The sequence below is a fragment of the Streptomyces sp. NBC_00490 genome (genome assembly GCF_036013645.1).
In the GTDB taxonomy this organism is placed as follows: domain Bacteria; phylum Actinomycetota; class Actinomycetes; order Streptomycetales; family Streptomycetaceae; genus Streptomyces; species Streptomyces canus_F.
The window spans coordinates 7,565,707-7,623,377 of sequence record NZ_CP107869.1; the positions used below are offsets into that span (position 1 = coordinate 7,565,707).

Below are 57,671 nucleotides of genomic sequence, written 5' to 3' on the forward strand. Positions count from 1 at the left end.
GGTACGCCTGCACGGTCTGGTCAAGTTCGGCTGGGAGGCGGTGTCCGCCGAGACCGGAGACGTGCTGGGAGGGGGCCTGGAGGTCCTCGTACTCGACGACGACGGCCGGATCAAGGCCGACTACATGTTCCCCGGAGCCTGACCCGCAGCCGCAGTGAGCGCCTCCGCCGTCGCCGGGTCGGCCGGCAGGAACGCCTCCAGCTTCAGCTCCGCCAGCGTCACATCGACGGCGGTGGCGAAGGTGGTCACCGTCGTCATCAGGCTCAGCTCACCGTACGAGGACCGCAGACGCAACGGCACCGCGAACCCCAACAGCCCGGCAGAAGCGCCCGGTTCGGGGACGTACGCGGTCAGCTCGGCCCGTAACTCAGGCTGGTGGTCGAGGCGTACGAGGATGTGGCGGGCCCACTCCGCGAGGTTGAGGATGCGCGGCGCCACGCCGTCCGGATGCAGCGCGAGGCGGTACATGTTGCAGCCCGGCCCCACCAGCTCGGCGGCCGCCCCCTCGGTGATCACGTCGAACGCGCTGTTCGCGGCGACCAGCCCACCGCTGCCGTCCACGACCAGCGCCGGATACGGCAGATGCCCGCGCAGGATGTGCTCGATCGCCGTACGCGCGGGCGCGAGCACCAGGTCGTCGAGGGAGCTCTCCGGGTACACGGGCGCGTAACCGGCGGCCAGGAGCAGCTCGTTGCGCTCCCTGAGCGGCAGTTCCAGCGACTCGGTAAGGCGTACGACCATCTTCCGTCCGGGCACGGACCGGCCGGACTCGATGAAGCTGAGATGCCGCTGGGTGGTGCCCGCCCGCAGCGCCAGGTCTAGCTGGCTCAGATGACGGCGGGTACGGCGTTCACGAAGCGCACTGGGGAAGTCCACGGGCCTGTTGTAACGGGGCGAGCGGCTCGCGGGCCATTCCTCGCAGGGAATCGCAGCGAATCGCGGGGCCTCCCGGGAGCGAGGGCCGGCATGGCGACCCGCGACCCCTTCGACGGGGGCCACCCCCTGCCGGTGGCCGACCGCCGGCCCCGGTTCACACCGGATACGTCCCCTGGAACCCCAGCCGCGCGTCCGCCCCCTCACCCACGGACGTCAGCAGGTCGTCGAGGTCCAGGAACTCCTCCCACACGGTCCGCCCGCTCGCCGCGGCCAGCTCCCTGACGACCAGGTCCTCCAGCTCCGGCACCCGCTTGTTCTTCCAGATCTTGTCGGCGAGGCTCACCAGCAGATCCTCGATGCCGAGGTCCGGCCGGGTCCAGGTGGCGTGGGTGGCGGCGAAACGGGCCAGGTGGGGGGCGGTGCCGTGGGAGAGGAGCAGTTCGCGGCCGGCGTCCTCGTGGGCCGAGCCCGGGCCGGAGAGTTCGGCGGTGTGGGCCGTCTTGCCGATGTCGTGCGTGGCCGCGCCGAAGAGCACGGCGTCGCGGTCGAGCGGCAGCCCCGGGTGCCGTCGCGACACCCACTCGACGAGTTCGTACGCCACGTCGTGCACCGCCCGCAGATGGGCGGCCAGGCGGGGCGGCGCGTCGAGTTCCCGCAGCAGTTCCGCCGCCCGGTCCGGCAGCGGGCGCAGCGGCGGGTCGCCAGGGTCCTGGAGGGCGCGGAGGAGGAGATCGGTGCGAGTCACGCGGACAGGGTAGGCGCGGAGGCCTGCTTCCGGTGCCCGATTCACAGGCGCCGGGTGGCCTGTGCGGACCCGGTGGGCATCCCCACCGGGTCCGCGGGCCGGGCAGGCGAACGGGGGGAGTCCCCTGCCCGGGCGTCGGTTGGTCTGTGGCGGCGCCGTGGAGCCGCGATTCCGCGTCCGTGCGGTGTCGGACAACGTTGTCTAGTGGTCTAAACCTCACTCTACCGTGTCAACGGAAGGCGAAGTCAAGCGAGTTGGAGTTGCCCCGACCGGGTGGCACCTCCGCGTGGCAGAATCCCCGCCCACCGGCCCAGTGGTACGGCTGGCGCACGTGATGTCCCTGATCCTCGCCGTCGCCCTCGCGCTCGCCGGCGTCACCCCCACCGCCCCCGCCGCGCCGCCCGCCCTCGTCGACGACCCCACGCCGTACGTCGACCCGCTCATCGGCACCAGGAACGGCGGCAACGTCTTCCCCGGCGCCGTCACCCCCTTCGGCATGCTCTCCTGGAGCCCCGAGAACACCTGGGGCGACGCCACCCGCACGGCGGCGCCCGGCGGCTACCACCACGACGCCACCCGCATCCGGGGCTTCAGCCTCACCCACATGTCCGGCACGGGCTGCGCGGGCGGCAGCGGCGACATCCCGTTCTTCCCGTACGCCGGTGAGGTCACCACCTCGCCCGCGAGCGACACCGGGAACGCGGTGTACGCCGCCGACTTCCGCCACGCCGACGAGACCGCCGAGCCCGGCCACTACGAGGTCGCTCTCGCGTCCGGCGTCACGGCCGACCTGACCGCCACCACCCGCACCGGCTCGGCCCGCTTCACCTACCCGGACGACAAGCCGGCCTCGCTGCTGATCCGTACCGCCGACTCCGAGGTGGGCTCGACCGGTTCGCGGATCGAGATCGACCCGGCGGGCCGCACTGTCTCCGGGTCCGTCACCTCCGGGAACTTCTGCGGTCACCTCGACTCCGAAGGCCGACGCGCCTACTACACCCTCCACTTCACCGCGCACTTCGACCGCGCCTTCAAGGCGACGGGCACCTGGGAGGACGACCGCCTCGCTTTCGGGTCCCGGCAGGCGTCCGGCGGCACCGGCGGTTTCGCGAACGGAGGACGGCCCGTCGCGGGCCAGGGCGCGGGCGGCTACGTCGAGTTCGCACCCGGCGCCGGACCGGTGAACGTCAAGGTCGGTATCTCCTACGTCAGTCGCGAGGGCGCCGAGGCGAACCTGGCGGCGGAGAACCCGTCGTACCGCACCTTCGACGACGTACGGAAGGCCGCCCGCGGCGCCTGGCGCGACCGGCTGGACGCGATCCGGGTCGGCGGCGGCACGGACGCCGAGCGCACCACCTTCTACACCGCGCTCTACCACTCCCTCCTCCACCCGAACGTCATCAGTGACGTCGACGGTCGATATCGAGGCCCCGACGGCGAGACGCACACCACGGCCCGCGGAGCCCAGTACGGCACCTTCTCCGGCTGGGACGTGTACCGCGACCAGGTGCAGCTGCTCACCCTGCTGGAGCCGGACACCGGCTCCGACATCGCCCAGTCCCTGTACGAACTGGCCAAGCAGAACGGCGGCATCTGGGACCGCTGGCTGCACGGCGCGAGCGGCACCCATGTCATGAACGGGGACCCGTCACCCATCGCCCTCGCCGGTATCCACGCCTTCGGCGGCACGGACTTCGATGTGCGCGGCGCGCTCGCCTCGCTGGTGAAGGCGGCGACCGTGCCGACCCGGCAGGACCTGTCGTCCGCCGGGCGGCCGGTGCTGTCCGTCGGGCAACGCCCGTCCCTGGACAAGTACCTGAAGCATCACTACATGCCGTCCGTCTCCCACGCCTGGGGCGGGGCGGCCGAGACGCTGGAGATGTCCGGCGCCGACTTCGCGCTCTCCCAACTGGCCGCCGCGGCAGGGGAGAAGGGCATTGCGGCCGACTTCGCCGGGCGTTCCCAGTGGTGGCAGAACAACTTCAACCTGGCGGCCGACCCCGGCGGCGGCTACATCGCCGACCGCAACGCCGACGGCAGCTGGGTCACCGGCTTCACCCCGGGCACGGGCAAGGGGTTCGTCGAGGGTACGGCGGCGCAGTACACCTGGATGGTCCAGCACAACCCGGCCGGGCTCTTCGCCGCGATGGGCGGCAGGGGTGAGGCGGTGGCGCGGCTCGACGGCTTCTTCCGTGACAAGGACGGCGGTTGGGCCCTGACCGGCAGCGGCGGGGAGAAGGCCGAGCTGGACAACGAGCCGTCGATCAACGTCCCCTACCTGTACGCCTACGCGGGTGCCCCGTACAAGACGCAGGAGACCGTCCGCGCGGCGATGCGGCAGCTCTGGTCGACGCGGCCCGGCGGCATCCCGGGCAACGACGACCTCGGCGCGATGTCGGCCTGGTACGTCTTCTCGGCGCTCGGCATGTATCCGCAGGTCCCCTCGCGGGCCGAACTCGTCCTCGCCTCACCGCTGTTCCCGCGGATCGAGATCGACCGGCCGGGCGGCGGCGACATCACCGTCAGCGCGGAGGGCGCCCCCGCCGACGCGCCGTACATCCACTCCCTGAAGGTCAACGGCCGGACGAACAAACGCCCTTGGCTCCCGGCCGCCTTCGTGCGGGACGGCGGACGGCTGGACTACACGCTCTCCGCCACCCCGGACCGGTCCTGGGGCACCGCCTCCGAGGACGCCCCGCCGTCCTTCCGCGAGGGCGAGCAGCCGTACCAGATCGGTGTCGGCCCGACCACGGCGACGCTCGCCCCGGGCGGCAGCACGAAGGTCGGCGTCACAGCCCTTCCGGTGGGCGGAGGCGAGGTGCGTTTCCGCGTGGAGACGCCCCGGGGCATCACCGCGACTCCCGCCGAGGGCAGGATCGTCGAGGGGACGCGGGAGATCGTGCTGACGGCCGACAAGGACATCGAGCAGGGCTTCCACGACGTGCAGGTCGCGGTGACCTCCTACGTCCAACCCGTGGCCCTGACCGTCGCCGCCCCCGGCACCCTCCTCGCCGCCTACAACGGCACCGGCGTCTCGGACGACTCCGGCGACCACGCCGAGGCCGACTTCGACGGCGCCGGCTGGAGCTACTCCCGGCAGGCGCTGACCGCGGCGGGGCTGACGCCGGGTGCGCGGGGCACGGTCGGCGCTCTGGCCTTCACCTGGCCGGACTCGCCGAGCGGGCGGCCGGACCACGCCTCGGCCGCGGGACAGACCCTGCGACTGGACGAGCCAGTGAGCCAGTTGTCCTTCGTCGGCAGCGCGGTCTTCGGCGACCGGCAGTCCGAGGCCACCGTCACCTACACCGACGGCACCACCGACACGACCGAGCTCTCCTTCACCGACTGGACGCGGGGCGGTGGCGGCGGCAGTGTCCGGTACGGCAACGAGGTCGTCGCCCAAGCCGCGTACCGGAACATCGCGGGAGCCGGAAGGGATCCGGTCGCGACGTACGTCTTCGCCACCGAGCCGTTCACCGCGCCGGCGGGCAAGCGCATCGCGAGCGTACGGCTGCCGGACGATCCGCGACTGCGCGTGTTCACCCTCGCGGTCGGCTGACCTACGGGGTGGCGCGGGAGACGAGCTCGAAGGTGAGGGGCTCGGAGGCGTGCGGATCGAGGACGAATCCCTGGCCCTCCTCCTCGTCCCACGTCCCGTCCGGCTGATCGACGTGGGCCACGACCAGCGTGGTGCGCGGCCGGGGGAGCCGCCCCCGGTCCGCCGGCGGGTCGTGGCGCTGGATGTCGAGGACCCGGAGCAGGGTCTCGGGCACACCGACGAGGCAGGTGTCCCCGGCCGACAGTTCCCAGGGCTTCGGCTCCGTATGGAAGACGCCCTGCCACCACTCGAGGGAGTCCGGGTCGGTGGGCATGGCGACCTGGCCGTCCCACCGGTACCGCGAGTCCGGGTCGATCTCGGCCCACGGCCAGACGACGAAGGCGTGCCGCCCCGCGACCCTCGCCACCTTCGCGGGGGTCCACGGGCAGGTCACGCGCAGAATGTCGCCCACACGGTGCTCGGGGCCCTCGGTCACTGTCTTCTCCATCCGCGCATCGTAGGACCAGAGCTTTTCGTCAGCCCTCCAAGGTCCGGTGCAGCCAGTCCAGTTGCCGGCGCACCTGCACCGCGTCCCCGCCCTCGTGCCCGTTGTACGGATAGGCGTGGATCTCGGTGCGCGGCTCGGCGCCCGACAACTCGGCGTAGCGGTTGAAGGCGGCGTACGCCCCGCTCGGCGGGCAGACCGTGTCGCGCAGGCCCACCCCGAAGTGGGCCGGGGCGTGGGCGCGGCGGGCGAAGGAGATGCCCTCCATGTAGGCGAGCGTGCGGTGGGCGGCCTGCTCCGAGCCGCGGTGGACGGACAGGTACGCGGTGATCTCGCCGTAGGGACTCGCGTCGGTGAGATCCAGGGCCCGCTGGATGCCGCACAGGAAGGGCGCGGTCACCAGCGCCGCCGCCAGGTCCGGGACGAGCCCCGCGACGGCCAGCGCGAGGCCGCCGCCCTGGCTGTTGCCGGCCGCCGAGACACGTCCGGCGTCCACCCCGGGCAGCTCACGGACCGCCGCGACCGCGCGTACCGCGTCCGTGATCAGGCGCCGGTAGTGGTAGCCGTGCGGGGCGAGCAGACCGCGTACCGCCGGGCCCGGCCCGCCGGGCGTCCGCGCGTGCGGGTCGGGGGTGCGGCCGCCGTTGCCGTACTGGTCGCCCTGGCCGCGGTTGTCCATCAGCAGATGGGCGTATCCGGCGGTCACCCAGGTCAGGCGCTCGTGGGGCAGCCCGCGGCCGCGGCCGTAACCGGCGAACTCGACCACCGCGGGCAGGGGTTCGGACACGCCCGCCGGTCTGCTGAACCACGCGCGCACCGGGTCGCCCGCGAAGCCCCGGAAGGTCACGTCCCACGTCTGCGTCAGACGCAGTCCGGTCTCCACCGGCCGGACCGACACCAACACCTCGGGCTGCGCCGCCTCCTTGAGGGTCTCGTGCCAGAACTCGTCGAAGTCGGCGGGCTCTTCGGGCAGCGGGCGGTGATGCACCAGCTCCGTCAGCGGCAGGTCGAACGCGGGCACGGACACCTCGCAGGAGTCGGACGACAGAGGGAAACTTGCGGAGATCGATGTGCCGGTTTCCCGTGTCCTACCCCGCACGGAAGAGACTTCAACTCCGCACGCCTGCCTCAAAAGCCCGCTGCTGCACCCATTGACAGCGCTTTCCGAGTGCCTTTAGGTTGCCGCGAAGTTACCGGTAAGAGCTCGAAAGTTTCGGTTCAACTCCCCCCTCCTGTGAGGACCGAGCATGAGCACCTCCACCAAGTCGGCGTCTCCGCCCGGCATCCAGGACCCACCGAAGCCCGACCCGCCGCCCGTGCCCTCCGCCCGCGTCCCCTGGAGACGGGCACTGCGCCGCGACTGGCAGCTGTACTCGCTGGCCCTGCTGCCGCTGCTGTTCTTCCTGGTCTTCCGCTATCTGCCGATGCTCGGCAACGTGATCGCGTTCCGCCGCTTCCAGCCCGGCGGCTCGATCTTCGGCGAGCAGTGGGTGGGCCTGCGCTACGTCGAGATGTTCCTCAGCGACCCCACCTTCTGGCAGGTGTTCCGCAACACCCTGTGGATCGGCGGGCTCACCCTCGTCTTCTGCTTCCCGATCCCGATCGTGCTGGCCCTGCTGCTGAACGAGGTGCGCCGGCGTTCCCTGAAGCGGTTCGTGCAGTCGGTGTCGTATCTCCCGCACTTCCTGTCGATGGTGATCGTCGCCGGCATCACCATGCAGATGCTCGCCACGGACGGCGCGGTCAACCACGTCCTGGGCTGGTTCGGCCACGACCCGATCCGGTTCATCCAGGAACCCGGATGGTTCCGCACGATCTACGTCGGCTCCGAGATCTGGCAGACCGCCGGCTGGGGCACGATCCTCTACCTGGCCGCGCTCACCACCATCGACGAGGACCTGTACGAGGCCGCGCGCATCGACGGCGCCAACCGCTGGCGGCAGATCTGGCACGTCACCCTGCCCGGCATCCGCCCCACCATGATCACGCTGCTGATCCTCAACATCGGCACGTTCCTCGCGGTCGGCTTCGAGAAGGTCCTGCTGCTCTACAACGCGCTGACCTATCCGACCGCCGACGTCATCTCCACCTACGTCTACCGGACCGGTGTGGAGTCCAGCAGCTTCAGCTACGCGGCCGCCATCGGCCTGTTCGAGGCGATCATCGGCCTGGTGCTGATCGTCTCCGCGAACCAGCTGTCGCGCCGCACGGTGGGGACCAGCCTGTGGTGAGGCCGAGCCGTTCCTACCGGGTCTTCCAGGGTGTCAACGGGGTGGTCCTCAGCCTCGTGGTGCTGGTGACCCTGTATCCCTTCGTCAACATCGTCGCCCGCTCCTTCAGCGGGGAGCGGCAGATCCGGGCCGGTGAAGTCACCCTGTGGCCCAAGGGGTTCAACCTCACCACGTACAAGATCGTGTTCCAGGACTCGATGTTCTGGCGCAACTACGGCAACACCGTGTTCTACACGGTCGTGGCGACCACCGTGGCCATGGTCCTGACGACCTGTTACGCGTACGTCCTGTCGAAGAAGCAGCTCAAGGGTCGTACCGCGCTCGTCGGCGTCGCGGTGTTCACCATGTTCTTCACCGGCGGCCTGATCCCGCAGTACGTCCTGATCACCAGCCTCGGCCTGAAGAACAGCGTGTGGGCGATCGCGCTGCCCAACGCGATCAGTGTCTTCAACCTCCTCGTGATGAAGGCCTTCTTCGAGAGCCTGCCGGCCGAACTGGAGGAGGCCGCGCAGATCGACGGCCTGAGCACCTACGGCATCCTGCTCAGGATCGTGCTGCCGCTGTCCAAGGCGGTCGTCGCGACGATGGTGCTCTTCTACTCGGTGTCCTTCTGGAACTCCTGGTTCAGCGCGTTCCTCTACATGGACAGCACCGATCTGATGCCGGTCACGGTCTATCTGCGCAACCTCATCCAGGGCGCCACCGGAGGCTCCAACGCCGGAGCCGGCACGGAACAGCTCAGCCAGGTCGGGGCGAACATCCAGGCGGTCACCATCGTGCTCACCGCGCTGCCGATCCTGTGCGTGTACCCGTTCGTCCAGCGCTACTTCGTCTCGGGCGTGATGCTCGGCGCGGTCAAGGGCTGACGCTCACTCAATTCACCTACGGAACAAGGGAGTATCCGTGAGAAACGAAGGGCAGCTGTCGCGGCGTCAGATCCTGGCGGCCGCGGGCTTCATCGGACTCGCCGGCCTCACCGGGTGCGGCAGCGGCGACGACGGCGGGGACAGCAAGGACCTCTCCAAGAAGCAGAACGGCGCCATGAAGGAGTACCGCGCGGGCCAGCAGTTCAAGGCCGCGAAGCCGCTGTCCTTCTCGATGCTGCACAACAACAACCCGGTCTACCCGACGAAGAGCGGCTGGCTGTTCTGGAAGGAGGTCACCAGGCGCACCGGGATCACCATCAAGCCCGTCGACGTCCCGCTGGCGGACTACGAGAAGAAGCGCAGCGTCCTCATCGGCGCGGGCGACGCCCCCTTCCTGATCCCGAAGACGTACCACCCGGGCGAGGTCGCCTTCGTGTCCTCCGGCGCGATCCTCCCGGTCAGCGAGTACGTGCACCTGATGCCCAACTACCAGGACAAGGTGAAGCGCTGGCGGCTGGAGCCCGAGCTGGACTCCATACGCCAGTCCGACGGCAAGTACTACCTGCTGCCCGGCCTGCACGAGAAGGTCAAGTCCGGCTACTCGCTGTCCTTCCGCACCGACGTCCTCGACCGGCACGGCCTGTCCCTGCCCACCAGCTGGGACGAGGTGTACGACGTCCTGAAGGCGCTGAAGGCGGAGTACCCCGACAAATACCCCTGGACCGACCGCTGGAGCACCAACACCCCCTTCCCGTGCGGGGCGTTGTTCGGCTATCTCGGCCAGGCGTACGGGGTCAAGGCGGGCTGGTCGTACAACAACATCACCTTCGACACCAAGGCGCGGAAGTTCGTCTTCAACGCGGCGACGGACGCCTACCGCCAGATGGTCGAGTACCTGAGAAAGATCGTCGCCGAGAAGCTGCTCGACCCGGAGAGCTTCACCCAGCAGGACGACCAGGCCGTGCAGAAGCTGCTGGCCGAGAAGTCCTATGCGATCAGCGCCAATCCGCAGGAGCTGGTGCAGAACTACCGCTACAACCTGGAGAAGCAGGTCAAGGGCGCGAAGATCGAGATGGTGCCGGTGCCCCTCGGGCCGGCGGGCCCGGTGGTGCTGGGCGGCACCCGGCTGGAGAACGGCGTCATGGTCTCCAGCAAGGCCCTCAAGGCCGACACCTTCGTCGCGATGATGCAGTTCGTGGACTGGCTCTGGTACTCCGACGAGGGCCAGAAGTTCTGCAAGTGGGGCGTGGAGGGCACCACTTACACGGAGTCCGGCGGCCGGTACAGGCTGGAGCCCGGCATCTCCCTCATGGGCTCCGACCCGGACGCCCCGAAGGACCTCCAGAAGGACTTCGGCTTCTTCAACGGCGTCTTCACCTACGGCGGCAGCTGGGCCCTGGTCTCCTCCAACTTCAGCCCGGACGAGAAGAAGTTCCAGGACGCCATGTCCGAGCGCACCGAGCTCCCCATCGACCCCGCCCACCCCCTGCAGTCCGTGGAGCAGGAACAGGCGACGCTGTGGGAGACGCCGCTCAAGGACCACGCCATCCAGAACACCCTCCAGTTCGTCCTCGGCAAGCGCCCGCTGTCCGAATGGGACGACTACGTCTCCGAGTTGAAGTCGAAGAACATGCAGCAGCTCGTCGACCTGCACAACAAGGCGTACGAACGGTTCAAGAAGGAGAACGGGTGATCCGCATCCCGGCCGAGGGCATCGGCCGGCTTCCGGCCCGTCGGGGGACACGGGCTGCCCGGAAGGAGACGCGATGAGCACCCCGTCCACCGCCTTCGGGATCGGCCCCCTGTCCCGGGCCGCCGCCCTCATCCACACCCTCGTCACCGTCGAGGCCCTCCTCCTGGTCGCGGCCGCCCCCGGCCTGGCCGGCCTCTTCCTGCTCGGCCCCGCCCCCTCCAACATCCCCCTCGCCGCCCTGTGCCTCCTCCCGCTCGGCCCCGCCTGCGCCGCCGCCCTCTACGCCCTGCACCACCGCGACCGCGACCTCACCGACCTCCACCCGGCCCGCACCTACTGGCGCGGCTGGCGGCTCAACGCGCTCCCCGCCCTGAAACTGTGGACGCCCCTGCTCACCTGGCTCACGGTCATCGCCTTCACGCTCACCCACTTCTCCGCGACCGGCCTGCCCGGCTGGTGGGCGGTGCTGCTCGCGGCGATAGGTCTCGGCTCCCTGCTGTGGGGAGCCCACGCACTCGTCCTGACCTCCCTCTTCAGCTTCCGCGCCCGCGACACCGCGCGCCTCGCCGGCTACTTCCTCTTCCGGCACGGCCGTGCCACCCTCGCCACCGCCTCGCTGCTCGTCCTGACCGCCGCGGGGACCGCCCTGCTCACCGAGGCCCTGCCCGCCCTGCTGGCCGCCCCGCTGCTGCTGTCCCTGCTGCACGGCGACCGCCCGGTGATCGCCGAGACCCAGGAGGACTTCACCGTATGAGCCGCAAGATCCGGTACGGCGGCGACTACAACCCCGAGCAATGGCCACGGTCCACCTGGGACGAGGACCACCGGCTCTTCACCCGGGCCGGCATCGACACCCTCACCGTCGGCGTCTTCTCCTGGTCCCTGACCCAACCCGCAGAGGACACCTACGACTTCACCGTCCTGGACCGGGTCCTCGACCGCGCCGCCGCCGAGGGCCGCCAGGTCTGCCTCGCCACCGGCACCGCCGCCCTCCCGCCCTGGCTCGCCAGGAAGTACCCCGAGGTCAACCGCACCGACTTCGAGGGACGCCGCCACCGCTACGGCCAGCGCCACAACTTCTGCCCCAGCTCACCGGCGTACCGCCGCCTCTCCACGGCCATGGCCGCCCGCCTCGCCGAACGGTACGCCGGGCACCCGGCGCTGCTCGCCTGGCACATCAACAACGAGTACGGCGGCGCCTGTTACTGCGAGCACTGCGCCGAGGCGTTCCGCGCGTGGCTCCGGGCCGAGTACGTCACCCTCGACGCCCTCAACGACGCCTGGTGGACCACCTTCTGGTCCCACCGCTACACCGACTGGGCCGAGATCGAACCCCCCAGCGCCCTCACCGAGCACTGGCGCGGCCCCGACCACACCGCCTTCCAGGGCATCACCCTCGCCTACTTCCGCTTCACCACCGACGCCCTCCTCGGCTGCTTCCTCGCCGAGAAGGAGGTGATCCGCGCCCACGACCGGCAGACCCCCGTCACCACCAACTTCATGGGCATGTTCCGCCCCCTCGACTACCACCGCTGGGCCCCGCACCTCGACTTCGCCTCCTGGGACAGCTACCCGCCCCTCGACGCCCCGCCGACCTGGACCGCCCTGGCCCATGACCTGATGCGCGGCCTGAAGGACGGCGCCCCGTTCTGGCTGATGGAGCAGACGCCGTCCACGACCGCGTGCCGGGACGTCAACCCCCTTCGTCGCCCGGGCGAGCTGAGGCTGGCCACCTTCCAGGCCGTCGCCCATGGCGCCGACGCGGCCCTCTACTTCCAGCTGCGCGCCTCCCGTGGCGCCTGCGAGAAGTACCACGGCGCGGTCATCGGCCACGCGGGCCGCGACGACACCCGGGTCTTCGGCGAAGTGGCCGAACTGGGCCGCGAGTTGGAGGCCCTGGGCGGCTCCACGCTCGGCGCCCGCACCCCCGCCCGCACCGCCCTGGTCTTCGACTGGGACAGCTGGTGGGCCCTGGAGATCTCCGACGGCCCCTCCCGGCTGGTCAAGTACCAGGAGGTGGTCCACGCCTACTACCGCGCCGCCCGCGAGGCGGGTGCCGATGTGGACGTGGTCCCGCAGACCGCCGACCTGACCTCGTACGACGTGGTCCTCGCCCCCGTCCTGCACCTGGTCAAGGGCGACCTCGCCGAGCGCCTGGAAGCGGTCGCCGCACGCGGCGGCACGGTCCTGACGACCTTCCTCTCGGGCCGCGGTGACGAGCACGACCGGGCGTTCCTCACCGACGTACCGGGACCGCTCGCGCCCCTGATGGGCGTACGGATCGACGAATGGGACGCCCGGCCACCGCAGTTCACCCAGCCCGTACCCGAGCTGGGGTCGCAGGCCCGCCTCGTCTTCGAGATCGTCCAGCCGCGCGGCGCCGAGCCGGTCGCCACCTACGGCACCGACTTCTACGCGGGCACCCCGGCCGTCACCCGCAACGCGTTCGGGGAGGGCGAGGCCTGGTACGTCGCCACCGCCCTCGACCAGCCCGGCGTCGACGAGGTGGTCCGCCGCGTCCTCGCCCGCCACGACCTGCTCGGCCCCTACGCCGACCAGCCGACCGTCGAGACCGCGACCCGTATCGCGCCGGACGGCACCCGCCTCCTCTTCCTCCTCAACCACACCCCCGAACCGGCCCGTCTCACCGCCCACACCACCGCCACCGACCTGCTCACCGGCAAGCGGACCGAGAAGGGCGAGCCCCTGACCCTCGACCCGCTGGGCACGGCGATCCTGCGCATCGAGTAACGCGGCTAGTGGATCCGGCGCCCGTTGGCGTCGGGCACACCGGACTTCCGGAAGAAGTAGCTGTTGACCTGGTCGCGCCACTCGCGAGCACAGCGGAGCTGCTCCTCGAACCGCTCCGTCACCCGCGCGTGGCGTTCGGCGTCCACCAGATCCACCAGCGAGGCCCACACCCGCCGGGCGGCCTCCACCTCCTCCACGCCCTCGAAGTGCGTGTCGTAGATGTGCTGGATCACCGTCTTACCGCTGTGCAGCACATGCCCGTACGGCACATGGTGGAAGAACAGCAGCAGCTCGTCCGGGCAGGTCTCCGGTGACTCGTACACCTCCGCCCAGCGCTTGGCGTACTGCGCCGCGTACCCCGTGCCGGTCGCCGCGCTGCGGTCCACGCCGATGCCGTCCCGGTCGGCGAAGTGGTAGGTGCCCCAGGGGCTGTACTCGTATCCGTCCACGCTCGGCCCGTAGTGGTGACCGGGCTGCACCATGAAACCGACCCCGAGCGGCGCGGTGTACTTCTCGTACGTGCGCCACGACCCCTCCATCACCGCGCGCACCCCCGCCGCGGGCTCCGTCCCGAAGGTGAGCCCGATCCACTCGTCCAGGATCTCCAGCGGGTCCGCGTCCGGCCGCCAGGCCAGCCGGCCGAAGGTGTAGAGGTTCGCCTGGGCCAGCGGATGCCCGGTCCAGAACGGGTCGTCGCCGACGTTGGAGACGGCGACCAGGGCATCCGCCAGCTCCGCCACCGGCGTGCCGTCGGGCCGGAACCGCAGCACCTCGCTCCACATCGGCCCCAGCCAGCACACATGCCGTTGCTGTCCGGTGTACTCCTGCGTCGCCTGCAACTCCACCGCGAGCCGGGTGGCGGGCATCGCGCCGATCAGCGGTGAGACCGGCTCCCGCACCTGGAAGTCCATCGGCCCGTGCTTGACCTGGAGCACGGCGTTCGACGCGAACTCCCCGTCCAGCGGCACGAAATGGTCGTACGCCGCACGCGCCCGGTCCGTCGTCCGGTCCCGCCAGTCCTGCCGGTGGTCGTAGACGAAGGCCCGCCAGTGCACGGTCCCGCCGTACGGCTCCAGCGCGGCGGCCAGCATGTTCGCCCCCTCGGCGTGCGAGCGGCCGTAGGCGAACGGGCCCGGCTGCCCCTCCGAGTCGGCCTTCGCCACGTACCCGCCGAAGTCCGGTATCGCCTCGTACACCCGCACGGTCGCCTTGGCCCACCACGCCCGCACGTCGTCGTCGAGCGGGTCGGCCGTCGCGAGCCCGCCGAGCACGACCGGCGCGGCGAAGCTCACGGACAGATGCGTCCGGATCCCGTACGCCCGCAACGCGCCCGCGATCGCGGCGACTTCGCCGATCCGGTCGGTCAGCAGCCGCGCCTCGGCCCGGTGCACGTTGACGTTGTTCACGGCCACGGCGTTGATGCCGCACGAGGCGAGCAGCCTGCCGTACGCCCTGACCCGCTCCAGATCGCCGCGCGCCCGCCCGTCCTCCCAGAACAGCGAGCCGCCCGCGTACCCGCGCTCCACCTGGCCCATCACCGGGTGCACGGACACGTTGTCCCAGTGATCGAGCATCCGCAGCGCCAACTCAGGCTGAAAGGAGGCGCGTCGAGCGTCGTCGCGGAACGCCGTCTCACCGAGCCGTGCGACATGGAAGAACCCGTACAGCAGCCCGCGCGCGCCGGACGCGGTGACGGTCGTACACCCGTCACCCCGCCCGTACACGAACCCCTCGGAGCCGTCGTCCCCGTCCAGCTCCAACACCAGGTCGTACGAACCGGATTCGCGCGAGACGCTCCCTCCGAACCGCTCGCAGGCCCTGGCCACCTCCCCGTGGACCGTGTCCACCAGTGGACCCGAACCACGGATCAGGGTCCGCCGGGTGCCGATCGGCCGGAACGCCACGTCCGGCAGCCAGGCCGGATCGACACCCTGCATGAGACCCCCAACGCTGCTGCTCAGGCGAGCAGTTCGACTTCGGACACCACCGCCTCGCCGTCGAGCACCAGACGGTACTTCCCGTACGTACCCGGAGACCTCACCGTGAACGCCCGTGTCTGCCGATCCCATGCGAAGGACTCCGCGGACCGCTGGTCCAGGGTCTTCCACCTGGTCCCGTCGTCCGAGCCCTGGAGGGTCCAGCCGCTCGGCGCCTTCGTATGGTCGGAGGACGACGTCACCGTGTACTGGACGCCCTTGATCTGCTGGGACACCGGCAGATCCACCGAGGTCACGGCCGCGTCCGTCGCCGAGGTGTTGTCGAACAGCGCCCCGTCACCGACGAGCACGTCCGCACGCGGCGTGGGCACCTTGTCGTCCTTGGTGATCGACACCGGTGCCGCGTTCTTGCCCGTGCCCCAGGTGGAGGGCCGCGGACCCATGTCGAAGGTCAGCGTGCCGCCCTTCGAGATCAGCGAGTGCGGCAGCGAAGTCGACGTCCAGGTCTTCCCGTTGACCATCAGACCCTGCACGTACACATTGCGGGTGCTGTTCTTCGGCGCCCTGACGACGAGGTCCCGTCCGTTCTCCAGGTGCACGGTCGCCTTGGTGAACAGCGGTGACCCGACGGCGTACTCGCCGCTGCCCATCACCAGCGGATAGAAGCCCAGCGCGGAGAAGAGGAACCACGCCGACTGCTCGCCGTTGTCCTCGTCACCGTGGTAGCCCTGCCCGATCGCACTGCCGGTGTAGAGCCGGGACAGCACCTCACGGACGTTGCGCTGGGTCTTCCACGGCTGCCCGGCCGCGTCGTACATGTAGTTCACATGGTGGGCGACCTGGTTGGAGTGCCCGTACATGCCCATGCGGACGTCCCGGGCCTCCGTCATCTCGTGGATGACCCCGCCGTAGGAGCCGACGAAGTCCGGCGAGGCCGTCTCCGGCGTGGCGAAGTACTCGTCGAGCTTCTCGGCGAGCCCGCGGCGGCCGCCGTACAGGTTGGCCAGGCCGCGGCTGTCCTGCGGGGCGGTGAAGGCGTACCCCCAGCCGTTGGTCTCCGTGTAGTCGTGGCCCCAGACGCGAGGGTCGTACTTCGACGACTCCACCCGCCAGTCACCGGCGAGATCCCGCCCTTGGAAGAAGCCGGCCCGCGCATCGAAGAGGTTGACGTACTCCCGGGCCCGGTTGAGGAAGTACTCCGACTCCTCCGCGTACCGCTTCTCACCCGTCTCGTCGTACAGCGCCTGTCCCATCCGCGCGATGCCGTAGTCGTTGAGATAGCCCTCCAGCGCCCAGGACAGCCCCTCGTGCGTCTCGGTGCCGGTGTAGCCGAGGAACGGGGAGGTCTCCATCCCCTTGCGGCCCACGCCCGACGTGGGCGGCACCACGGTGGCGTTCTTCAGGGCCGCCTCGTACGCCGACCTGGCGTCGAAGTCGACACCCTTGACGTACGCGTCCGCGAAGGCGACGTCCGAGGACGTGCCGGTCATCAGGTCCGCGTAACCGGGGGAGGACCAGCGCGAGGTCCACCCGCCGTCCTTGTACTGCTGCACGAATCCGTCGACCATCTCACCGGCCTGAGAGGGCGTCAGAAGCGAGTACGCCGGCCAGGTCGTCCGATACGTGTCCCAGAAGCCGTTGTTGACGTACACCTTGCCGTCGACGATCTTCGCCCCGGTGTGCGTCGGGGTGTCGGGGCCCGGCATCGGCGAGAACGGGGACGCGTACTTGTACGTCGAACCGACCTTCTCGAAGCCGGAGTTGGGGTACAGGTACAGCCGGTACAGGCTGGAGTACAGCGTGGTCAGCTGGTCCTCGGTGGCACCCTCGACCTCCACCTTGCCGAGCAGTCCGTCCCACTGCCGCTGGGCACGCGACTTCACCGTCTCGAAGGACGTGCCGTCCGGGATCTCCTGGCGCAGGTTGTCCCTGGCCTGGTCGAGGCTGATGAGCGAGGTCGCCAGCCGCAGGGTGACGGTCCGGTCCTTGAACCGCAGATAGCCCTTGACCCCGCTGGAGTCGCCCTCGACCACCGGCTTGTCGAAGACGCCGTACACGAAGAGCCGCGTCGCCCCGGTCGAGAGCCCGGACTTCACGTCCGAGTACCCGGTGACGACCCCGGCCGCCTTGTCGAGCGTCAGCCCCGCCTGGTCCGTCACGTTGTCGAAGAGGACGCTCGCCTCGTCGCCGGGGTAGGTGAAGCGCAGCGCCGCCGCGTGGTCGGTCGGTGCCATCTCCGCCTTCAGCCCGTTCTCGAACCGCACCCCGTAGTAGTACGGCCGCGCGGTCTCGTTCTCGTGCCGGAAGGCCAGCTCCCGCGCCTCGCGGCCGGTCTCCGGGACGCCGGCGGCGACGGACGGCATCACCTGGAAGGTCTGCCGGTCGCCCATCCAGGGGCTCGGCTCATGGCTCGCGCTGAACGCCTGGATCGTCGGCAGGTTGTCGTCGTTGTTGGCCCGCGCGTAGTCGTACAGCCAGCTCAGCGAGCCCGCGTTGGTGACCGGCGTCCAGAAGTTGAAGCCGTGGGGCACGGCGGTCGCGGGGAAGTTGTTGCCGCGTGAGAAGGCCCCGCTGGAGTGGGTGCCGCGGGTGGTCAGCGCGTAGTCCGAGAGGTGGGCCTTCGGCTTCTCGGGCGCCACCGGCGCGAGCCGTACGTCGTCCAGCCAGCCGCGGAACCGCGCCGGGCCGCCGGGGGAGTCGTAGGCCACCAGGATCCGGTCGACCGTCTTCCCGGCCGCCACCGACCCGATCCGCGAGGACACGTCGTTCCACTGGTTGACGTACAGCACCTTCGAGGCGCCCTGACCCTGCGGCGACAGCGCGAAACCGTGCTGGTCCCGGGCCCCGAGGCCGCTCAGATACGTGCCGTCCGTGAAGGCCAGGTCCACCGCCACGTTCGTCGCCGCGTAGTCCCGGTCGCCGTCCGCCATCGACGGGAAGACGCGGTACGCCAGCCGGGTGTCCGGAGCGACGGCCACGTTCACGTCGTAGACCTTGTTGTACGAGTACGCCCGCCCGTCCGCGGTGTGCCGCCCGGCGTACCGCAGCGCGCGCTTCCCGGTGAAGCCGGCCCGCGCCTTCGCGGTGGGGGAGCCGTTCGGGCCGCGGTCGACCAGCGAGAGCATGTCCGGCGGGACGGGCCCGTTGCCGCCGCCCGTGGAGAACTGCACGTCGGCGAGCTGGAGGATGTCGGAGGCGCCGTTGTTCGCGGTGACGTCGAGGCGGAAGTGCTGGTACTCGGCCGGCTCCGCGAGATCGTACGACTGTGTCTGGAAGCGCTCGGCGAAGGACTGGCCGGAGCGGGTGTCGAGGGTCTTCCAGTCCTTGCCGTCCGCCGAGCCCTGAAGCGTCCAGTCCCTGGGGTCGCGCTCGGCGTGGTCGTTGGCCGAGACCAGGGCGTACGTCAGGATCTTTCGCGGTTTGTCCAGGTCGAACTCCACCCAGCCGGTCGGCTGGAACGCCAGCCATTTGGTGCCCGGCTCGCCGTCGGCGAGGTTCTCCTTCACCTCGCCGCCGGAGGCGTTCTCGGCGCTCGCGCGGACGTCCGTGACCCGGTCGGTCACATTGCCCGGGATGCCGCTGCTGTAGCCGCCGTCGACGCCCGAGGCGCGCTCCACCGTGTCGGTCCAGTCCGGCACCGGATCCTCCGCCTCGAAGGAGGACGCGAACTCCCGGTCGGCGCCGGGCGCCTCCGGCAGGGCCGTCGCGGCCCCCTGGGAACCCATGGCCAAAGCAAAGGCGGTGGTGAGAACGACCGCCGGGCCTCGTCTGTACCGAGCTCTGTGCCGCATGTGCCAGCACCCTCCTGCCATCGCGGACAACGTTGTCAACTTCGATGCGCAAGGATCAGTTGTGACCCAAGTGGTCAGCGTTGTCAAGGGCGTTGGGTGTGGCATTCGGGCATAATGACGGGCATTTTTCCGTCAGGGAGCACACAGGCCGTACATATTTCCGGGAGGTCTCAACTCGGAAAAGACCCATGGCCAACCTTGCATTCGATCTTGCTCCGCTGGCGGGAAGTGGACTATACCTGTCGGCGATTCACCGCACTTCCTGCACGACCCAGCGTGACCCGAACGCGGTGCCCGGGAGGATCCGGTTCACCGCCTGAGTCCTGGAGAAGGCGAGGACTTGAGCATGGGATCCACTTCCGCCGAGAACAGCAACAAAGCCTCCGTCGGCCGCCGCGATCTGATCAAGCGGTCCGCCGCGCTCGGTCTGATCTCCGTACCCACCATGAGCGTCCTGTCCGCCTGCGCCAGCGGCGGCGGGGACGACACCTCCGACAACGACACCGGGGGCAAGACCTCCAAGTCGAACCCGTTCGGCGTGAAGGACGGCGGCAAGCTGGACGTCGTCATCTTCAAGGGCGGCTACGGCGACGACTACGCCAAGGCCTGGGAGGCGAGCTTCAAGAAGAAGTGGGGCGTGACCTCCGTCCACACCGGCACCCAGGAGATCACCGGCAAGCTCCAGCCCCGCTTCAACGCGGGCAACCCGCCGGACATCGTGGACGACTCCGGCGCCCAGCAGATCCCGATCGACGTGCTGTACAAGAACGGCCAGCTGCTCGACCTCGCCGTGGTCCTGGACGCCCCGTCGATCGACGACCCGTCCAAGAAGGTCCGCGACACGCTGATCCCCGGCACCCTCGACGCGGGCATGCAGGGCGGCAAGGTCGTCGCCCTGAACTACATCTACACGGTGTGGGGCCTGTGGTACTCCGGCAAGCTCTTCAAGGAGAAGGGCTGGACGGAGCCCAAGACCTGGGACGAGTTCCTCGCCATCTGCAAGGACGCCAAGTCCCAGGGCATCGGCGGCCTCGCCCACCAGGGCAAGTACCCGTACTACATCAACGTCGCCATCATGGACCTGATTGCCAAGACCGGCGGCCTGGAGGCCATGAAGGCGATCGACAACCTCGAGCCCAACGCGTTCGTGGGCTCCGACGCCGCGAAGGCCGCCGTCGAGGCGGTCTACGAGGTCGTCGAGAAGGGCTACCTGATGCCCGGCACGAACGGCCTGACCCACACCGAGTCCCAGACCCGCTGGAACCAGTACAAGGCCGTGTTCATCACCAGCGGCTCCTGGTTGGAGAACGAGCAGCTCAAGACGACCCCGTCCGACTTCGACATGAAGTTCCTGCCCATGCCGCTGCTGCCCGGCAGCAAGCTGCCCTTCGAGGCGATCCGGGCCGGTTCCGGCGAGCCCTTCATCATCCCGGCCAAGGCCAAGAACCTGCCCGCGGCCAAGGAGTTCGTGCGGATGATGCTGTCCAAGGAGTGGTCGACGACCTTCGCCAAGGAGGCGAACTCGCTGACCATCGTCAAGGACGGCGTCGACACCGGGGTCAAGCTGCGGCCGGGCACCCAGTCGACGGTCGAGGCGTCCAAGGCGGCCGGTGACGACACCTTCCGCTTCCTGTACACCGAGTGGTACAGCGAGATGGGTACGGCGATCGAGAACGCGTCCAACGAGCTGATGGCCAAGCGCATCCAGCCGGCGGAGTGGCTCAAGCGGGCCCAGGCCGCCGTCGACAAGCAGGCCAAGGACCCGGAATCGAAGAAGAACCACCGGGACTAGATCACACAGTGCCCCGCGCCCCCGGAATGGGGGCGCGGGCGTACCGCCGGGAGACCAGGGGCAGGAAACGCCAATGCGCAAAGGGCAGTACCGGTTCGTCGCGGGATTTCTTTTCGCTCCCGTGGCGCTCTATGTGACCTTCGTGATCTGGCCGTACATCCAGACGTTCGGATATTCGCTGACCGACTGGAAGGGGCAGTCCCAGACCTTCAAGTTCGTCGGCCTGGACAACTACAAGGCGCTGTTCCAGGACGACATCTTCATGGGGGCGATCTGGCACAACATCCTGTTCCTGATCTTCCTTCCCCTGGTCACCATTCTGCTCGCGCTGTTCTTCGCCTTCATGCTCAACGTGGGCGGTCGCAGCCGGGCCGGCGGGGTCGCGGGGGTCGCCGGATCCAAGTACTACAAGATCATCTATTTCTTCCCGCAGGTGCTGTCGCTGGCGATCATGGCGGTGCTGTTCGGAGCCGTCTACCGCAGTGACGGCGGCGGCATGCTCAACGGGCTCCTCATCAAGCTGGGCCTGGTCGACGCCCAGAGCCCCATCGAATGGCTCAACGAGCCCGACCTCGTGCTGTGGGCGCTGCTCGTGGTGGTCGTCTGGCACGGCGTCGGCTTCTACCTCGTGCTGTTCTCCGCCGCCATGCAGTCCATCCCGAAGGACATCTACGAGGCCGCGCTCATCGACGGCGCCGGCCGCTCGCAGTCCTTCTTCCGCATCACGCTGCCCCTGCTCTGGGAGTCCGTGCAGACCGCCTGGGTCTATCTCGGCATCGCGGCGATGGACATGTTCATCCTGGTCTCCACGATGACCTCCGGCGACTACGGAGGCGGCCCCGACCACCACAGCGAGGTCATGGCGACCGTGATGATGCGCAACTTCCTGCTGTACGGCAAGAGCGGGTACGCCTGCGCCATGGGCGTGGTCATGCTCGTTCTCACCCTGATCGTGTCCGTGTTCACGTTGCGCGCCACCCGCCGCGACCGCGTCGAGTTCTGAGCGGGGAGAGAAGACACCTCATGAGCGCACCCCTCAAGGAGACCGCCGCCTCGGGCGGTTCGGTCCCCGCCCAGCCCTCGGTCGGCAAGACCCCGGCACGTCCCGGCGACCCGCGCGGTGAAGGCCTCGCACTGAACGTCTTCTCGCACGGCTTCCTCGCCCTGTGGGCGCTGCTGATCGTGCTGCCGCTGCTGTGGCTGGTGCTGAGCTCCTTCAGGACCGATGCCCAGATCGGCGGTTCGGCCTTCGGCTGGCCGCAGAACTGGTCGCTGGACGTCTTCTCCCGCGCCTGGGACAAGGGCATCGGCGACTACTTCGTGAACACCGTCATCGTGCTGGTCTTCTCGGTGCCGCTGACGATGCTGTTCGGCTCGATGGCGGCGTACGTGCTGGCCCGCTACGAGTTCTGGGGCAACCGATTCCTGTACTACTTCTTCGTGGCCGGCGCGATGTTCCCGGTGTTCCTCGCCCTCGTCCCGCTGTTCTTCATGGTCAAACGGCTGGACATGCTGAACACCTACCAGGGGCTGATCCTGGTCTACATCGCCTACTCGATGCCGTTCACGGTCTTCTTCATGCACGCCTTCTTCCGGACCCTGCCGACAGCGGTCTTCGAGGCGGCGGTCCTGGACGGGGCCTCGCACACCCGGACGTTCTTCCAGGTGATGCTGCCGATGGCGAAGGCGGGTCTGCTCAGCGTCGGCATCTTCAACACCCTCGGCCAGTGGAACCAGTTCATCCTGCCGACGGTCCTCATGCAGCCGCAGAGCGGCGACGATCCGGAGCGCTATGTCCTGACCCAGGGGCTCATCCAGCTCCAGCAGCAACAGGGGTACGCCTCGGATCTTCCGGTTCTCTTCGCGGGGGTGACCATCGCCATGATCCCGATGCTGGTCGTGTACCTCTCCTTCCAGCGTCAGGTGCAGGCGGGGCTGACGTCCGCGACCTTGAAGTGAAGGGCGGGTAGCGCTCCGGAACCGACCGTGCGCACGCCGTTCCCGGCCCTGGGAGCGGCGTACGCACGCGTGCCCGGAGCCGCGGATACTGTTCAACCTCTTGACGGAAGGCGACCCGAACGGCTCAGCTTAGAGTTCACTAGTTGGACATTCACGGGGCCTCATAGAAGCGGTCCCGCGCGCAGGAGGTCGTCGTGGAGACTCCGGGGTCGCAGTCGTCACTGCACCGAGCCAACCTGGAACGGGTGGTCCGGGCCGTCCGGCTGGCCGGGTCGCTCACCCAGGCGGAGATCGCCCGGACCACCGGGCTGTCCGCGGCGACCGTGTCCAATATCGTCCGTGAGCTCAAGGACGGCGGAACCGTCGAGGTCACGCCCACGTCGGCGGGCGGTCGGCGGGCCCGCAGCGTCTCGCTCAGCGGGGACGCCGGGATTGTGATCGGCGTCGACTTCGGCCATACGCACCTGCGGGTCGCCGTCGGCAACCTCGCCCACCAGGTGCTGGCCGAGGAGTCCGAGCCGCTGGACGTGGACGCCTCCTCGACGCAGGGCTTCGACCGGGCGGAAGAGCTGGTCAACCGCCTGATCGCGGCCACCGGTGTCGACCGCTCCAAGATCGCCGGGGTGGGTCTCGGCGTGCCCGGCCCGATCGACGTGGAGTCCGGTTCCCTGGGCTCCTCCGCGATCCTGCCGGGGTGGATCGGCACCAAGCCCGCCGAGGAGCTGGGAGGCCGTCTGGGCGTCCCCGTGCACGTCGACAACGACGCCAACCTGGGCGCCCTCGGCGAGATGGTCTGGGGGGCCGGCAGGGGCGCCAGGGACCTGGCGTACATCAAGGTCGCCAGCGGTGTGGGTGCCGGCCTGGTCATCAGCGGCAAGATCTACCGCGGGCCGGGTGGCACAGCGGGAGAAATCGGGCATATTACTCTTGATGAGTCCGGACCGGTCTGCCGCTGTGGAAACCGCGGCTGCCTGGAGACCTTCGCGGCCGCGCGCTATGTGCTGCCGCTCCTCCAGTCCAGTCACGGCACCGACCTGACGATGGAAGGCGTCGTGCGGCTGGCCAGGGACGGAGACCCAGGCTGCCGTCGGGTGATCGCCGACGTCGGCCGCCACATCGGCAGTGGAGTGGCCAATCTCTGCAATCTCCTGAACCCGAGCAGGGTGGTCCTGGGCGGTGATCTCGCCGAGGCCGGTGAGCTGGTGCTCGGCCCCATCAGGGAGTCCGTGGGCCGGTACGCCATCCCTAGCGCAGCACGTCAACTCTCCGTTCTCCCGGGGGCACTTGGGGGCCGTGCGGAGGTGCTCGGAGCGCTCGCTCTCGCACTCAGCGAGATGGGCGATTCGACCCTTTTGGACGGCACGCTGCATGCAGCAGCCCCTGCCTTCACTTAGAGAACGAAACCCGCCGTTGCCAACCCGTTAAGTATTTACTTCTTGACGTCGCACGTACGGCCGAGTTGACTTCCAGCCACCTCGGCCGCAACGACGCGGCCTCGTCAGGGAGGTTTCAAAAGTGAACACGCTTATGCGTCGTGCGGCCGTACCCGTTCTGGTCTCGGCTCTTGCTCTCTCCGCCGCCGCTTGCGGCAAGGCCGGAGACGACGACAACGACAGCGGCGGCAGCGGCTCCGACAACAAGTCGATCGGCCTGCTCCTGCCCGACAGTGTCACCACGCGTTACGAGCAGTTCGACCGGCCGTTCTTCGAGGCCAAGGTCAAGGAGCTGTGTGACGACTGCACGGTGTCCTACAACAACGCCGGCGCCGACGCCGCCAAGCAGGCCCAGCAGGTCAGCACCATGGTGACCAAGGGCGTGAAGGTCATCGTGGTCTCCGCCCAGGACTCGGCCGCCATCAAGTCCTCGATCGACGCCGCGGTCAAGAAGGGCGTCAAGGTCATCGCGTACGACCGTCTGGCCCAGGGCCCGGTCTCCGCGTACGTCTCCTTCGACAACGAGAAGGTCGGCCAGCTCCAGGGCCAGGCCCTGCTCGACTCCCTCGGCGACAAGGCGACCCCGAAGTCCAACGTCGTCATGATCAACGGTGACGACGCCGACCCGAACGCCGCGCTGTTCAAGAAGGGCGCCCACAGCGTCCTCGACGGCAAGGTCAAGATCGCCTACGAGCAGTCCGGCCTGTGGAAGGACTCGGTCGCCGCGCAGAAGATGAAGGCGGCGATCACCCAGCTCGGCAAGAAGAACATCGCCGGCGTCTACGCCGCCAACGACGGCATGGCCGGTGGCATCGCCACCACCCTCAAGGGCGCTGGCATCTCCGGTATCCCGCTGACGGGCCAGGACGCCGAGCTCGCGGGTATCCAGCGCATCGTCGCCGGTACGCAGTCCAGCACGGTCTACAAGGCCTTCAAGCCCGAGGCCGACGCCGCCGCCCAGCTCGCGGTCAACCTGCTCGAGGGCAAGAGCATCGACTCCCTCGCCACGCAGACCATGACCAACGGCTCCGGCGACAAGGTTCCGTCGCAGCTGCTGACCCCGGTCTCCGTCACCGTCGACAACATCAAGGACACGGTGATCAAGGACAAGCTGTACACCGTGCAGCAGATCTGCACCGCCGAGTACGCCGCCAAGTGCAAGGCAGCCGGCCTGCAGTAACCACCGCCCCGAGGGCGTGCCTCTGATCCGGCACGCCCTCCCGGCAGGTGACAAGCCCCTCCGGCGCCCGCCCCGCCTTCACACCCCGCTGCGGGACGGGCGCCGGACGGAAACACGGTGAGCGCGCCCGTTGCCAAGAGGCACGGGCCGCGCGCAAGTTCATCAGTAAGTCGGTGCCCCCTTCGGCACCCCCCTCCGCGCTCTCATCCCAAGCGCGGCATCCCCGCCGGTCAGGCGGCGAAGGAGATGGTTCACGTGTCCGCTACGCCCGTGCTGGCGTTGCGCGGAGTCTCCAAGCGATTCGGTGCTGTGCAGGCACTCACCGATGTCGAGCTGGAGGTCCACGCCGGAGAAGTAGTCGCCCTGGTCGGCGACAACGGCGCAGGAAAGTCCACGCTGGTCAAGACGATCGCCGGAGTCCACCCCATCGATGAGGGCGTCATCGAGTGGGACGGCAAGCCGGTCAGCATCAACAAGCCGCACGACGCCCAGGGACTCGGCGTCGCGACGGTCTACCAGGACCTCGCGCTGTGCGACAACCTCGACGTGGTCGGCAACCTCTACCTCGGACGCGAGCTGCTGCACCGCGGCGTCATCGACGAGGTCACCATGGAGCAGAAGGCCCGCGAGCTGCTGTCCACGCTCTCCATCCGCATCCCGAGCGTGCGCATCCCGATCGCGAGCCTGTCCGGCGGCCAGCGCCAGGTCGTCGCCATCGCGCGTGCCCTCATCGGTGACCCCAAGGTCGTCATCCTCGACGAGCCCACCGCCGCCCTCGGTGTCGAGCAGACCGCCCAGGTCCTCGACCTCGTCGAGCGGCTGCGCGAGCGCAACCTCGGCGTCATCCTCATCAGCCACAACATGGCCGACGTGAAGGCTGTCGCCGACACCGTCGCCGTGCTGCGCCTGGGTAAGAACAACGGTTCCTTCTCCGTGAAGGACACCACCCACGAAGAGATCATCGCCGCCATCACGGGTGCCACGGAGAACGCCGTGACCCGTCGTGCGGGGCGTCGCAGCACGGAGGCGGCAAAGTGAGCGACACGTCGAAGACCGAGAAGGTCTCCACCGAGAAGGCCGGCGTGGTCGAGGACCAGACCACCGTGGCCCCCGCCGACGACCCCACGGCCGCGCCGGTCGCCGTCGTCGACCCGCGTCTGCTGGTCCGCGAAGAGGGCCTCAAGGGCTACTGGACCGAGTTCAAGCGCAAGGTGAAGGGCGGCGAGCTCGGCCAGCTGCCGGTCGTCGTCGGCCTCATCGTCATCTGGACGATCTTCCAGCTCAAGAACGACCTGTTCCTGAGCGCGGACAACCTGTCCAGCATCAGCTACTTCCTCTCGGCCACCGGCATGCTCGCCATCGGCCTGGTGTTCGTGCTGCTGCTCGGTGAGATCGACCTGTCGGTCGGCTCGGTCAGCGGTCTCGCCTCCACGATCTTCGCGGTGTTCGTGGTCACCCACGGCATGAACGAGTGGCTGGCGCTCTTCCTGGCCATCCTGACCGGCATCGGCATCGGTGTCCTGCACGGCTGGTTCTTCGCCAAGGTCGGTGTGCCGGCGTTCGTCGTGACCCTGGCCGGCTTCCTCGGCTGGAACGGTCTGATGCTGTGGCTGCTGGGCGACAGCGGCACCATCAACATCCCGGACGACAGCGGCCCGGTCCACGTCCTCGGGCAGGGCTCCTTCTTCATGGACCAGGCCATCATCGGTGCCTACCTGCTGGCGGGTCTCGGTGTGGCGTCCATGCTCGTGGGCTCGCTGATGGAGCAGCGCCGCCGCAAGTCCGCCGGGGTGCCGTTCCGTCCGACCAGCGAGATCCTGCTGCGCGTCGGTCTGCTCGCCGTGGCGTCCTTCGCCGCCGCGGCCGTGCTGAACAACGCCGCGGGTGTCTCCAACTCCCTGGTGATCTTCCTCGCCGCGCTGGTGATCGTGGACTTCGTGCTGCGTCGCACCACGTTCGGCCGCAAGGTCTTCGCGGTCGGCGGCGGTATCGAGGCGGCGCGTCGTGCCGGTATCAACGTGGCGGCGATCCGGATCTCGGTCTTCGCCATCGCGGGCGGCTTCGCCGCCATCGGCGGTATGTTCTTCGCCGGCCAGACGGCGTCCGCGACGCTGAACGCGGGCGGCGGCAACACGCTGATGCTGGCCATCGCGGCCGCTGTCATCGGTGGTACGTCGCTGTTCGGCGGCCGTGGCACGGTGTGGTCGGCGCTGCTGGGCATGCTGGTCATCCAGTCGATCCAGACCGGTCTCGACCTGCTCAACATGAACACGTCGATCCAGTACATGATCACCGGCGGCGTCCTCCTCGGCGCCGTGGTCATCGACTCGGTCTCCCGCAAGAGCCAGAAGGCGGCGGGACGCGGCTAGCAAGCCCGAAAACGGCCCGGCGCTGACAGCGCCGGGCCGTTTTCATGTCGTACGAACGACGGATCTTGGGTACAGCCGATCGCGTGACGTATGACGCACCTCCCGAGCGCCGTCCGCAAAGGCGGAACATTAGACTCGACAAGCCCGGCAACAGCTCTACTGCAAGGAGGCACGGGTGCCGCTGCTGACCCGCATCAGGGGACCGCGCGATCTGGACCGGCTCAGCCTGGAGCAGCTGGACCAGCTGGCAGAGGAGATCCGGACCTTCCTCGTCGACGCCGTCTCCAAGACCGGCGGCCACCTCGGCCCGAACCTCGGCGTGGTCGAGCTCACCATCGCCCTGCACCGTGTCTTCGACTCGCCGAAGGACAAGGTGCTCTGGGACACCGGACACCAGTCCTACGTCCACAAGCTGCTCACCGGCCGCCAGGACTTCTCGAAGCTGAAGATGAAGGGCGGCCTGTCCGGCTACCCCTCGCAGGCCGAGTCCGAGCACGACGTCATCGAGAACAGCCACGCCTCGACCGTCCTCGGCTGGGCCGACGGACTCGCGAAGGCCAACCAGATCCGCAAGGGCGACGACCACGTGGTCGCCGTGATCGGCGACGGCGCCCTCACCGGCGGCATGGCGTGGGAGGCGCTGAACAACATCGCCGACGCCAGGGACCGGCCCCTGGTCATCGTCGTCAACGACAACGAGCGGTCCTACGCGCCGACCATCGGCGGCCTCGCCAACCACCTGGCGACCCTGCGCACCACCGACGGCTACGAGCGCTTCCTGGCCCGCGGCAAGGACCTCCTGGAGCGCACTCCCGTCGTCGGCAGACCGCTCTACGAGACCCTCCACGGGGCCAAGAAGGGCCTCAAGGACTTCATCGCCCCCCAGGGCATGTTCGAGGACCTCGGCCTCAAGTACGTCGGCCCCATCGACGGCCACGACATCGAGGCCCTGGAGTCCGCGCTGGCCCGCGCCAAGCGCTTCGGCGGCCCGGTCATCGTCCACTGCCTCACCGAGAAGGGCCGCGGCTACCAGCCCGCCCTCCAGGACGAGGCCGACCGCTTCCACGCCGTCGGCAAGATCCACCCCGACACGGGCCTGCCGATCGCCTCCTCCGGCGCCGACTGGACCTCCGTCTTCGGCGAGGAGATGGTCAGGCTCGGCGAGGAGCGGGACGACATCGTCGCCATCACCGCCGCCATGCTCCAGCCGGTCGGCCTCGACAAGTTCGCCAAGAAGTTCCCCGAGCGGGTCTACGACGTCGGCATCGCCGAGCAGCACGCCGCCGTCTCCGCAGCGGGCCTGGCGACCGGGGGAGTGCACCCCGTCTTCGCCGTCTACGCGACCTTCCTCAACCGCGCCTTCGACCAGGTCCTGATGGACGTCGCCCTGCACAAGTGCGGTGTGACGTTCGTCCTCGACCGGGCCGGCGTCACCGGCACCGACGGTGCCTCCCACAACGGCATGTGGGACATGTCGATCCTCCAGGTCGTCCCGGGACTGCGGCTCGCCGCGCCCCGCGACGCCGACCAGGTGCGGGCGCAGCTGCGCGAGGCCGTGAAGGTCGACGACGCGCCGACCGTCGTACGGTTCTCGAAGGGCGCCGTCGGCCCCGCCGTGCCCGCGGTGGGCCGGGTGGGCGGCATGGACGTGCTCCGCGAGCCGGGGACGGACACGCCCGACGTGCTCCTCGTCTCCGTGGGCGCCCTCGCGCCGATGTGCCTGGAGATCGCGGGCCTCCTCGACAAGCAGGGCATCACCACCACCGTGGTCGACCCGCGCTGGGTCAAGCCCGTCGACGAGGCCATGGCCCCGCTCGCCGAGCGCCACCGGGTCGTCGTCACCGTCGAGGACAACTCCCGTGTCGGCGGTGTCGGTTCGGCGGTCGCCCAGGCCCTGCGCGACGCCGGTGTCGATGTCCCGCTGCGCGACTTCGGCATCCCGCCGCGCTTCCTCGACCACGCCTCGCGCGCCGAGGTCATGGCGGAGATCGGTCTGACCGCCCCGGACATCGCCCGTCAGGTCACCGGTCTGGTCTCCAAGCTGGACGGCAAGTACGGTAGCGCGGCGGCCGAACCGGAGCCCGCGCGCGACTGACCCGTACGACCGGATGGGCCGGTTCCACCACCGCGAAGGGTGGTGGAACCGGCCCATTTGCGTGAATCACCACGTGCCGGGGCATACGCAGTACGCCCCCTCTCGATCATGTCGAGGACGACACAGCGTGGGAGGTACGCCCGTGAGCAGCACACTCTTCCGGACGAAGAGAGTCGAGCAGTCCATCCGCGATACCGAGGAGCCGGAACACGCGCTGAAGAAATCCCTGTCGGCGCTCGATCTGACGGTCTTCGGCGTCGGTGTCATCATCGGCACCGGCATCTTCGTCCTCACCGGCACGGTGGCCAGGAACAACGCCGGCCCCGCCGTCGCCCTGGCCTTCGTCGTGGCCGGCGTCGTCTGCGCGCTCGCCGCGCTCTGCTACGCCGAGTTCGCCTCCACCGTCCCGGTGGCCGGCTCCGCGTACACCTTCTCGTACGCTTCCCTCGGGGAACTGCCCGCCTGGATCATCGGCTGGGACCTGGTCCTGGAGTTCGCGCTCGGCACGGCGGTGGTGGCCGTCGGCTGGTCCGGGTACATCGCCTCGCTGCTGGACAACGCGGGCTGGCATCTGCCGGCGGCGCTCAGCGGCCGGGACGGCGCCGACGGCTTCGGGTTCGACATCCTCGCCGCCGCGCTGGTCCTGGTCCTCACCGCCATCCTCGTCCTCGGCACCAAGCTCTCCGCGCGCGTGACCTCGATCGTCGTCGCCATCAAGGTGACGGTCGTGCTGACCGTGATCATCGCCGGAGCCTTCTTCATCGACGGCGACCACTACGACCCGTTCATCCCGAAGGCGCAGGAGGTGCCGGCCGGTGACAGTCTCCAGTCGCCGCTGATCCAGCTGATGTTCGGCTGGGCGCCCTCCAACTTCGGCGTGATGGGCATCTTCACCGCCGCCTCCGTCGTCTTCTTCGCCTTCATCGGCTTCGACGTCGTCGCCACGGCCGCCGAGGAGACCAAGAACCCGCAGCGCGACATGCCCCGCGGCATCCTCGGCTCCCTCCTCATCTGCACCACCCTCTACGTGGCCGTGTCGATCGTCGTGACCGGTATGCAGAAGTACACCGACCTGTCCATCACGGCCCCGCTCGCCGACGCCTTCAAGGCCACCGGGCACCCCTGGTTCGCGGGCTTCATCAGCTTCGGCGCCGCGGTCGGCCTGACCACGGTCTGCATGATCCTGCTGCTGGGCCAGACCCGGGTCTTCTTCGCGATGAGCCGCGACGGACTGCTGCCCACGTTCTTCTCCCACGTCCATCCGAAGTTCCGGACCCCGCACCGCCCGACCATCCTGCTCGGCGTGATCATCGCGATCGTCGCCGGCTTCACGCCCCTGAGCGAACTGGCCGAACTGGTCAACATCGGCACGCTGTTCGCGTTCGTGGTCGTCGCGATCGGCGTGATCATCCTCCGCAAGTCCCGCCCCGACCTGCCCCGGGCCTTCCGCACCCCGTGGGTGCCGGTCATCCCGATCCTGTCGGTGGCGGCGTCCCTGTGGCTGATGCTGAACCTGCCGGCCGAGACGTGGCTGCGGTTCGCGATCTGGATGGTCCTCGGCTTCGTCGTGTACTTCGCCTACGGCCGCTCGCACAGCCGCCTCGGACGGGAGCAGGCGGCGGCCGCCCAGGGCGTCACGCCGCCGAACGGCGGGGCGCGGTAGCCGTGTTCAGGGGCGGACGGTGCGCGGTCCCGCCACCTCCGCCCCCAACTCCATCACCCGTCGCCGCAGTTCACGGTCGGCGGTGACGACCAGGACGCGGCGCCCGGCCGCCTCGGCGACCAGCTCGACCATCCGGTCGTCCCCGCTGCCGGGCGCGGCGTCGACCCGTACCCCCGGCACGGACTCCACGCCCCGGGCGGCCCCCTCGACCACCAGCACGAGCTCCACCGGCCCCTCGTGCCCCGGCACCCCGTCCGCCGCCAGCCGGTCCCGCAACCGCTCCGCCGCCCCCCGCCGGTCCCGCCACCAGCCGTCGGGCACCGACCCGACGACGTTGGCGGCATCGACGATCACGAGCAGCGGGGCTTCGGCGTCCATGGAGCCAGGGTGCCAGGCGGCGGGCGCCCCCCGCGCGGGGGGTGACCAGGCAGGGCTCAAGGGGCCACGCATAGAGTGAAGCGGTGAACGGCGACTGGCTCCTCCGCGGCCGCGACGGCCGGCTCAGTGTCTATCTGCCGTCCGGCGAGTCCGTACTCTGCCGGGCCGAGCAAGGGCCCGGCGGCCCCTGGGAAGCGGCTCCGCGCACGGTCGGCGGCGACCAGAAACTCCGCCCGGGCCTCGCGATCGGACAGGGCGGCGACGGCTACGCCCATCTCGTGTCCTGGCGGCCCACCAAACCCGGCGAGTCCGGGCTCGTGCACTCCACGCACTTCCGCCCGCGCCTCGCCGCCCTCGACTGGACGCCCATCGGCCATCCCAACAAGGCGGGCGACCGCACCGGCACACCCGCCGTCGCGGTCGACGCCCAGGGCCGCGCCCATGTCTTCGTCCGCAACAGGGGCGGCGGGGTGAGCATGGTCGCCCAGAAGGAGAAGGGCGGCTGGGACCCGTGGCGGGACCTCAAGGGGAGTGACGTACAGGAGGATCTGGCGGCGGTGACCGGCGAGTCGGGGTGCGTGGAGCTGTACGCGGCCGTCCCCGGCGGCGTCCTGTACTGGCGCCAGGAGAAGTCGGGCGCCCAGCCCGTCCTGACGGAGGCACTGGAGACCCCGGTCCGCCCGGGCACCCTCCGCGCCGTGTCGACCTCCCCGGAGCACACCACGCTCTTCTACACCGACGACGCCGGCGACCTGTGCGCCTGGCGCCCCGGCGGCAAACCCCTCGCCCTCCTCGCCTCGGCGGGCCCCGGCCCGGTCTCCGCCGTCCGCTGCGAACTCGACGGCCACGACTGCACCTTGCTCGCCCAACGCTCCTCCAGCGGCCGCGTGGCCTTCGCCGCGTACCCGACCGAGCAGGAGTCGGCGGGCGCGTGGTGGGCGGAGTCGGGCCCGACGCTCCCGGCGGACGCAGGGGTGTCACTGACGACGGACGAGAACGGCAGAGTGGTGGCGGCAACCCTGTCCCCGTCGTCCGCCCAACTCCTGCTGACCCGGAGAAAGAACGAGCCGGGCCTGGCCCTGGAGGCATGGGAAGCCCCATAAGGGGCGCGGGGAACTGCGCAATCTTTGAGGGGGTCTGGGGGCAAAGCCCCCAGGGACGGGAAGGGCAGGGGCGGCGGGGGCGAGAAGACGCCTTTGCCTCACGCGAAACGCCGGTGCCCCGCACACCGAAACGGCATGCGGGGCACCGGCGTTCACAGCGGAGCGCTTACGCGGGGACGCTGGCCACACCCGGCGCCAGGAACTTCTTCCCGTTCACCCGCTCGGAGACGCCCTCACGGTCCAGGTACGGCGTGATGCCGCCCAGGTGGAAGGGCCAGCCCGCACCCGTGATCAGGCAGAGGTCGATGTCCTGGGCCTCGGCGACGACACCCTCGTCGAGCATGAGCCCGATCTCCTGGGCGACGGCGTCCAGGACGCGGTCGCGGACCTGCTCCTCGGTGAGGACGGAGTCGCCCTGCTTGAGGAGCGCGGCGACCTCGGGGTCCAGCTCCGGCTTGCCGGAGTCGTAGACGTAGAAGCCGCGCTTGCCCGCCTTGACGACGGCCGCGAGGTTCGGGGAGACCGTGAAGCGGTCCGGGAAGGCCCGGTTGAGGGTCTCGGAGACGTGCAGACCGATCGCGGGACCGACCAGCTCGAGGAGGACCAGCGGCGACATCGGCAGACCCAGCGGCTCGACCGCCTTCTCCGCGACCTCGACCGGGGTGCCCTCGTCGATGACGTTCTGGATCTCGCCCATGAAGCGGGTGAGGATGCGGTTCACGACGAACGCCGGGGCGTCCTTGACCAGCACCGCGGTCTTCTTCAGCTTCTTGGCGACACCGAAGGCCGTGGCCAGCGAGGCGTCGTCGGTCTGCTCACCGCGGACGATCTCCAGCAGCGGGAGGATCGCGACCGGGTTGAAGAAGTGGAAGCCCACGACCCGCTCGGGGTTCTTCAGCTTCGACGCCATCTCGGTGACCGACAGCGAGGAGGTGTTGGTGGCGAGGATCGCGTGCGCCGGGGCGACCGCCTCGACCTCCGCGAACACCTGCTGCTTGACGCCGATCTCCTCGAACACGGCCTCGATGATGAAGTCCGCGTCGGAGAAGCCCTCCGCCTTGTCCAGCACACCGGTGACCAGGGCCTTGAGGCGGTTGGCCTTGTCCTGGTTGATACGGCCCTTGCCGAGCAGCTTCTCGATCTCGGCGTGGACGTAGCCCACACCCTTGTCGACGCGCTCCTGGTCGATGTCGGTCAGGACGACCGGCACCTCGAGGCGGCGCAGGAAGAGCAGGGCGAGCTGGGAGGCCATCAGACCGGCGCCGACGACACCGACCTTGGTGACCGGGCGGGCCAGCGACTTGTCGGGCGCACCGGCGGGACGCTTGCCGCGCTTCTGCACCAGGTTGAAGGCGTAGATGCCCGAGCGCAGTTCGCCGCCCATGATCAGGTCGGCGAGGGCGACATCCTCGGCGTCGTAGCCCTGCTGGAGGTCGCCGTTCTTGGCGGCGGCGATGATGTCCAGGGCGCGGTAGGCGGCCGGGGCCGCGCCGTGCACCTTGGAGTCGGCGATGAACCGGCCGCGCGCGACGGCCTGGTCCCAGGCCTCACCGCGGTCGATCACCGGACGGTCGATGACGATCTCGCCCTTGAGGACGGACGCCGTCCACAGCAGGGACTGCTCCAGGAAGTCCGCGCCCTCGAACAGCGCGTCGGCGATGCCCAGTTCGTAGACCTGAGCGCCCTTGAGCTGCTTGTTCTGGTTCAGGGAGTTCTCGATGATCACCGAGACGGCCTTGTCGGCGCCGATCAGGTTCGGCAGCAGGGTGCAGCCGCCCCAGCCGGGGACCAGGCCGAGGAAGACCTCGGGGAGCGAGAAGGCGGGCAGGGCCGCGGACACCGTCCGGTACTGGCAGTGCAGACCGACCTCGACGCCACCGCCCATCGCGGCACCGTTGTAGTACGCGAAGGTCGGCACCGCGATGCCGGCGAGGCGCTTGAAGACCTCGTGGCCGCCCTTGCCGATGGCGAGCGCGTCCTTGTGCTCCTTGAGGAGCTCGACGCCCTTGAGGTCGGCGCCGACCGCGAAGATGAACGGCTTGCCGGTGATGCCGACGCCGACGATGTCGCCGGCCGCGGCCTCCGCCTCGACCTGGTCGATGGCGGCGTCGAGGTTCGCCAGCGACTGCGGGCCGAAGGTGGTCGGCTTGGTGTGGTCGAAGCCGTTGTCCAGCGTGATGAGCGCGAAGCGCCCGGCGCCGAACGGCAGGTCGAGGTGGCGTACGTGCGCGGACGTCACGACCTCGTCGGGGAACAGCTCGGCCGCACCCTTCAGAAGCTCAGCGGTGGTGCTCACTTGTCGCCTCCGGCGTCCTTGTGGTTCGGGTTCTCCCAGATCACCGTGGCGCCCATGCCGAAGCCGACGCACATGGTGGTGAGGCCGTAGCGGACCTCCGGCTGCTCCTCGAACTGACGGGCCAGCTGCGTCATCAGACGCACGCCCGAGGAGGCCAGCGGGTGACCGAAGGCGATCGCGCCGCCGTACTGGTTGACGCGCGCGTCGTCGTCGGCGATGCCGTAGTGGTCGAGGAAGGCCAGGACCTGGATGGCGAAGGCCTCGTTGATCTCGAACAGGCCGATGTCGGAGATCGACAGACCCGCCTGCGCGAGGGCCTTCTCGGTGGCCGGGATCGGGCCGTAGCCCATGACCTCCGGCTCCACACCCACGAAGGAGTAGGAGACGAGGCGCATCTTCACCGGGAGGTCGTTCTCGCGGGCGAAGTCCTCGGAGGCGATGAGGGAGGCGGTGGCGCCGTCGTTGAGACCGGCGGCGTTGCCCGCGGTGACGCGGCCGTGGACGCGGAACGGCGTCTTGAGACCGGACAGGTTCTCCAGCGTGGTGCCCGGGCGCATCGGCTCGTCGGCGGTGACCAGGCCCCAGCCCGTCTCACCGGCCTCCGGGTTGGTGCGGCGCACGGAGATCGGGACCAGGTCGGCCTGGATCTTGCCGTTGGCGTACGCCTTGGCGGCCTTCTCCTGGGAGCGCACGGCGTATTCGTCGGCGCGCTGCTTGGTGATCTGCGGGTAGCGGTCGTGCAGGTTCTCGGCGGTCATGCCCATGAACAGCGCCGACTCGTCGACCAGCTTCTCGGAGACGAAGCGCGGGTTCGGGTCCACGCCCTCGCCCATGGGGTGGCGGCCCATGTGCTCGACGCCGCCGGCGATGGCGATGTCGTACGCGCCGAAGGCGACCGAACCGGCGACCGAGGTGACGGCGGTCAGAGCGCCGGCGCACATGCGGTCGATCGAGTAGCCGGGCACCGACTGCGGCAGACCGGCGAGGATGCCGGCCGTGCGGCCGATGGTCAGACCCTGGTCACCGATCTGCGTGGTCGCGGCGATGGCGACCTCGTCGATCTTCTTCGGGTCCAGACCCGGGTTGCGGCGCAGCAGCTCCCGGATCGCCTTCACGACGAGGTCGTCGGCGCGGGTCTCGTGGTAGATGCCCTTCGGGCCCGCCTTGCCGAACGGGGTGCGGACGCCGTCGACGAAGACGACGTCCCTGACGGTACGAGGCACGATGGCTCTCCTCCAGATGCGGGATGGCACTGCTGCACTGCACAAGCGCTGAGCGCGCGCTCAGGCCCATGCTACTTATGGGTAACGTAGCTGCACAGTCCTGGAGGGTGGAGCGGCGAAGGTCACACCCGCGGGGGAGCGGTCGAGCCGCGCGGGGTGAGGGTCGGGGTGGGCACAGGATGTGATCCCGGCCCCTCGCCCATGATTACTCCGAACAGGGTCCGGGCCGCCTCCGCGCCGAATCCGTGCACGTCATGGCTCATCGCGGACAGCGTGGGATGGGTCAGCCGGCACAGCTGGGAGTCGTCCCAGGCGAGCAGCGAGACGTCGCCGGGCACGGAGAGCCCCATCTCGGCGGCGACCGAGAGACCGGCCACCGCCATGATGTCGTTGTCGTACACGATCGCCGTGGGCCGGTCCGCCGCGTCGGCGGCCAGCATGGACCGCGTCGCCCGCGCCCCCGCCTCCCCCGAGTAGTCGGTCGTCACCTGCCACGCCCCGGCCAGCTCCAGCGTCCGCGCCGCCTCGTCGAAGGCGGCCGTACGCGCCGCGGTGTGCCCCAGCGCGGCCGCACCCCCGACCCGGGCGATCCGCCGGTGCCCGAGCGCCGCCAGATACCGCACCGCCTCCGTCACGGCGGTGGCGTCGTCGGTCCACACGGACGTCAGGCTCCCGGTGAGCGAGGGATGCCCGACCGCGACCACCGGCAGCCCGAGCCGCTCGGCCGTCTCCACCCGAGGGTCGTCGGGCCGGAAGTCGACGAGGATCGCGCCGCCGATCTGCCGCCCCCGCCACCACGACTCCTGGATCCCGACCTCCTCCTCCACGTTCCGCACCAGACGCAGCAGCAGGGAGCACGAGTGCTCGGTCAGCACGCTCTCCACGCCGGAGATGAACTCCATGTAGAAGGGCTCCAGGCCCAGCAGCCGCGCCGGCCGGCAGATCGCGAGGCCCACCACGTCCACCCGCGACCCGGCCAGCGTCCGCGCGGTGAGGTTCGGCGCCCAGCCCAGCTCCCGCGCGGCCTTGAAGATCCGGTCCCGGGTCGTCTCCGCCAACCCCGGCTTGTGGTTGAACGCGAGCGACACGGCACCCTTGGACACGCCGGCACGCGCGGCGACGTCCTTGATGGTGACGCGGGAAGCCGGTTGGGCTGTCATCGGCTGGGCTCCAGGCAGTACAGGGCGGATCGGGCGGCGTCCGGATCAGGAGTCTTCCAGCCGCTGACCCCGATGGTCACCTGTTCGCCGGGCAGCAGCGTCACCAGCCCCCGGTCGGCCCGCGCCTCCGGGTCCAGCCGGTCGGCCTGGAGGAGCAGATCCCGTACGAGACTCCGGGCCGTCACGGTCACCGAGCCCGGCGCGACCGAGACGTCGAAATCCGGCCGCGGGTAGGGGATCTCGCGGTCCGGCACCGGAAAGCGCAGCGCCCGCAGCCCGTCCGCGTCCGCGACCAGGAACTCCTTCGCGCCGACCGGCTCCAGCTCCCCCGGCAGGTCGACGCGCGCCACGGTCCGTGCCCCGGCGGTGAACTCCACACTCGCCTCGCCGATCACCGCCCCCTCGACCGACATCCGCCGCAGCCGCACCGCACCCGCCCACACGTCAGGGCCCTGGTTGACGGCGGCCACGGCTCGCCCCTGAACCGTCAGCAACCGGTCCGCGTAAAGCCTCCGCAGCTCGTGATAGAGCGGCTTCTCCCGCCCGTCCCCGTCGATCGCCGCCCACGACGTCACCGGCCAGCAATCGTTGAGCTGCCACACGACCGTCCCCGCGCACACCGGCCAGTGGGACCGCCAGTGCTCGATCCCGGTGGCCACGGCCCGCGCCTGGTTGACCTGCGTGAGGTAGTGCCACCGGTCGAAGTCCCCCTCGGGAAAGACGAAGTGGCGCTCCAGCCCGCGCCGCAGCTTCCCGTTCCCGTCGTCGGCCTTCTGGTGGTGCAGCATCCCGGGGGAGTCCGGCACCAGCTCCTCACCCGGCAGCGCCCGCCGCAGCGTCGCGTGGGCTGGCGGCGCCTGCCACCCGAACTCGGCCATGAACCGCGGTACTTCACGCCGGTACTCCGCGTAGTCCTCCCGGTTCCACACCTCCCACGAGTGCCGCGTCCCGTGCGCCGGATCGTTCGGATGCCGCTCCCACGACCCGGACCACGGACTCCCCGCCGTGTACGCCCGCGTCGGATCCAACTCGGCCACCACCCGCGGCAGTACGCCCAGGTAGTACCCCTCGCCCCAGGAGTCCCCGGCGAGGCGTTCCTCCCAGCCCCAGTCCCTGAACCCCCACAGGTTCTCGTTGTTGCCGTTCCACAGCACCAGCGAGGGATGCGGCATCAGCCGTACGACGTTCTCCCGCGCCTCGGCCTCCACCTCGCCCCGCAGCGGCTGCTCCTCGGGATAGGCCGCGCACGCGAACGGGAAGTCCTGCCAGACCAGCAGCCCCAACTCGTCGCAGGTGTCGTAGAAGTCCGAGCTCTCGTAGATCCCGCCGCCCCAGATCCTGACGAGATCGACGCCCGCCCCGGCGGCCTGCGCCAGCCGCTCCCGATACCGCTCCCGCGTGATCCGCGACGGGAACACGTCGTCCGGGATCCAGTTGACGCCCCGCGCGAAGAGCCGCTCACCGTTGACGACGAAGGTGAAACCGGTGCCGTGCTCATCGGCCGACCGGTCCAGCTCCACCGTGCGGAAACCGACCCGCCGCCGCCACACATCCAGCACGTCGTCACCGTGCAGCAAGGTCAACTCGACGTCGTACAAAGGCTGTTCGCCATACCCGCGCGGCCACCACAGCCGCACGTCGGGCACGTCGAGCCGTACGACCCCACTCGCCCCGTCGAGGGAAGCGCGCACCCGCACCCCGCCCACCGTCGCCTGGACGGCGAGCGACGCCTCGACCCGGGTCCGCTCGACCTCGACGGCCAACTCCACGATCCCCAGGCCCTGTTCGGCGTCAACGGTCACCAGTGGCCGCACCCGCGCGATCCGGGCCGTCGACCAGTGCTCCAGCCGCGCCGGCCGCCAGATCCCGGCCGTCACCAGGGTCGGCCCCCAGTCCCAGCCGAAGGAGCAGGCCATCTTGCGGATGTACTGGAAGGGCTCCTGATACGCGGCCGGCCGCTCCCCGAGCTTGCCGCGCACCGCCTCGGCCTCGGCGTAGGCGGAGGCGAACCGCACCGACAGCCGTCCTTCCAGGCCGGTCACATCGAAGCGGTACGAGCGGTGCATGTTCCGAGTCCGCCCCAACAGCCGCCCGTCCAGACGGACTTCGGCGGCGGTGTCGAGGCCCTCGAAGACGAGGTCGGTCTGCTCGTGGGCCGAGTGTCCCGAGCCGGCCCGCAGCCGCGTCTCGTACGTCCACTCCCGCCGCCCCACCCAGGCCACCTCGGTCTCGTTGCGCCCGAGAAAGGGGTCCGGGATCACCCCCGCGGCCAGCAGGTCGGTGTGCACGCAGCCCGGCACCGCGGCGGGGAGTTCGCTCCCCTCGTGCAGCAGGATCCATCCCTCGCCGAGCGGTGTGTCCTGACGCATGCGCACTCCCTAAACCGATCAAGTCCAGTTGCCGAGAAGCGATGGAAACAGTTTGGCATCGTTGGCGAGATAGGGACTTTACCGGTTAAGAAAACGTTGTCAGAGTTCGGAACCAGCCAACCCGCTCGTGCTCGTCCGTCCCAAGAACGGAGCTGACGCACATGAACCGCCGTACAGTCCTGGCCCTCGCCGTGGGAGCCGCCCTGCTCATCCCGGGGTGCACCGGCACCGGGGGTTCCACGAAAGGCGCCGACGCCAAGGCAGCCGACGACCCGTCGAAGGTCAGCGGAACCATCAAAGTCCTCACCGTGCGGACCGACCTCGTGCAGGACGGCACGATGAAGAAGTACGCCGCCGAGTTCAACAAGACCTACCCGAAGGTCAAGGTCGAGTTCGAGGCCCTCACCAACTACGAGGCCGAAGTCAAGATCCGTATGAACACGGAGAACTACGGCGACGTCCTGCTGATCCCCGCGGTCATCAAGAAGGCCGACTACCCGAAGTTCTTCGCCTCGCTCGGCACCCAGGCCGAGCGCGGCAAGAAGTACCGCTTCACCGACTTCACCACCGTCAACGGCAAGGTCTACGGCCAGAGCCCGGTCGGTGTGATGCCCGGGTTCGTCTACAACAAGCGCGTCTGGAAGGAGGCCGGGATCACCGAATGGCCCACCACCCCGGCCGAGTTCCTCGAAAGCCTCAAGGCCATCAAGTCCAGGACCGACGCCATCCCGTACTACACCAACTTCTCGGCCGGCTGGACGCTCACCTCGTGGACGTACGTCGACGGCGCCGTCCACTGCGACCCGCAGGCGACCACGAAACTGGCCGAGGGCGACCCGTGGGCGAAGGGCGCCGACCTGCGCGTCGGCGACACCCTGCTCCACGACATCGTGAAGTCGGGCCTCATCGAGAAGGACCCCACGACGAGCAACTGGGAGGAGTCCAAGCCCCGGACCGCGAAGGGCGAGATCGCGACACAGTGGCTGGGCACCTGGGCCATCGTCCAGTTCCAGGACGCCGCCAAGAAGGCCGGGGCCAACCCTGACGACATCGGCTTCATGCCCTTCCCGTCGCAGACGAACGGCAAGTTCTGCGCGACCGTCGCCCCGGACTACAACCAGGCCGTCAACGTCCACTCGAAGCACAAGGAAGCGGCCCGCGCCTGGATCGACTGGTTCACCGACAAGTCGAGCTACGTCGAGGACAACCTGGCCATCTCCCCGCTCAAGGACGCCCCCATGCCCGAGGTCCTCAAGCCGTACGAGGAGGCGGGCGTCGAGCTCATCGAGGTGGACGACGCCAAGGGCGCCGAGGTCAAGCAGATCGACAACACCTCGGAGGTCGGCATCTACGCCCCCGAGTACCGCCAGAACCTGGTCGACCTGGCCCGGGGCGCCCGCAAGGGCAGCCTCGACGACTTCCTCGCCGACCTCAGCGAGCGCTGGACGGACGCCCAGAAGACCGCGGGGTCCTGACCGATGACGGACACCACTCACAAGGCGGCGGAGAAGACCGCCACGGGGGCGGCACCGGCCGTCCCCGTCCCGGCCCCCGCCGCCCGCAAGCACCGGGTGTGGCGCGGGGTCACCCCGTGGCTCTTCCTCCTGGCCCCGCTCGCGCTGCTGGTCACCTTCACCTACGCGCCGATCGCCAACATGGTGGCGTACAGCCTCACCGACTGGGACGGCGTGAGTCCCGAACTGCACTACACGGGCGTCGGGAACTACGAGGAGATCTTCACCCGTCCGGAACTCTTCGAGGTCTTCTGGGTCAGCGGCTACTACCTGGCCGCCTCCGCCCTGCAGATCGTCGCCGCGCTCTACTTCGCGACGATCCTGAGCTTCAACATCCGCTTCCGGAACTTCTTCAAGGGCGTGCTGTTCTTCCCGTATCTGATCAACGGGGTGGCGATTGGCTTCGTCTTCCTGTACTTCTTCCAGGACGGCGGCACCCTCGACTCGGTCCTGAGCCTCTTCGGAGTGACGACCGACCACGCCTGGCTCGGCACCCCGGTCTCCGCGAACACCTCGCTCGCCGGCGTCTCGATGTGGCGCTATCTGGGCCTGAACTTCGTCCTGTTCCTGGGTGCGATCCAGTCGATCCCGGGGGAGCTGTACGAGGCGGCCGAACTGGACGGCGCGAACCGCTGGCACCAGTTCCGCTACATCATCGCGCCGGGCATCAAACCGGTGCTGACGCTGACGGTCATCCTCTCGATCTCCGGCTCGCTCTCGGCCTTCGAGATCCCCTACATCATGACCGGCGGCGCCACCGGTACCGAGACCTTCGTGATCCAGACGGTGAACCTGGCCTTCCGCTTCAACAAGACGGGCCTCGCCTCGGCCGCCGCGGTGGTCCTGCTGCTGATCATCCTGCTGGTGACCTGGGTCCAGCGGCGTCTGGTGCCCGACGACAAGGTGGATCTCGTATGACACGCCACGCGGTGTCCCGCACCCTCGTGTACCTGTCCCTGATCGCCGCGACCGTGGTGGTCCTGCTCCCGCTGGTCGTCGTCCTCCTGACCTCCCTCAAGTCGGAGACGGAGATGGCGAACTCGAGCGGCGCCCTGGACCTCCCCGACAACCTGCTGAACTTCGGCAACTACGCGTCGGCGTTCCGCGACGGCGAGATGCTCTCCGCCTTCGCCAACACGGCGGTCATCCTGCTGGTCTCGATCGGCGGCACGGTCCTCATCGGCTCGATGACCGCGTACGCCATCGACCGCTTCACCTTCCGCTTCCGCAAGCTGGTGGTGGCGCTCTTCCTCGTCGCCGCGCTGGTCCCCGGCGTCACGACCCAGGTGGCGACCTTCCAGATCGTCAACAGCTTCGGCATGTTCGACACCCTGTGGGCGCCGATCGCGCTCTACATGGGCACCGACATCGTCTCGATCTACATCTTCCTGCAGTTCGTCCGGTCGATCCCGATCTCCCTGGACGAGTCGGCCCGCCTGGACGGGGCCAACACGTTCACCATCTACTGGCGGATCATCTTCCCGCTGCTGAAGCCCGCGATCGCGACGGTGGTGATCGTGAAGGGGATCACCGTATACAACGACTTCTACATCCCCTTCCTCTATATGCCGTCGGAAGATCTTGGCGTGATCTCGACGTCCCTCTTCCGCTTCCGAGGCCCCTACGCGGCGCACTGGGAGGTCATCTCGGCGGGAGCGGTGCTGGTGATCCTCCCGACGCTGGTGGTGTTCCTGAGCCTGCAACGCTTCATCTACAACGGCTTCATGCGAGGAGCGACGAGGTGACGCGCCCCGAAAGGGGCGCGCGGAACTAGGCGGACAAGGCACTCACGAGAACCGGAGTGACAAGCTCCACCTGCCAGGGCCGAGCCCCGTACCCCGCGAGCGCCGCCCCCACGGACTCCGCGTCGACACCCTTCGGCGGCTCCCAGCAGACCCGCCGGACCGTGTCCGGAGTGATCAGGTTCTCCTGGGGCATGTTGAGCCGCTCGGCCAGCGCGGAAACCCCGGCGCGGGCCGCGGACAACCGGGCCGCGGCGGCGGGGTCCTTGTCGGCCCAGGCGCGTGGCGGCGGCGGCCCGGTGACCGGCTGCCCGGGCGCGGGCAACTGCGTCTCGGGCAGCCCCTTGGCCCGATCCACGGCCGCCTGCCACTGCTCCAGCTGCCGCCGCCCCATCCGCTGTCCGTACCCGTTCAGCGCGGCGAGGGCCTGGGCGTCGGCCGGCAGCGCCAACGCCGCCTCCACGATGGCCAGGTCGGACAGCACCTTGCCCGGCGACACGTCCCGCCGCTGGGCGATCCGGTCGCGCGTCTGCCAGAGCTCCCGCACCACGGCCAGCTGCCGGCGCCGCCGCACCTTGTGCATCCCGGACGTCCGGCGCCAGGGATCCTTGCGCGGCTCGGCAGGCGGCGCGGCGGCGATCGCGTCGAACTCCTGTCGCGCCCACTCCAGCTTCCCCTGCCGGTCCAGCTCCTTCTCCAGCGCGTCCCGCAGGTCGACGAGGAGCTCCACGTCCAGCGCCGCGTAGCGCAGCCACGGCTCGGGCAGCGGACGGGTCGACCAGTCGACGGCGGAGTGTCCCTTTTCGAGTACGAAGCCCAGGACGCCCTCGACCATCGCGCCGAGGCCGACCCGGGGGAACCCGGCGAGCCGTCCGGCGAGCTCGGTGTCGAAGAGGGAGGTGGGCACCATGCCTATCTCGCGCAGACACGGCAGGTCCTGTGTGGCGGCGTGCAGCACCCACTCCACCCCGGAGAGCGCCTCGCCGAGCCCGGACAGGTCGGGACAGGCCACGGGGTCGATCAGCGCGCTCCCCGCGCCCTCGCGGCGCAGCTGGACCAGGTAGGCACGCTGTCCGTAGCGATAGCCGGACGCGCGTTCGGCGTCGACGGCGACGGGTCCGGAGCCGGCCGCGAACGCGGCGATCACCCGGGCGAGGCTGTCCTCGTCGGCGACCACGGGCGGGATGCCCTCGCGCGGTTCGAGCAAAGGAATCGGCTCTGGACCCGGTTCGGGTTCGGGCGCCCCCGTAACAGAAGATCCGCCGTCGTCCGGAGGGGCGCCTCCGGTGGTTCGCAGTGAGCTGTCTGCTGCGGTCTCTTGGGCGTCGGTCACCTGTCAAGGGTATCTGTGTATGGACAGCGCCCGCCGACGGAACGTTCCGTCGACGGGCGCTTGAGGGTCGTAAACCAGTCAGGTCGGTGAATCCCTCGGGTTCACGACCGATCGGGGGCGTGTCCCGGATCCAGGACTGATCCGGTTCACGTCCGTGAAGGGTGGAAGGTCAGTGGATGATGCCCGTCCGCAGGGCCACCGCGACCATGCCGGCGCGGTCGCCGGTGCCCAGCTTGCGGGCGATACGGGCGAGGTGGCTCTTGACGGTCAGCGCGGACAGGCCCATCGAGACGCCGATGGCCTTGTTGGACTGGCCCTCCGCGACCAGTCGCAGCACCTCGACCTCGCGGCCGGAGAGCTCGCGGTAACCGCCCGGGTGGCTCGGGGCACCCGGGGGGCGGCGGTGCATTCCGGCGGCGCGGGAGCCGATGGGCGCGGCGCCCGGTCGGGTGGGGAGCCCGACGTTGGTACGGGTGCCGGTGACGACGTAGCCCTTGACGCCGCCCGCGAGGGCGTTGCGCACGGCGCCGATGTCGTCGGCCGCGGAGAGGGCGAGGCCGTTGGGCCAGCCCGCGGCGCGGGTCTCGGACAGGAGGGTCAGGCCGGATCCGTCGGGCAGGTGGACGTCGGCGACGCAGATGTCACGGGGGTTGCCGATACGGGGACGGGCCTCGGCGACGGACGAGGCCTCGATGACATCGCGGACACCGAGCGCCCAGAGGTGGCGGGTGACGGTGGAGCGGACGCGCGGGTCGGCCGCCACCACCATCGCGGTCGGCTTGTTCGGGCGGTAGGCGACCAGGCTTGCGGGCTGCTCGAGGAGAACGGACACCAGGCCTCCTGGGGTGGGGGACGGCTGTGAGGTCACAGACGTCTTCGGCATCAAACCCGTAGGCCTTTAGAGAAAGATCACGATCTAGTGAGTAACAATCCGTGCAATTCGGACACGCGGTCGATCGTTCGGTGAACGAATCGGTTCGTTCGAGGGCTCGTTCGCGACTGAAAGTGGCCGTATCGACAAAGTGATGTCAAAGAGGACGTCAAAAGGCGACGCGAAGACCGTGCCGATGGGGGTGGTGTCAGCGGGACTGCGGTCCCCGCCGCTGCGGCAGCGTCACCACCGACGCGTCGCCCGGGCCGGCCGGCGGCAGGCCCGCGACCTGGGCCAGCAGATCGCACCAGGCCGTCAGGTGACCCGCCGTGTCCGGTACGCCGCCCAGGCCCTCACGAGGCGTCCAGGACGCCCGGATCTCGATCTGGGAGGCGGGCGGACGCTCGGCGAGGCCCCCGAAGTAGTGGGAGCTCGCACGCGTGACCGTGCCGCTCGGCTCACCGCACGCCAGCCCGCGCGCCTGGAGCGCACCCGTCAGCCACGACCAGCACACGTCGGGCAGCAGCGGGTCCGCCGCCATCTCCGGCTCCAGCTCCGCCCGCACCAGCGTCACCAGCCGGAACGTGCCCCGCCAGGCGTCATGACCGTCCGGGTCGTGCAGCAGCACCAGCCGGCCGTCGGCCAGATCCTGGTCGCCGTCGACGACCGCGGCCTCCAGCGCGTACGCGAAGGGCGCGAGCCGCTGCGGCGCGCGCGTCGGCTCCACCTCGATCTGCGGCCGGAGCCGGGCCGCCCTCAGTGCATCGACGGCGGCCCGGAAGAGTGGCGGAGCGTCACTGCTCGCATTCCGGTCCCCCTCCTTCGCGTCGTCCATTCCGCCAGCGCCGTCCGACAGTCGTCCCTGAGCCGCAGCCATGCGGGAAGATTAGGGGAACCATGGCTCGGCGCGGGCCAGACACCCCGGGGCCCGCCACGGGGGCCCTCGCGGATGCCGACCGGCGTGGAGAACCGCCCTTGCCACCGTGCGAGACTTTCCCCGTGAGTGCCAACGAGAGCCAGCCGCCGACCGCCACGTACGATTCCGCCTTTCTCAAGGCCTGCAGGCGCGAGCCCGTGCCGCACACCCCGGTGTGGTTCATGCGGCAGGCCGGGCGCTCACTGCCGGAGTACCGCAAGGTCCGCGAGGGCGTCGGCATGCTCGAGTCCTGCATGCGGCCCGAGCTGGTCACCGAGATCACCCTCCAGCCGGTGCGCCGGCACGACGTGGACGCGGCGATCTACTTCAGCGACATCGTCGTCCCGCTCAAGGCCATCGGCATCGACCTCGACATCAAGCCCGGCGTCGGCCCGGTCGTCGAGAAGCCGATCCGCACCCGCGCCGACCTGGCCCAGCTGCGTGACCTCACCCCCGAGGACGTCTCCTACGTCACCGAGGCGATCGGCCTGCTGACCCGCGAACTCGGCGCCACCCCGCTGATCGGTTTCGCGGGCGCGCCTTTCACCCTTGCGAGTTACCTCGTCGAGGGCGGCCCGTCGCGGACGTACGAGAACGCCAAGGCGATGATGTACGGCGACCCCGAGCTCTGGGCCGACCTGCTCGACCGTCTCGCGGAGATCACGGCCGCCTTCCTGAAGGTGCAGATCGAGGCGGGCGCCTCGGCGGTCCAGCTGTTCGACTCGTGGGCCGGCGCCCTCGCCCCGGTGGACTACCGCCGCTCGGTGATGCCCGCCTCCGCCAAGGTCTTCGACGCGGTCGCCGGGTACGGCGTGCCGCGCATCCACTTCGGTGTCGGCACCGGTGAGCTCCTCGGGCTGATGGGCGAGGCCGGCGCGGACGTCGTCGGCGTCGACTGGCGCGTCCCGCTCGACGAGGCGGTCCGCCGGGTCGGCCCCGGCAAGGCGCTCCAGGGCAACCTCGACCCGACCGTCCTGTTCGCCGGCACCGAGGCCGTCGAGGCCAAGACCCGTGAGGTGCTGGAGACGGCGAAGGACCTCGAGGGCCATGTCTTCAACCTCGGCCACGGTGTCATGCCGTCCACCGACCCGGACGCGCTGACCCGGCTCGTGGAGTACGTCCACACGCGGACCGCCCACTGACCTACCAGGTGTGCCGGGGCCGTGCCTTCCTGCCGAACAGCAGACCGCGCGGTTCCGGCGGCGCAGGCGTGCCCGCCTTGAGCGGCCAGGCGAGCAGCATGCCCGCGAGGAAGCCCACGACGTGCGCCGCATACGCCACCGTCCCGGCGTCGGAGACGCCCTCGCCGGACGAGTACACCGCCTGCAGCACGAACCAGAAGCCCAGCACCAGCCAGGCCGGCAGCCGGAGCGGCAGGAAGACCAGGAACGGCACCAGCACCCACACCCTGGCCTTCGGATACAGCACCAGATAGGCGCCGAGCACCCCGGCGATGGCCCCGGACGCGCCGATCAGAGGGTCGCCCGAGTCGTCGTTGAGCAGCGCGAAGCCGTACGACGCCGCGTAGCCGCAGACGACGTAGAACAGCGCGAACCGCACATGGCCCATGCGGTCCTCGACGTTGTTGCCGAAGATCAGCAGGAAGAGCATGTTGCCCAGCAGGTGCAGCCAGCCGCCGTGCAGGAACATCGCGGTGAACACGGATTGCACGGGTGACTTGTCGTACGCCGGCGGGCCGACCGCGCAGCCCGCGCCGCCCGGACTCACGCCACCGGTGGGGACCATCCGCGGCAGCTGATGGTGGATCAACTCCTGGGGCACGGCGGCGTAGTGATCGAGGAACGCCTGCAGATGGCAGAGCTGGGACAGACCGCTGTCGCCCGCCACGGAGCCGGCGAGGCCGGGCATGTACAGGAAGACCAGTACGTTCGCGGCGATGAGCGCGTACGTCACCACGGGGGTGCGACGCACCGGGTTCACGTCATGGACGGGGATGACCACAAGGAAGTACTGCCCCCGATGTGGTCCGCGAATCGGTGCCGTGTCTTGAACGCGGGCACGCACGCGTGCGTATGACTCCTCAACCGTCCGCGGCACGGGGAAGGCGGGTCGCGGGGTGAACGTGAGGAACAGGCGATGAACGACCGAGTTACCCCTCCGATACACGCACTGCCGGACGGCGAGGCGGAAGTGGCCGTCGTGCTGCGGCTGCCCTGGGAAGACGTGGCCCGGCTGGGCCAGGACGCGGGGCGGCTCGCCTCGCAGATGCAGCGACCCGTGACCCTCGACGAGGCGGTGAGCCACCGGCTGCGGTCGACCCGGCCCGCGGCCCACGCGAAACCGGCGGGGGAGCAGCCGCCGGCGGTGGCCGCCCCGAGCGCCTCCGTCTCGTCCCTGCCGCCCCGTCCCGCCGCCGACCAGGCCCGCCAGGCCATCGAGAGGATCAACGGCTCGGCATAACCGTCAGGAGGCCCGCACTTTCAGCGCGGCCTTGCGGGCCGCCACCAGTACCGGGTCCCACACCGGGCTGAACGGTGGGGCGTAGCCCAGGTCCAGGGCTGTCATCGCCTCCACCGTCATCCCGGCCGTCAAGGCGACCGCCGCGATGTCGACCCGCTTGGCCGCGCCCTCCCTCCCGACGATCTGCACACCGAGGAGCCGCCCCGTGCGGCGCTCGGCGAGCATCTTGACCGTCATGGGGGAGGCGCCGGGGTAGTAGCCCGCGCGGGACGTGGACTCGACGGTGACCGTCTCGAACCGGAGCCCCGCCCGGCGCGCGTCCTTCTCCCGCAGACCCGTGCGGGCGATCTCCAGGTCGCAGACCTTGCTCACGGCCGTGCCGACCACGCCCGGGAAGGTCGCGTAGCCGCCGCCCACGTTCGCGCCGATGACCTGGCCGTGCTTGTTGGCGTGGGTGCCGAGCGCGACGTGCCGTTCCTGTCCGGAGACCAGGTCCAGGACCTCCACGCAGTCGCCGCCCGCCCAGATGTTCTCGTGGCCGCGCACCCGCATGGCCAGGTCGGTCAGCAGCCCGTCGTGCTGCCCCACGGGCAGCCCCGCTGCCTTGGCCAGCGAGGTCTCAGGGCGTACGCCGATGCCCAGCACCACCACGTCCGCCGGATACTCCGCGTCCTGCGTGGCCACCGCGCGCACCCGGCCGTCGTCGCCGGTCAGGACCTTGGTGACCTCGGCGTCGTTGACCATGGTGATCCCCATGCCCTCCATCGCCTCGTGCACCAGGCGGCCCATGTCCGCGTCGAGCGTGGACATCGGCTCGCTGCCGCGGTTGACGACGGTCACCTCGTAGCCGCGGTTGATGAGGGCCTCGGCCATCTCGACCCCGATGTACCCGGCGCCGACCACCACCGCGTCGCGGCCACGCGTGCGTGCCAGCGTGTCCAGCAGGGCCTGGCCGTCGTCCAGGGTCTGCACACCGTGGACGCCCGGTGCGTCGGCCCCCGGCATCTGGGGGCGGATGGGGCGGGCGCCGGTCGCGATCACGAGTTTGTCGTACGACGTCCAGGACTCGGCCCCCGAATCGAGGTCACGCGCGCGTACCCGCTGCCCGGCCACGTCGATCTCCGTGACCTCCGTGCGCATGCGCAGATCGATGTCACGGGCCCGGTGCTCCTCGGGCGTACGCGCGATCAGCTGATCGCGCTCCTCGACGTCGCCGCCCACCCAGTACGGGATGCCGCAGGCCGAGTACGAGGTGAAGTGGCCCCGCTCGAACGCCACGATCTCCAGTTCCCCGGGCCCCTTCAGCCGACGCGCCTGCGACGCCGCGGACATTCCCGCGGCGTCACCGCCGATCACGACCAGCCGTTCGCTCGCAGCGCTCATGTTCATGCGAACACGCTACGTGGGCAGGGCATTTCAGTCCTGCTCGCCCTGCTGCTCGGTGCGTCCGGGCTGCGGTGCCGGGCGGGCCGTCGGCAGGGGACCCAGGGTGCTCAACGCGCCCGCCGGGGTCGGGCGGCGGGGCAGCCGGGGGCGTACCCAGCGCAGCCAGATCAGGAGGATCAGGGCCAGTACCGCGGCGAAGGGCAGCACCGCGGCCACGGCGACCACGATCCAGCGCAGCATCGACACGAACGCGCCCCAGCCGCCCGCCAGCGCGTCCAGGACCCCCGGGTCGTCGTCCTCGGTGGCCTTCACGACCGGCTTCTCGGACAGGGACAGGGTGATCGTGGCCAGGCTCGTGCGGTCCTTCAGGGACGCCTGCCGGGCGAGCAGCGCCTCCAGGTCGGCCTGACGGGTGCTCAGCTCGCCCTCCAGGGTGACCACATCGCTGAGCTTGGTGGCCTGGTCCATCAGCTCCCGGATCCGGGCCACGCTCGCGCGCTGCGTCTTGATGCGGCTCTCCACGTCGACGACCTGGTCGGTGACGTCCTGCGCCTTCGCCTTGCGCTCCATCAGCTTGCCCGAGCCCTCCAGCTCGGCCAGGACCTCCTCGTACCGGTCGGCGGGCACCCGCAGGGTCACCTGCGTCTCCTCGGTGCCCTCCTCGTCGCGGAAGGTGGCCTCCTTGCCGACGTAGCCGCCCGCGTTCACGGTGGCCGTACGGGCCGCTTCCAGCGCCTTCGGTACGTTCTTGACCTGCACGGTCAGTTCGGCGGTACGGATGATGTGGCTCGTCGGGAGCTCGGGCGCGGTAGGGGCCTGCTTGCCGCCGCCGGCCGCGTCGTCGGCGGCGGCGCCCGGCGCGGCCTCCTTGGCCTGCGACTGGCCAACGTCGGAGTCACCCGAGGCGCCGCCGGAATCGTCCCCCGAGCCGCTGCAGCCGGTCAGGGCGAGAGCCGCGGCGAGCAGGAGCCCGGCCAGGGCCTGGACCGGTCGTACGGAACTTCGTGCGCGCATGGGCCTACCCCCGAGGGTCGTGACGAACTGACGCTCCTTCGACGCCGGGACGCACCGGAACGTTGGAGCGCTACGGTCCCGATGCGGTCACGGTCAGGACTCGGACGGGGCATACGGCCCCGGCGGGGCTCGCGGGGGCGTCTGAGAGGGTGGAGCCATGAGCGGATCAGGTACGCCGGAGCACGTCGTCGTCATCGGAGCCGGGATCGCGGGCCTCGCCGCCGCGCACCGGCTGCTGCAGCGCGGGGCACGGGTCACCGTCCTGGAGGCGACCGGCCGCGTCGGCGGCAAGCTGCTGCCCGGCGAGATCGCCGGCGCGCGCGTGGACCTCGGGGCCGAGTCGATGCTGGCGCGCAGACCGGAAGCGCTCGCGCTCGCCCGCGAGGTCGGCCTCGACAGCCGCCTGCGGCCACCCGCCACCGCGACCGCCTCGATCTGGACCCGCGGCGCCCTGCGCCCCATGCCCAGGGGCCATGTGATGGGCGTCCCCGGCACCGCGGCCGCCCTCTCCGGCGTCCTGTCCGACGAGGGCCTCGCCCGCATCGAGCGCGACGCCGACCTGCCGCCCACGGAGATCGGCGACGACGTGGCGGTGGGCGCGTACGTGGCGGAGCGCCTCGGCCGCGAGGTCGTCGACCGGCTCATCGAGCCGATGCTCGGCGGCGTGTACGCGGGGGACGCCTACCGCATCTCGATGCGCTCGGCGATCCCGCAGCTCTTCCAGGCCGCCAAGAGCCACACCTCGCTGACGGAAGCGGTCCGCGAGATCCAGGCGAAGGCCACCGCCAACCAGCAGACCGGGCCCGTGTTCATGGGCATCGAGGGCGGCGTGGGCAGTCTGCCGCTCGCCGTCGCCGAGTCCGTACGCGCGCGTGGGGGCGAGATCCTCACCGGCACGCCCGTGACCGGGCTGCGCCGCGAAGCAGCCGAGGGCTGGCGGGTCGTCGCCGGCGACCGGGTCCTGCACGCCGACTCCGTGGTCGTCGCCGTCCCCGCTCCGGCCGCAGCGAGCCTCCTGCGCGCCGAAGCCCCCGAGGCCGCCGCCGAACTGGCCACCGTGGAGTACGCCTCCATGGCCCTGATCACCCTCGCCTACCGCCGCGCCGACACCGCCCTCCCCGCGGGCAGCGGCTTCCTCGTGCCGCCGGTCGACGGCCGCACCATCAAGGCGTCCACGTTCGCCTCCCAGAAGTGGGACTGGATCGCCGACGAGAACCCCGACGTCGTCGTCCTGCGCACCTCCGTCGGCCGCTACGGCGAGACGGCGGTCCTGGAGCGCGAGGACGCCGAGCTCGTGGACGTCTCCCGGCACGACCTCAGGACCGCCACCGACCTCGACGCCACGCCTCTCGAAACCCGCGTCACCCGCTGGACCGACGGCCTGCCCCAGTACCCCGTCGGCCACCACGCGCGCGTGGCCCGCATCCGCGAACACGTGGCCAAGCTCCCGGGCCTCGCCGTCTGCGGAGCGCAGTACGACGGCGTCGGCATCCCGGCGTGCGTCGCGAGCGCGTACGCGGCCGTGGACCAGGTGTACGGCGACGACCGCGGTGTGCAGGAGCTCACCGCCAACCCGGTGCAGAGTCTGCACGGAGGAGCAGGAGAATAAGGACCATGAGCAACGACGCCCCCACCCCCGAGGCCGGCCGGATCCCGAACAAGGGCAAGCTGGCCAAGGACCTCAACGAGGTCATCCGCTACACGCTCTGGTCCGTCTTCAAGCTGAAGGACGTGCTCCCCGAGGACCGCGCGGGCTACGCCGACGAGGTCCAGGAGCTGTTCGACCAGCTCGCCGCCAAGGACGTCACCGTCCGCGGCACCTACGACGTGTCCGGGCTGCGCGCCGACGCCGACCTCATGATCTGGTGGCACGCGGAGACCAGCGACCAGCTCCAGGAGGCGTACAACCTCTTCCGCCGCACCAGGCTGGGCCGCGCCCTGGAGCCGGTCTGGTCGAACATGGCGCTGCACCGCCCCGCCGAGTTCAACCGCTCGCACATCCCGGCGTTCCTCGCCGACGAGACGCCGCGCAACTACGTCAGCGTCTACCCCTTCGTGCGGTCCTACGACTGGTACCTGCTGCCCGACGAGGACCGCCGCCGCATGCTCGCCGACCACGGCAAGATGGCCCGCGGCTACCCGGACGTCCGCGCCAACACGGTCGCCTCGTTCTCGCTCGGCGACTACGAGTGGATGCTGGCCTTCGAGGCCGACGAGCTCTACCGCATCGTCGACCTCATGCGCCACCTGCGCGCTTCCGAGGCCCGCATGCACGTCCGTGAGGAGGTCCCGTTCTACACGGGCCGCCGCAAGGACATCGCGGAGCTGGTCGCGGGCCTCGCCTGATCAGGCCGCGGGCCGGGTGGCCGGCTTCTTCCGGGACTGCTCGCGCGGCTTGGGCTCCGGGTGCGGTGCGCAGGCCGCGCGCCGCACCGGGAGGCTGCCCTCCAGCAGGTACGCGTCCACGTGCCCGTTCACACACGCGTTAGGGCCGCCGGCGATGCCGTGCGTGCCCGCGTCCCGCTCGGTCACCAGCACTGAGCCCCACAGCCGCCGGTGCATCTCCAGGGCGCCGTCGTACGGCGTCGCCGCGTCCCGCTCGGCCGCCAGGATCAGCGTCGGCGGCAGCTCACCGGGACCGGTCCGCACATCCACCGGCTCCTGGCGCGGCGCCGACCAGTACGCGCAGGGCAGGTTCATCCAGACGTTGTCCCACGTCTCGAACGGCGCCACCCGCGCCAGCCGTGTGTTGTCCCGGTCCCACACCTTCCACTCCGTCGGCCAGGACGCGTCGTTGCACTCGACGGCCGTGTAGACCGCGTTGCCGTTCTCCGCCTCCTTCGCCGCCTCCGGATGCGGCCCCGCCTGAAGGATCAGCTGCTTCGGGTCGCCCTTCAGATACGACGAGAGCGCCTCCGCCCGGTGCGGCCAGTAGTCGTCGTAGTACCCGGCCGACAGGAACGCCCCCTGCAACTGCCCGGGCCCGACCTTGCCGCCCGCCGGCTCCGCCGCCAGCTGCGCCGCCGCCTTGTCGTAGCTGCGCTGCACCCGGTCCGCCGTGTCGCCGAGCCCGTACACCTTGTCGTGCTTGGCGATCCAGTCCCGGAAGTCCGCCCAGCGGCCCTCGAACGCGGCCGACTGGTCGAGGTTGTTGCGGTACCAGACCTGCGTCGGATCCGGGTTCACCGCCGAGTCGAACACCATCCGCCGTACGTGCGAGGGGAACAGCGTCGCGTACAGCGCCCCGAAGTAGGTGCCGTACGACGCCCCCATGAACGTCAGCTTCTCCTCGCCCAGCGCGGCCCGCAGGACGTCGAGGTCACGGGCGTTGTTGAGCGAGGTGTAGTGCCGCAGAATGCCGCCCGCCCGCTTGGCGCAGCCGCGCGCGTACGCCTTCGCCTGCGCGATGCGCTCCCGCTTGTACGACTCCGAGGGGTACGTCGGTGCCAGGGTGGGCGCCTTGAAGAAGTGCCGGGGGTCCTGGCAGGACAGGGGCGCCGAACGGCCCACCCCACGCGGGGCGTAGCCGACGAGGTCGTACGCGGCCGCGAGCCGCTTCCACTCGGGCACCACGCCGATCAGCGGGAAGTACATGCCGGAGGCGCCCGGACCGCCCGGGTTGAAGACCAGGGCGCCCTGCCGGGGCACCTTGCGCTTGCTGTTGTGCGGGTCCTTGTGGGTGGCCCGCACGCGGCTGACGGTGAGCTTGATCTGCTTCCCGTCGGGGCGTGCGTAGTCGAGCGGGACGGACACCGTGCCGCACTGGACGTTGCCCGGCAGGTCCTCCACCTCGGCGCACCTGCCGAAGGCGATGCCCTCGGCCTCGGCGCGCGCGGCGGCCGTCGCGGTGCCGCGCACCTCGGCCGCGACGGGAGCACCCGACGCGCCGGACGTGCTGCCGGCCGGGGCGGCCGCGAGAGTGGTCAGGAGCAAGGTCCCGGCGGCCGAGTAGAGGGCGGGGGCTCTCATGGCGTATCCCTTCAGTGCACGGCAGCAACAAAAGGGATGTTTCGTTCGGTTGTCGGCGAAGGCAAGCACCACCCGGCCGGTGTCGGCGCCAATGCCCCCTATGCGCCCCTGGAGTGCCCGGCGCGCCAGTGCTCGCGGTCGGCGAAGGCCGCGCGCAGGTCCGGTTCGCCGACCGCGCTGACGCCTCGTACGGCGACCGTGGTGAGGTACGTACGGTCGTCGCCGCCGGCGGCACGCCGGGGCAGGGCGCCGAGGAGCCGCTGGCCCGCCGGGGAGGCCCAGCGCGAGTACGGGTGCACCTCGACACGGGCGATGGCCAGGCAGCTCAGGGTCAGTGCGAGGGGGAGCGCGAACCAGAGGGCGATCAGATGGCGCGGTACGTCCGACGGGGCGGGCGTCAGCAGCGCGGTCGCGCCCAGCGCGAGGACGACGACCGCGGCGATCCGCACCTGGCGGACCGCGGCCGCGACCGTCGTGCGCGCCCCGTCGGGCACGGCGAGGCCGGCGCGGACGAGACGGTCGGCGAGACCGCGTACCGGGGCCGCGGTGGCGGCGGCGTCCCGGACCGGGGCGATACGGGACTGCCCCTGCGGCCCGATCGCCCCTATGACGGAGCGTTCGATCTCGTCCCGGCCGCGCGGATCGACGACCGTCGCCCAGCCCGTGTGCGCGAGCAGCAGCCGGCGCTGGCGGGCCATGGAGACGAGGGTGAGGTCGGCGACCCGGCGTGGGCCGCCGGACAGGAACGCCGCCTCGTACAGCGTGAGGTCGTGTCCGTGACCCGCGTCCGCGTCGTCGGCCGCGGCGTGCACGGCGGCCAGGCACAACCGGGTGCACGCGGTTCCGGCGGCGGCCCAGGCCAGCAGCAGGAGAAGGACCCAGAACATGACGCTGTTCTATGCGAGATGGTCTGGACTGCGCCATGCCTTGTTCACAATCCGGACAAGTGTTTGCCGGTATGTGACGTTCCGATTAGGGCTCGCGCGGAGGTGGGCTGGTGGCGGGCGGGGGCAGCGAGTAGCTCGGGGTCACCGGGGCGGCCGGGGTCGGGGCCGCGGTGAAGGCGGGTGGGGCCGGGGAGTTGGTGAGTGGGGGTGTGCTGCCGGCGGCCATGTCCTGGGCCAGGGCGTCGAAGTCGACGTAGCCCGTGGCCTCCAGGATCTTGATGTGGTCCAGGACGGTGGTGTTGGCGTCGTCGGCGAGGTTGCGGACCAGGGAGTTGCGGGTGCTCGCGCGGACCTGGGCGACGACGGAGAAGACCTTCCCGTGCGCCAGACGCAGGATGTTGGCGAAATCACGGTCGTACTCGACGCCTTGGGCCGCGTTCAGGGTGGCGAGCCACCCCTTCTGCTGGTCGTTCGGCTCGTCGGGAAGCGCCAGGCCCAGCTGCGAGGCGACATCACGGACCCGCTGGTCCAGGAAGGTGTGCCCCTCGACGAGGTGCTGTCCGGCCGTCCGTACGGCCTGGGTCGTGCCCTTCTGCTGCGCCTGCTGGCCGGCGGGCAGCTCCCACAGCCCGGCCAGCCGGACCTTCGTGACGAACTCCCGGTCGAGAGCGGACAGCGGTCCGTACTGCGTCGACACGCTCTCGGCGTTGAGTACGTCGGCTGCGGTTCCCGACCGGTCGGCGTACGACCAGATCGGGAAGATCAGCGCCACCAGGGTCGCTGTCAGACCGGTGATGATGAGCCCCGTGCCGCTGAGAATTCCTCGGCCTTTGACGGGGGGTCGCGGTCGCATGGTGCCTCCTGTCACGGCACCGCACGTTGGTGGGATTTCGAGTGCGGGATTGGCATGTTACTGCGCGGTCCGCACCAACTGCCGTACAGGAGCGAATGGTTGCATCCCGGACACCGGGGGCGAATGGTGAAGGGAGAGATGGGGGTATATGGCAGCAAAGAGGGGCTAACCGAGTGTGTGGGAGATGTGTCGAAGCGCGGGTGTTAGTCCCGGCACACTCGGCCGCGGTGTCGGCGCCGACGGCGGCCGGTCACCGTCGCAGCAGCACCCGCCGCGTCGCCCGTGCCAGCCGTACGGTGGGCCGGTGGGACCGCGGCCGCGTGCCCGACCGCTCCAGCCACCACTCCCGCAGCCCGGCCCGGGCGTGCGGGTCCTCCGGCAGGCCGGAGTCGAGGAGGTACCCGGCGAAGTCCAGCGCGTCCCGCCGGTAGCCGGCGCCCATCGGGTGCCCGTGGGCGTACCCGAGGAACGCCGCGCGGTACCCCGCCCCGAGAATCACCGGCAGCTCGGGCGCGACCTTCGCCACGACGTCCGCCCGCTTCCCGGCGAGCGCCCGCGCCTGCACCCCGACCCGCACCCGGTCGAACCCCTCGGGCACCGGCGTCCCGGCGACGAGCGCGGAGAGCAGAGCGGTCTGGGCGAGGGCGAGGCGCTGACGGGCGGGGGCGGTGGCGGAGACGGCGGCAGCCGTGTCGAGGGGGGTGTCGGCAGCGGTGTCGGGGCCTGTCTTCGTGGCCCGCCCCGCGGCGACTGTCACCGACTCCCCGCCGCTCTCCTCCGAGCTCCCCCCGGCCTGCTCGCGCCCCTTCTCC

At 70.1% G+C, this 57,671-nt stretch carries 45 protein-coding genes (2 of these 45 only partly in view); 24 read left to right on the forward strand and 21 right to left on the reverse strand.

The features are described from left to right. On the forward strand, nt 1-142 hold the end of the coding sequence (locus OG381_RS34675) for a hypothetical protein (protein WP_327719937.1). It extends 281 nt beyond the left edge of the window; only the last 142 of its 423 coding nucleotides appear in the window; its start codon lies off the left edge, out of view; it ends in the stop codon at nt 140-142. Here the strand turns inward: OG381_RS34675 and OG381_RS34680 are convergent. Continuing rightward, nucleotides 121-876 (reverse strand): helix-turn-helix domain-containing protein, encoded by a 756-nt coding sequence (locus OG381_RS34680; RefSeq protein WP_327719938.1) that lies wholly within the window; start codon nt 874-876, stop codon nt 121-123. The genes OG381_RS34675 and OG381_RS34680 overlap by 22 nt on opposite strands. A 154-nt stretch (nt 877-1,030) precedes the next feature. Next, a complete protein-coding gene (locus OG381_RS34685) occupies nt 1,031-1,621 on the reverse strand; it encodes an HD domain-containing protein (protein ID WP_327719939.1) in 591 nt (196 codons plus the stop codon). Between the two features lie 334 nt (nt 1,622-1,955). Between OG381_RS34685 and OG381_RS34690 the strand changes: the two genes are divergently transcribed. Beyond that, on the forward strand, nt 1,956-5,180 hold the full coding sequence (locus tag OG381_RS34690) for a GH92 family glycosyl hydrolase (protein ID WP_327722625.1): 3,225 nt from the start codon (nt 1,956-1,958) through the stop codon (nt 5,178-5,180). A gap of 1 nt (nt 5,181) precedes the next feature. Here OG381_RS34690 and OG381_RS34695 read toward each other — a convergent pair whose 3' ends face one another. Then, entirely contained in the window at nt 5,182-5,667 is a 486-nt protein-coding gene (locus OG381_RS34695; protein ID WP_327719940.1) for a hypothetical protein, read from the reverse strand. A gap of 28 nt (nt 5,668-5,695) precedes the next feature. Continuing rightward, complete coding sequence (locus tag OG381_RS34700; protein ID WP_327719941.1) at nt 5,696-6,685, reverse strand: acetylxylan esterase; 990 nt, start codon at nt 6,683-6,685, stop codon at nt 5,696-5,698. Nucleotides 6,686-6,911: 226 nt separating this feature from the next. On the opposite strand from OG381_RS34700, the gene OG381_RS34705 reads away from it, so the two are divergent. From OG381_RS34705 to OG381_RS34725, 5 genes are all read left to right on the forward strand, one after another. Next, nucleotides 6,912-7,895, forward strand: a complete 984-nt coding sequence (locus tag OG381_RS34705; RefSeq protein ID WP_327719942.1) for an ABC transporter permease — start codon at nt 6,912-6,914, stop codon at nt 7,893-7,895. After that, nucleotides 7,889-8,761, forward strand: a complete 873-nt coding sequence (locus tag OG381_RS34710) for a carbohydrate ABC transporter permease (protein WP_327719943.1) — start codon at nt 7,889-7,891, stop codon at nt 8,759-8,761. Before OG381_RS34705 ends, OG381_RS34710 begins: the two co-directional genes overlap by 7 nt. Before the next feature lie 37 nt (nt 8,762-8,798). After that, nucleotides 8,799-10,454, forward strand: a complete 1,656-nt coding sequence (locus OG381_RS34715; RefSeq protein ID WP_327719944.1) for an ABC transporter substrate-binding protein — start codon at nt 8,799-8,801, stop codon at nt 10,452-10,454. 73 nt (nt 10,455-10,527) lie between these two features. Next, a complete protein-coding gene (locus OG381_RS34720; protein WP_327719945.1) occupies nt 10,528-11,208 on the forward strand; it encodes a hypothetical protein in 681 nt (226 codons plus the stop codon). Further along, nucleotides 11,205-13,205, forward strand: coding sequence for a beta-galactosidase (locus OG381_RS34725; RefSeq protein ID WP_327719946.1), 2,001 nt, complete (start codon nt 11,205-11,207; stop codon nt 13,203-13,205). The genes OG381_RS34720 and OG381_RS34725 overlap by 4 nt, the downstream gene beginning before the upstream one ends. Nucleotides 13,206-13,210: 5 nt before the next feature. Here OG381_RS34725 and OG381_RS34730 read toward each other — a convergent pair whose 3' ends face one another. Both OG381_RS34730 and OG381_RS34735 read right to left on the reverse strand, forming a co-directional pair. Next, on the reverse strand, nt 13,211-15,142 hold the full coding sequence (locus OG381_RS34730) for an alpha-glucuronidase (RefSeq protein WP_327719947.1): 1,932 nt from the start codon (nt 15,140-15,142) through the stop codon (nt 13,211-13,213). Between the two features lie 20 nt (nt 15,143-15,162). Then, entirely contained in the window at nt 15,163-18,933 is a 3,771-nt protein-coding gene (locus OG381_RS34735; protein ID WP_327719948.1) for a GH92 family glycosyl hydrolase, read from the reverse strand. 346 nt (nt 18,934-19,279) lie between these two features. On the opposite strand from OG381_RS34735, the gene ngcE reads away from it, so the two are divergent. The 9 genes from ngcE (at nt 19,280) to OG381_RS34780 (ending at nt 31,424) form a co-directional block, all read left to right on the forward strand. After that, entirely contained in the window at nt 19,280-20,725 is a 1,446-nt protein-coding gene (gene ngcE / locus OG381_RS34740) for an N-acetylglucosamine/diacetylchitobiose ABC transporter substrate-binding protein (RefSeq protein WP_327719949.1), read from the forward strand. Between the two features lie 73 nt (nt 20,726-20,798). Then, nucleotides 20,799-21,728, forward strand: coding sequence for a carbohydrate ABC transporter permease (locus OG381_RS34745; protein ID WP_327719950.1), 930 nt, complete (start codon nt 20,799-20,801; stop codon nt 21,726-21,728). A gap of 20 nt (nt 21,729-21,748) precedes the next feature. Next, a complete protein-coding gene (locus OG381_RS34750) occupies nt 21,749-22,684 on the forward strand; it encodes a carbohydrate ABC transporter permease (protein ID WP_327719951.1) in 936 nt (311 codons plus the stop codon). 194 nt (nt 22,685-22,878) lie between these two features. Next, nucleotides 22,879-24,078, forward strand: a complete 1,200-nt coding sequence (locus OG381_RS34755) for an ROK family transcriptional regulator (RefSeq protein WP_046259987.1) — start codon at nt 22,879-22,881, stop codon at nt 24,076-24,078. 133 nt (nt 24,079-24,211) lie between these two features. Beyond that, nucleotides 24,212-25,297 (forward strand): sugar ABC transporter substrate-binding protein, encoded by a 1,086-nt coding sequence (locus OG381_RS34760; protein WP_327722626.1) that lies wholly within the window; start codon nt 24,212-24,214, stop codon nt 25,295-25,297. Nucleotides 25,298-25,543: 246 nt separating this feature from the next. Further along, on the forward strand, nt 25,544-26,335 hold the full coding sequence (locus OG381_RS34765) for an ATP-binding cassette domain-containing protein (RefSeq protein ID WP_046259989.1): 792 nt from the start codon (nt 25,544-25,546) through the stop codon (nt 26,333-26,335). Continuing rightward, the gene (locus OG381_RS34770) at nt 26,332-27,666 is read left to right on the forward strand and encodes a sugar ABC transporter permease (RefSeq protein WP_327719952.1); all 1,335 of its coding nucleotides are present in this window, start codon (nt 26,332-26,334) and stop codon (nt 27,664-27,666) included. The genes OG381_RS34765 and OG381_RS34770 overlap by 4 nt, the downstream gene beginning before the upstream one ends. Before the next feature lie 175 nt (nt 27,667-27,841). Further along, entirely contained in the window at nt 27,842-29,761 is a 1,920-nt protein-coding gene (dxs, locus tag OG381_RS34775; RefSeq protein WP_327719953.1) for a 1-deoxy-D-xylulose-5-phosphate synthase, read from the forward strand. A gap of 142 nt (nt 29,762-29,903) precedes the next feature. Then, nucleotides 29,904-31,424, forward strand: coding sequence for an amino acid permease (locus tag OG381_RS34780; RefSeq protein WP_327719954.1), 1,521 nt, complete (start codon nt 29,904-29,906; stop codon nt 31,422-31,424). Nucleotides 31,425-31,430: 6 nt separating this feature from the next. On the opposite strand, the gene OG381_RS34785 is transcribed toward OG381_RS34780, so the two are convergent. Continuing rightward, entirely contained in the window at nt 31,431-31,802 is a 372-nt protein-coding gene (locus OG381_RS34785) for an NTP pyrophosphohydrolase (protein ID WP_327719955.1), read from the reverse strand. 83 nt (nt 31,803-31,885) lie between these two features. On the opposite strand from OG381_RS34785, the gene OG381_RS34790 reads away from it, so the two are divergent. Continuing rightward, on the forward strand, nt 31,886-32,905 hold the full coding sequence (locus OG381_RS34790) for a hypothetical protein (RefSeq protein ID WP_327719956.1): 1,020 nt from the start codon (nt 31,886-31,888) through the stop codon (nt 32,903-32,905). Between the two features lie 166 nt (nt 32,906-33,071). Here the strand turns inward: OG381_RS34790 and OG381_RS34795 are convergent, their stop codons facing one another. From OG381_RS34795 to OG381_RS34810, 4 genes are all read right to left on the reverse strand, one after another. Then, nucleotides 33,072-35,201 (reverse strand): 3-hydroxyacyl-CoA dehydrogenase NAD-binding domain-containing protein, encoded by a 2,130-nt coding sequence (locus OG381_RS34795; RefSeq protein ID WP_327719957.1) that lies wholly within the window; start codon nt 35,199-35,201, stop codon nt 33,072-33,074. After that, nucleotides 35,198-36,424 carry a thiolase family protein gene (locus OG381_RS34800; protein ID WP_327719958.1) on the reverse strand — a complete coding sequence of 409 codons (1,227 nt, stop codon included), beginning with the start codon at nt 36,422-36,424 and terminating at the stop codon, nt 35,198-35,200. Before OG381_RS34800 ends, OG381_RS34795 begins: the two co-directional genes overlap by 4 nt. A gap of 122 nt (nt 36,425-36,546) precedes the next feature. Then, nucleotides 36,547-37,584: a LacI family DNA-binding transcriptional regulator gene (locus OG381_RS34805; protein WP_327719959.1), complete on the reverse strand. Its 1,038-nt coding sequence runs from the start codon at nt 37,582-37,584 to the stop codon at nt 36,547-36,549. After that, nucleotides 37,581-39,953 (reverse strand): glycoside hydrolase family 2 protein, encoded by a 2,373-nt coding sequence (locus OG381_RS34810; RefSeq protein WP_327719960.1) that lies wholly within the window; start codon nt 39,951-39,953, stop codon nt 37,581-37,583. The genes OG381_RS34805 and OG381_RS34810 overlap by 4 nt, the downstream gene beginning before the upstream one ends. 161 nt (nt 39,954-40,114) lie before the next feature. On the opposite strand from OG381_RS34810, the gene OG381_RS34815 reads away from it, so the two are divergent. Genes OG381_RS34815 through OG381_RS34825 form a run of 3 tightly spaced genes read left to right on the forward strand, consistent with a single transcriptional unit; the run spans nt 40,115 to nt 43,212 of the window. After that, nucleotides 40,115-41,428 carry an ABC transporter substrate-binding protein gene (locus tag OG381_RS34815; protein WP_327719961.1) on the forward strand — a complete coding sequence of 438 codons (1,314 nt, stop codon included), beginning with the start codon at nt 40,115-40,117 and terminating at the stop codon, nt 41,426-41,428. Between the two features lie 3 nt (nt 41,429-41,431). Beyond that, the gene (locus tag OG381_RS34820) at nt 41,432-42,385 is read left to right on the forward strand and encodes a carbohydrate ABC transporter permease (protein WP_327719962.1); all 954 of its coding nucleotides are present in this window, start codon (nt 41,432-41,434) and stop codon (nt 42,383-42,385) included. Next, nucleotides 42,382-43,212, forward strand: a complete 831-nt coding sequence (locus tag OG381_RS34825) for a carbohydrate ABC transporter permease (protein WP_327719963.1) — start codon at nt 42,382-42,384, stop codon at nt 43,210-43,212. Before OG381_RS34820 ends, OG381_RS34825 begins: the two co-directional genes overlap by 4 nt. Before the next feature lie 25 nt (nt 43,213-43,237). On the opposite strand, the gene OG381_RS34830 is transcribed toward OG381_RS34825, so the two are convergent. From OG381_RS34830 to OG381_RS34840, 3 genes are all read right to left on the reverse strand, one after another. Continuing rightward, nucleotides 43,238-44,542, reverse strand: a complete 1,305-nt coding sequence (locus OG381_RS34830; RefSeq protein WP_327719964.1) for a ribonuclease D — start codon at nt 44,540-44,542, stop codon at nt 43,238-43,240. A 169-nt stretch (nt 44,543-44,711) separates the two neighbouring features. Further along, nucleotides 44,712-45,374 (reverse strand): response regulator transcription factor, encoded by a 663-nt coding sequence (locus tag OG381_RS34835; RefSeq protein WP_327719965.1) that lies wholly within the window; start codon nt 45,372-45,374, stop codon nt 44,712-44,714. Nucleotides 45,375-45,621: 247 nt separating this feature from the next. After that, nucleotides 45,622-46,290, reverse strand: a complete 669-nt coding sequence (locus tag OG381_RS34840) for a DUF3000 domain-containing protein (protein ID WP_327719966.1) — start codon at nt 46,288-46,290, stop codon at nt 45,622-45,624. Between the two features lie 122 nt (nt 46,291-46,412). On the opposite strand from OG381_RS34840, the gene hemE reads away from it, so the two are divergent. Beyond that, the gene (gene hemE, locus OG381_RS34845; RefSeq protein WP_307024704.1) at nt 46,413-47,471 is read left to right on the forward strand and encodes a uroporphyrinogen decarboxylase; all 1,059 of its coding nucleotides are present in this window, start codon (nt 46,413-46,415) and stop codon (nt 47,469-47,471) included. Between the two features lies 1 nt (nt 47,472). Here hemE and OG381_RS34850 read toward each other — a convergent pair whose 3' ends face one another. Then, nucleotides 47,473-48,291, reverse strand: a complete 819-nt coding sequence (locus OG381_RS34850; RefSeq protein ID WP_327719967.1) for a rhomboid family intramembrane serine protease — start codon at nt 48,289-48,291, stop codon at nt 47,473-47,475. A gap of 135 nt (nt 48,292-48,426) precedes the next feature. Between OG381_RS34850 and OG381_RS34855 the strand changes: the two genes are divergently transcribed. Next, complete coding sequence (locus OG381_RS34855; RefSeq protein ID WP_046260007.1) at nt 48,427-48,750, forward strand: hypothetical protein; 324 nt, start codon at nt 48,427-48,429, stop codon at nt 48,748-48,750. A 3-nt stretch (nt 48,751-48,753) separates the two neighbouring features. Here OG381_RS34855 and OG381_RS34860 read toward each other — a convergent pair whose 3' ends face one another. Beyond that, the gene (locus tag OG381_RS34860; protein ID WP_327719968.1) at nt 48,754-50,139 is read right to left on the reverse strand and encodes an FAD-dependent oxidoreductase; all 1,386 of its coding nucleotides are present in this window, start codon (nt 50,137-50,139) and stop codon (nt 48,754-48,756) included. Between the two features lie 27 nt (nt 50,140-50,166). Further along, nucleotides 50,167-51,150, reverse strand: coding sequence for a DUF4349 domain-containing protein (locus OG381_RS34865; protein WP_327719969.1), 984 nt, complete (start codon nt 51,148-51,150; stop codon nt 50,167-50,169). A 157-nt stretch (nt 51,151-51,307) separates the two neighbouring features. Here OG381_RS34865 and hemG point away from each other — a divergent pair, with 157 nt between their 5' ends. Together hemG and hemQ are read left to right on the forward strand one after the other, a co-directional pair. After that, a complete protein-coding gene (gene hemG, locus OG381_RS34870; RefSeq protein WP_327719970.1) occupies nt 51,308-52,759 on the forward strand; it encodes a protoporphyrinogen oxidase in 1,452 nt (483 codons plus the stop codon). Between the two features lie 5 nt (nt 52,760-52,764). Further along, nucleotides 52,765-53,496 carry a hydrogen peroxide-dependent heme synthase gene (gene hemQ / locus OG381_RS34875; protein WP_327719971.1) on the forward strand — a complete coding sequence of 244 codons (732 nt, stop codon included), beginning with the start codon at nt 52,765-52,767 and terminating at the stop codon, nt 53,494-53,496. On the opposite strand, the gene OG381_RS34880 is transcribed toward hemQ, so the two are convergent. From OG381_RS34880 to OG381_RS34895, 4 genes are all read right to left on the reverse strand, one after another. Continuing rightward, a complete protein-coding gene (locus OG381_RS34880; protein WP_327719972.1) occupies nt 53,497-55,119 on the reverse strand; it encodes an alpha/beta hydrolase in 1,623 nt (540 codons plus the stop codon). A gap of 98 nt (nt 55,120-55,217) precedes the next feature. Then, a complete protein-coding gene (locus tag OG381_RS34885; RefSeq protein WP_327719973.1) occupies nt 55,218-56,006 on the reverse strand; it encodes a TIGR04222 domain-containing membrane protein in 789 nt (262 codons plus the stop codon). 85 nt (nt 56,007-56,091) lie between these two features. Then, nucleotides 56,092-56,859, reverse strand: a complete 768-nt coding sequence (locus OG381_RS34890) for a DUF4142 domain-containing protein (RefSeq protein WP_327719974.1) — start codon at nt 56,857-56,859, stop codon at nt 56,092-56,094. Between the two features lie 250 nt (nt 56,860-57,109). Continuing rightward, nucleotides 57,110-57,671 carry the final stretch of a DUF692 domain-containing protein gene (locus OG381_RS34895; RefSeq protein WP_327719975.1) on the reverse strand. Its footprint extends 812 nt past the window's final position, so 562 of the gene's 1,374 nt are visible here — the last part of the coding sequence; its start codon lies beyond the right edge, outside the window; its stop codon occupies nt 57,110-57,112.

What these genes read in the sequence shown, in the direction of transcription:
- OG381_RS34730 (WP_327719947.1), bottom strand. Translation starts at nt 15,142, where the DNA reads ATGCAGGGTGTCGATCCGGCCTGGCTGCCGGACGTGGCGTTCCGGCCG.
- hemG (WP_327719970.1), top strand. Translation starts at nt 51,308, where the DNA reads ATGAGCGGATCAGGTACGCCGGAGCACGTCGTCGTCATCGGAGCCGGG.
- OG381_RS34805 (WP_327719959.1), bottom strand. Translation starts at nt 37,584, where the DNA reads ATGACAGCCCAACCGGCTTCCCGCGTCACCATCAAGGACGTCGCCGCG.
- OG381_RS34720 (WP_327719945.1), top strand. Translation starts at nt 10,528, where the DNA reads ATGAGCACCCCGTCCACCGCCTTCGGGATCGGCCCCCTGTCCCGGGCC.
- OG381_RS34695 (WP_327719940.1), bottom strand. Translation starts at nt 5,667, where the DNA reads ATGGAGAAGACAGTGACCGAGGGCCCCGAGCACCGTGTGGGCGACATT.
- OG381_RS34855 (WP_046260007.1), top strand. Translation starts at nt 48,427, where the DNA reads ATGAACGACCGAGTTACCCCTCCGATACACGCACTGCCGGACGGCGAG.
- OG381_RS34860 (WP_327719968.1), bottom strand. Translation starts at nt 50,139, where the DNA reads ATGAACATGAGCGCTGCGAGCGAACGGCTGGTCGTGATCGGCGGTGAC.
- OG381_RS34880 (WP_327719972.1), bottom strand. Translation starts at nt 55,119, where the DNA reads ATGAGAGCCCCCGCCCTCTACTCGGCCGCCGGGACCTTGCTCCTGACC.
- OG381_RS34760 (WP_327722626.1), top strand. Translation starts at nt 24,212, where the DNA reads ATGCGTCGTGCGGCCGTACCCGTTCTGGTCTCGGCTCTTGCTCTCTCC.
- OG381_RS34785 (WP_327719955.1), bottom strand. Translation starts at nt 31,802, where the DNA reads ATGGACGCCGAAGCCCCGCTGCTCGTGATCGTCGATGCCGCCAACGTC.
- OG381_RS34840 (WP_327719966.1), bottom strand. Translation starts at nt 46,290, where the DNA reads ATGGCTGCGGCTCAGGGACGACTGTCGGACGGCGCTGGCGGAATGGAC.
- OG381_RS34890 (WP_327719974.1), bottom strand. Translation starts at nt 56,859, where the DNA reads ATGCGACCGCGACCCCCCGTCAAAGGCCGAGGAATTCTCAGCGGCACG.
- OG381_RS34745 (WP_327719950.1), top strand. Translation starts at nt 20,799, where the DNA reads ATGCGCAAAGGGCAGTACCGGTTCGTCGCGGGATTTCTTTTCGCTCCC.
- OG381_RS34815 (WP_327719961.1), top strand. Translation starts at nt 40,115, where the DNA reads ATGAACCGCCGTACAGTCCTGGCCCTCGCCGTGGGAGCCGCCCTGCTC.
- OG381_RS34820 (WP_327719962.1), top strand. Translation starts at nt 41,432, where the DNA reads ATGACGGACACCACTCACAAGGCGGCGGAGAAGACCGCCACGGGGGCG.
- OG381_RS34765 (WP_046259989.1), top strand. Translation starts at nt 25,544, where the DNA reads ATGGTTCACGTGTCCGCTACGCCCGTGCTGGCGTTGCGCGGAGTCTCC.
- OG381_RS34810 (WP_327719960.1), bottom strand. Translation starts at nt 39,953, where the DNA reads ATGCGTCAGGACACACCGCTCGGCGAGGGATGGATCCTGCTGCACGAG.
- OG381_RS34885 (WP_327719973.1), bottom strand. Translation starts at nt 56,006, where the DNA reads ATGTTCTGGGTCCTTCTCCTGCTGCTGGCCTGGGCCGCCGCCGGAACC.
- OG381_RS34735 (WP_327719948.1), bottom strand. Translation starts at nt 18,933, where the DNA reads ATGCGGCACAGAGCTCGGTACAGACGAGGCCCGGCGGTCGTTCTCACC.
- OG381_RS34690 (WP_327722625.1), top strand. Translation starts at nt 1,956, where the DNA reads ATGTCCCTGATCCTCGCCGTCGCCCTCGCGCTCGCCGGCGTCACCCCC.
- OG381_RS34865 (WP_327719969.1), bottom strand. Translation starts at nt 51,150, where the DNA reads ATGCGCGCACGAAGTTCCGTACGACCGGTCCAGGCCCTGGCCGGGCTC.
- OG381_RS34705 (WP_327719942.1), top strand. Translation starts at nt 6,912, where the DNA reads ATGAGCACCTCCACCAAGTCGGCGTCTCCGCCCGGCATCCAGGACCCA.
- hemQ (WP_327719971.1), top strand. Translation starts at nt 52,765, where the DNA reads ATGAGCAACGACGCCCCCACCCCCGAGGCCGGCCGGATCCCGAACAAG.
- ngcE (WP_327719949.1), top strand. Translation starts at nt 19,280, where the DNA reads ATGGGATCCACTTCCGCCGAGAACAGCAACAAAGCCTCCGTCGGCCGC.
- OG381_RS34825 (WP_327719963.1), top strand. Translation starts at nt 42,382, where the DNA reads ATGACACGCCACGCGGTGTCCCGCACCCTCGTGTACCTGTCCCTGATC.
- OG381_RS34750 (WP_327719951.1), top strand. Translation starts at nt 21,749, where the DNA reads ATGAGCGCACCCCTCAAGGAGACCGCCGCCTCGGGCGGTTCGGTCCCC.
- OG381_RS34725 (WP_327719946.1), top strand. Translation starts at nt 11,205, where the DNA reads ATGAGCCGCAAGATCCGGTACGGCGGCGACTACAACCCCGAGCAATGG.